This is a genomic window from Dyadobacter sp. 3J3, from assembly GCF_009801115.1.
Taxonomy (GTDB): Bacteria; Bacteroidota; Bacteroidia; order Cytophagales; family Spirosomataceae; genus Dyadobacter.
In genome coordinates, this window is sequence record NZ_VTOL01000011.1 from 115,344 (window position 1) to 173,014 (window position 57,671).

Annotated in this window: 55 protein-coding genes (1 of these 55 only partly in view); 43 read left to right on the forward strand and 12 right to left on the reverse strand. The window is 39.5% G+C overall.

The window, feature by feature from the left end; genetic code table 11:
* Positions 1 to 31: 31 nt before the first annotated feature.
* Positions 32 to 754 (reverse strand): hypothetical protein, encoded by a 723-nt coding sequence (locus FZF08_RS22600; protein ID WP_159473753.1) that lies wholly within the window; start codon positions 752 to 754, stop codon positions 32 to 34.
* A gap of 20 nt (positions 755 to 774) precedes the next feature.
* Complete coding sequence (locus FZF08_RS22605) at positions 775 to 1,476, reverse strand: hypothetical protein (RefSeq protein WP_159473756.1); 702 nt, start codon at positions 1,474 to 1,476, stop codon at positions 775 to 777.
* A 428-nt stretch (positions 1,477 to 1,904) separates the two neighbouring features.
* Between FZF08_RS22605 and FZF08_RS22610 the strand changes: the two genes are divergently transcribed.
* Positions 1,905 to 2,222: a hypothetical protein gene (locus tag FZF08_RS22610; RefSeq protein WP_159473759.1), complete on the forward strand. Its 318-nt coding sequence runs from the start codon at positions 1,905 to 1,907 to the stop codon at positions 2,220 to 2,222.
* A gap of 65 nt (positions 2,223 to 2,287) precedes the next feature.
* On the opposite strand, the gene FZF08_RS22615 is transcribed toward FZF08_RS22610, so the two are convergent.
* Positions 2,288 to 3,259: a phytanoyl-CoA dioxygenase family protein gene (locus tag FZF08_RS22615; RefSeq protein WP_159473762.1), complete on the reverse strand. Its 972-nt coding sequence runs from the start codon at positions 3,257 to 3,259 to the stop codon at positions 2,288 to 2,290.
* A 492-nt stretch (positions 3,260 to 3,751) separates the two neighbouring features.
* Here FZF08_RS22615 and FZF08_RS22620 point away from each other — a divergent pair, with 492 nt between their 5' ends.
* Positions 3,752 to 4,729, forward strand: a complete 978-nt coding sequence (locus FZF08_RS22620) for a sugar phosphate isomerase/epimerase (protein ID WP_229216651.1) — start codon at positions 3,752 to 3,754, stop codon at positions 4,727 to 4,729.
* On the opposite strand, the gene FZF08_RS22625 is transcribed toward FZF08_RS22620, so the two are convergent.
* Positions 4,726 to 5,220, reverse strand: a complete 495-nt coding sequence (locus FZF08_RS22625) for a YdcF family protein (protein WP_159473765.1) — start codon at positions 5,218 to 5,220, stop codon at positions 4,726 to 4,728. The genes FZF08_RS22620 and FZF08_RS22625 overlap by 4 nt on opposite strands.
* Before the next feature lie 65 nt (positions 5,221 to 5,285).
* Positions 5,286 to 5,783 (reverse strand): GyrI-like domain-containing protein, encoded by a 498-nt coding sequence (locus tag FZF08_RS22630; protein ID WP_159473769.1) that lies wholly within the window; start codon positions 5,781 to 5,783, stop codon positions 5,286 to 5,288.
* Between the two features lie 273 nt (positions 5,784 to 6,056).
* On the opposite strand from FZF08_RS22630, the gene FZF08_RS22635 reads away from it, so the two are divergent.
* The 7 genes from FZF08_RS22635 (at position 6,057) to FZF08_RS22665 (ending at position 13,879) form a co-directional block, all read left to right on the forward strand.
* The gene (locus FZF08_RS22635) at positions 6,057 to 6,635 is read left to right on the forward strand and encodes a Crp/Fnr family transcriptional regulator (protein WP_159473773.1); all 579 of its coding nucleotides are present in this window, start codon (positions 6,057 to 6,059) and stop codon (positions 6,633 to 6,635) included.
* A 77-nt stretch (positions 6,636 to 6,712) separates the two neighbouring features.
* Complete coding sequence (locus tag FZF08_RS22640; protein ID WP_159473776.1) at positions 6,713 to 7,153, forward strand: carboxymuconolactone decarboxylase family protein; 441 nt, start codon at positions 6,713 to 6,715, stop codon at positions 7,151 to 7,153.
* Positions 7,154 to 7,577: 424 nt separating this feature from the next.
* Positions 7,578 to 8,108, forward strand: coding sequence for a (2Fe-2S)-binding protein (locus tag FZF08_RS22645; RefSeq protein ID WP_409012670.1), 531 nt, complete (start codon positions 7,578 to 7,580; stop codon positions 8,106 to 8,108).
* Positions 8,101 to 9,120, forward strand: a complete 1,020-nt coding sequence (locus FZF08_RS22650; protein WP_159473779.1) for a xanthine dehydrogenase family protein subunit M — start codon at positions 8,101 to 8,103, stop codon at positions 9,118 to 9,120. The genes FZF08_RS22645 and FZF08_RS22650 overlap by 8 nt, the downstream gene beginning before the upstream one ends.
* 16 nt (positions 9,121 to 9,136) lie before the next feature.
* The gene (locus tag FZF08_RS22655; RefSeq protein WP_159473782.1) at positions 9,137 to 11,374 is read left to right on the forward strand and encodes a xanthine dehydrogenase family protein molybdopterin-binding subunit; all 2,238 of its coding nucleotides are present in this window, start codon (positions 9,137 to 9,139) and stop codon (positions 11,372 to 11,374) included.
* Between the two features lie 392 nt (positions 11,375 to 11,766).
* Positions 11,767 to 13,380, forward strand: coding sequence for an aminotransferase class V-fold PLP-dependent enzyme (locus FZF08_RS22660; protein WP_159473785.1), 1,614 nt, complete (start codon positions 11,767 to 11,769; stop codon positions 13,378 to 13,380).
* Between the two features lie 229 nt (positions 13,381 to 13,609).
* Positions 13,610 to 13,879 (forward strand): hypothetical protein, encoded by a 270-nt coding sequence (locus FZF08_RS22665; RefSeq protein ID WP_159473788.1) that lies wholly within the window; start codon positions 13,610 to 13,612, stop codon positions 13,877 to 13,879.
* Between the two features lie 65 nt (positions 13,880 to 13,944).
* Here FZF08_RS22665 and FZF08_RS22670 read toward each other — a convergent pair whose 3' ends face one another.
* Together FZF08_RS22670 and FZF08_RS22675 are read right to left on the reverse strand one after the other, a co-directional pair.
* Positions 13,945 to 14,577 carry a hypothetical protein gene (locus FZF08_RS22670; RefSeq protein WP_159473791.1) on the reverse strand — a complete coding sequence of 211 codons (633 nt, stop codon included), beginning with the start codon at positions 14,575 to 14,577 and terminating at the stop codon, positions 13,945 to 13,947.
* Between the two features lie 34 nt (positions 14,578 to 14,611).
* Positions 14,612 to 15,661, reverse strand: coding sequence for an AI-2E family transporter (locus FZF08_RS22675; RefSeq protein ID WP_159473794.1), 1,050 nt, complete (start codon positions 15,659 to 15,661; stop codon positions 14,612 to 14,614).
* A 229-nt stretch (positions 15,662 to 15,890) separates the two neighbouring features.
* On the opposite strand from FZF08_RS22675, the gene FZF08_RS22680 reads away from it, so the two are divergent.
* The 9 genes from FZF08_RS22680 (at position 15,891) to FZF08_RS22720 (ending at position 26,105) form a co-directional block, all read left to right on the forward strand.
* Complete coding sequence (locus tag FZF08_RS22680; RefSeq protein ID WP_159473797.1) at positions 15,891 to 16,058, forward strand: hypothetical protein; 168 nt, start codon at positions 15,891 to 15,893, stop codon at positions 16,056 to 16,058.
* A 74-nt stretch (positions 16,059 to 16,132) separates the two neighbouring features.
* The gene (locus FZF08_RS22685) at positions 16,133 to 16,321 is read left to right on the forward strand and encodes a hypothetical protein (RefSeq protein WP_159473800.1); all 189 of its coding nucleotides are present in this window, start codon (positions 16,133 to 16,135) and stop codon (positions 16,319 to 16,321) included.
* A gap of 23 nt (positions 16,322 to 16,344) precedes the next feature.
* A complete protein-coding gene (locus FZF08_RS22690) occupies positions 16,345 to 17,061 on the forward strand; it encodes a metallophosphoesterase family protein (protein ID WP_159473803.1) in 717 nt (238 codons plus the stop codon).
* 108 nt (positions 17,062 to 17,169) lie between these two features.
* The gene (gene treZ / locus FZF08_RS22695) at positions 17,170 to 19,017 is read left to right on the forward strand and encodes a malto-oligosyltrehalose trehalohydrolase (RefSeq protein WP_159473806.1); all 1,848 of its coding nucleotides are present in this window, start codon (positions 17,170 to 17,172) and stop codon (positions 19,015 to 19,017) included.
* Positions 19,010 to 23,236: a malto-oligosyltrehalose synthase gene (treY, locus tag FZF08_RS22700; RefSeq protein WP_159473808.1), complete on the forward strand. Its 4,227-nt coding sequence runs from the start codon at positions 19,010 to 19,012 to the stop codon at positions 23,234 to 23,236. Before treZ ends, treY begins: the two co-directional genes overlap by 8 nt.
* A 320-nt stretch (positions 23,237 to 23,556) precedes the next feature.
* A complete protein-coding gene (locus FZF08_RS22705) occupies positions 23,557 to 24,795 on the forward strand; it encodes a DUF748 domain-containing protein (RefSeq protein WP_159473811.1) in 1,239 nt (412 codons plus the stop codon).
* A gap of 12 nt (positions 24,796 to 24,807) precedes the next feature.
* Positions 24,808 to 24,993 carry a hypothetical protein gene (locus tag FZF08_RS22710; RefSeq protein ID WP_159473814.1) on the forward strand — a complete coding sequence of 62 codons (186 nt, stop codon included), beginning with the start codon at positions 24,808 to 24,810 and terminating at the stop codon, positions 24,991 to 24,993.
* A 272-nt stretch (positions 24,994 to 25,265) separates the two neighbouring features.
* The gene (locus tag FZF08_RS22715) at positions 25,266 to 25,466 is read left to right on the forward strand and encodes a hypothetical protein (protein WP_159473817.1); all 201 of its coding nucleotides are present in this window, start codon (positions 25,266 to 25,268) and stop codon (positions 25,464 to 25,466) included.
* A 78-nt stretch (positions 25,467 to 25,544) separates the two neighbouring features.
* The gene (locus FZF08_RS22720) at positions 25,545 to 26,105 is read left to right on the forward strand and encodes a hypothetical protein (RefSeq protein ID WP_159473820.1); all 561 of its coding nucleotides are present in this window, start codon (positions 25,545 to 25,547) and stop codon (positions 26,103 to 26,105) included.
* Positions 26,106 to 26,153: 48 nt separating this feature from the next.
* Here the strand turns inward: FZF08_RS22720 and FZF08_RS22725 are convergent, their stop codons facing one another.
* Positions 26,154 to 26,708 carry a hypothetical protein gene (locus tag FZF08_RS22725; RefSeq protein ID WP_159473823.1) on the reverse strand — a complete coding sequence of 185 codons (555 nt, stop codon included), beginning with the start codon at positions 26,706 to 26,708 and terminating at the stop codon, positions 26,154 to 26,156.
* A 268-nt stretch (positions 26,709 to 26,976) separates the two neighbouring features.
* Here FZF08_RS22725 and FZF08_RS22730 point away from each other — a divergent pair, with 268 nt between their 5' ends.
* From FZF08_RS22730 to FZF08_RS22775, 10 genes are all read left to right on the forward strand, one after another.
* Positions 26,977 to 27,381: a hypothetical protein gene (locus FZF08_RS22730; protein ID WP_229216652.1), complete on the forward strand. Its 405-nt coding sequence runs from the start codon at positions 26,977 to 26,979 to the stop codon at positions 27,379 to 27,381.
* 98 nt (positions 27,382 to 27,479) lie between these two features.
* On the forward strand, positions 27,480 to 28,304 hold the full coding sequence (locus tag FZF08_RS22735) for an ankyrin repeat domain-containing protein (protein ID WP_159473829.1): 825 nt from the start codon (positions 27,480 to 27,482) through the stop codon (positions 28,302 to 28,304).
* 105 nt (positions 28,305 to 28,409) lie between these two features.
* Entirely contained in the window at positions 28,410 to 29,270 is an 861-nt protein-coding gene (locus tag FZF08_RS22740; RefSeq protein WP_159473832.1) for an esterase family protein, read from the forward strand.
* Between the two features lie 29 nt (positions 29,271 to 29,299).
* Complete coding sequence (locus tag FZF08_RS22745) at positions 29,300 to 30,085, forward strand: SDR family NAD(P)-dependent oxidoreductase (protein WP_159473835.1); 786 nt, start codon at positions 29,300 to 29,302, stop codon at positions 30,083 to 30,085.
* 456 nt (positions 30,086 to 30,541) lie between these two features.
* A complete protein-coding gene (gene cmoA / locus FZF08_RS22750) occupies positions 30,542 to 31,279 on the forward strand; it encodes a carboxy-S-adenosyl-L-methionine synthase CmoA (protein ID WP_159473838.1) in 738 nt (245 codons plus the stop codon).
* Entirely contained in the window at positions 31,276 to 32,004 is a 729-nt protein-coding gene (locus FZF08_RS22755) for an isoprenylcysteine carboxylmethyltransferase family protein (protein WP_159473842.1), read from the forward strand. The genes cmoA and FZF08_RS22755 overlap by 4 nt, the downstream gene beginning before the upstream one ends.
* A gap of 356 nt (positions 32,005 to 32,360) precedes the next feature.
* A complete protein-coding gene (locus FZF08_RS22760; RefSeq protein ID WP_159473846.1) occupies positions 32,361 to 33,059 on the forward strand; it encodes a response regulator transcription factor in 699 nt (232 codons plus the stop codon).
* Positions 33,043 to 34,410 carry a HAMP domain-containing sensor histidine kinase gene (locus FZF08_RS22765; RefSeq protein WP_159473849.1) on the forward strand — a complete coding sequence of 456 codons (1,368 nt, stop codon included), beginning with the start codon at positions 33,043 to 33,045 and terminating at the stop codon, positions 34,408 to 34,410. Before FZF08_RS22760 ends, FZF08_RS22765 begins: the two co-directional genes overlap by 17 nt.
* Before the next feature lie 151 nt (positions 34,411 to 34,561).
* On the forward strand, positions 34,562 to 35,023 hold the full coding sequence (locus FZF08_RS22770) for a hypothetical protein (RefSeq protein WP_159473852.1): 462 nt from the start codon (positions 34,562 to 34,564) through the stop codon (positions 35,021 to 35,023).
* A gap of 40 nt (positions 35,024 to 35,063) precedes the next feature.
* Entirely contained in the window at positions 35,064 to 35,972 is a 909-nt protein-coding gene (locus FZF08_RS22775) for a bestrophin family protein (RefSeq protein ID WP_159473855.1), read from the forward strand.
* A gap of 57 nt (positions 35,973 to 36,029) precedes the next feature.
* On the opposite strand, the gene FZF08_RS22780 is transcribed toward FZF08_RS22775, so the two are convergent.
* Positions 36,030 to 38,129 (reverse strand): metallophosphoesterase, encoded by a 2,100-nt coding sequence (locus tag FZF08_RS22780; RefSeq protein ID WP_159473858.1) that lies wholly within the window; start codon positions 38,127 to 38,129, stop codon positions 36,030 to 36,032.
* 45 nt (positions 38,130 to 38,174) lie between these two features.
* Entirely contained in the window at positions 38,175 to 39,950 is a 1,776-nt protein-coding gene (locus FZF08_RS22785; RefSeq protein WP_229216653.1) for a cytochrome-c peroxidase, read from the reverse strand.
* A 419-nt stretch (positions 39,951 to 40,369) separates the two neighbouring features.
* On the opposite strand from FZF08_RS22785, the gene FZF08_RS22790 reads away from it, so the two are divergent.
* Positions 40,370 to 40,756, forward strand: a complete 387-nt coding sequence (locus FZF08_RS22790; protein ID WP_159473861.1) for a VOC family protein — start codon at positions 40,370 to 40,372, stop codon at positions 40,754 to 40,756.
* Positions 40,757 to 40,868: 112 nt separating this feature from the next.
* Entirely contained in the window at positions 40,869 to 41,738 is an 870-nt protein-coding gene (locus FZF08_RS22795; protein WP_159473864.1) for a PHB depolymerase family esterase, read from the forward strand.
* Between the two features lie 62 nt (positions 41,739 to 41,800).
* Here the strand turns inward: FZF08_RS22795 and FZF08_RS22800 are convergent, their stop codons facing one another.
* Both FZF08_RS22800 and FZF08_RS22805 read right to left on the reverse strand, forming a co-directional pair.
* Complete coding sequence (locus tag FZF08_RS22800; RefSeq protein WP_159473867.1) at positions 41,801 to 43,771, reverse strand: sialate O-acetylesterase; 1,971 nt, start codon at positions 43,769 to 43,771, stop codon at positions 41,801 to 41,803.
* 101 nt (positions 43,772 to 43,872) lie between these two features.
* The gene (locus tag FZF08_RS22805; protein WP_159473870.1) at positions 43,873 to 44,157 is read right to left on the reverse strand and encodes a 2TM domain-containing protein; all 285 of its coding nucleotides are present in this window, start codon (positions 44,155 to 44,157) and stop codon (positions 43,873 to 43,875) included.
* Between the two features lie 249 nt (positions 44,158 to 44,406).
* Between FZF08_RS22805 and FZF08_RS22810 the strand changes: the two genes are divergently transcribed.
* The 13 genes from FZF08_RS22810 to FZF08_RS22870 form a co-directional block, all read left to right on the forward strand.
* Complete coding sequence (locus FZF08_RS22810) at positions 44,407 to 44,961, forward strand: TetR/AcrR family transcriptional regulator (RefSeq protein WP_159473873.1); 555 nt, start codon at positions 44,407 to 44,409, stop codon at positions 44,959 to 44,961.
* A gap of 72 nt (positions 44,962 to 45,033) precedes the next feature.
* The gene (locus FZF08_RS22815; RefSeq protein ID WP_159473876.1) at positions 45,034 to 45,933 is read left to right on the forward strand and encodes an NAD(P)/FAD-dependent oxidoreductase; all 900 of its coding nucleotides are present in this window, start codon (positions 45,034 to 45,036) and stop codon (positions 45,931 to 45,933) included.
* 457 nt (positions 45,934 to 46,390) lie between these two features.
* Complete coding sequence (locus tag FZF08_RS22820) at positions 46,391 to 47,158, forward strand: DUF1080 domain-containing protein (RefSeq protein ID WP_200837154.1); 768 nt, start codon at positions 46,391 to 46,393, stop codon at positions 47,156 to 47,158.
* Between the two features lie 65 nt (positions 47,159 to 47,223).
* Entirely contained in the window at positions 47,224 to 48,075 is an 852-nt protein-coding gene (locus FZF08_RS22825; protein WP_159473882.1) for a sugar phosphate isomerase/epimerase, read from the forward strand.
* Between the two features lie 135 nt (positions 48,076 to 48,210).
* Positions 48,211 to 49,038 carry a sugar phosphate isomerase/epimerase gene (locus FZF08_RS22830; protein WP_159473885.1) on the forward strand — a complete coding sequence of 276 codons (828 nt, stop codon included), beginning with the start codon at positions 48,211 to 48,213 and terminating at the stop codon, positions 49,036 to 49,038.
* Positions 49,039 to 49,148: 110 nt separating this feature from the next.
* The gene (locus FZF08_RS22835; protein WP_159473888.1) at positions 49,149 to 49,967 is read left to right on the forward strand and encodes an alpha/beta fold hydrolase; all 819 of its coding nucleotides are present in this window, start codon (positions 49,149 to 49,151) and stop codon (positions 49,965 to 49,967) included.
* Positions 49,968 to 50,054: 87 nt separating this feature from the next.
* Positions 50,055 to 51,104 carry an aldose 1-epimerase family protein gene (locus tag FZF08_RS22840; protein ID WP_159473890.1) on the forward strand — a complete coding sequence of 350 codons (1,050 nt, stop codon included), beginning with the start codon at positions 50,055 to 50,057 and terminating at the stop codon, positions 51,102 to 51,104.
* 46 nt (positions 51,105 to 51,150) lie between these two features.
* Entirely contained in the window at positions 51,151 to 52,368 is a 1,218-nt protein-coding gene (locus FZF08_RS22845) for a hypothetical protein (RefSeq protein ID WP_159473892.1), read from the forward strand.
* Between the two features lie 142 nt (positions 52,369 to 52,510).
* Positions 52,511 to 53,545: a sugar phosphate isomerase/epimerase gene (locus tag FZF08_RS22850; protein WP_159473894.1), complete on the forward strand. Its 1,035-nt coding sequence runs from the start codon at positions 52,511 to 52,513 to the stop codon at positions 53,543 to 53,545.
* 36 nt (positions 53,546 to 53,581) lie between these two features.
* A complete protein-coding gene (locus tag FZF08_RS22855) occupies positions 53,582 to 54,742 on the forward strand; it encodes a Gfo/Idh/MocA family protein (protein ID WP_159473896.1) in 1,161 nt (386 codons plus the stop codon).
* A 547-nt stretch (positions 54,743 to 55,289) separates the two neighbouring features.
* The gene (gene tnpA, locus FZF08_RS22860) at positions 55,290 to 55,742 is read left to right on the forward strand and encodes an IS200/IS605 family transposase (RefSeq protein WP_159473898.1); all 453 of its coding nucleotides are present in this window, start codon (positions 55,290 to 55,292) and stop codon (positions 55,740 to 55,742) included.
* A 142-nt stretch (positions 55,743 to 55,884) separates the two neighbouring features.
* Positions 55,885 to 57,378, forward strand: a complete 1,494-nt coding sequence (locus FZF08_RS22865; protein WP_159473901.1) for a sugar ABC transporter ATP-binding protein — start codon at positions 55,885 to 55,887, stop codon at positions 57,376 to 57,378.
* A 71-nt stretch (positions 57,379 to 57,449) separates the two neighbouring features.
* Positions 57,450 to 57,671 carry the start of an ABC transporter permease gene (locus tag FZF08_RS22870; RefSeq protein WP_159473902.1) on the forward strand. 729 nt of this gene lie beyond the right edge of the window, so only the first 222 of its 951 coding nucleotides appear in the window; the start codon lies at positions 57,450 to 57,452; its stop codon lies beyond the right edge, outside the window.

The window sequence follows — 57,671 nt, forward strand, 5'->3', positions numbered from 1 at the left end:
AATGTATTTTTGTTGATATAAGACTTTGAAATTATAATTCACTGCAATACCGAACCGCTTTTTTTAAATCTTCCTCGTTGTTAAAGTCAATTTTTTGCCCGTCAAGATATTCTTCAATACCATTTTTATTCTTCGAAAATATTTTCAAAAGGCTGGTTTTACTTGCCTTGCTAAAACGACGATTGATATCCATAAAAAGATAAGTTGTCATAGTTTTAAGTAATACCGTATTACTTGCCGGAAGCATTGTTGTTCTGCCTGTGATATCCGTAAAAGTCGACGCATTATAAATAGAGCCTATTTCATTGCTGTTTTGATAAGCACCTTTTTTTTCAATTCCATGCTTTTGGTATTGCGTTTTTTTTGTCAGCAACACTGTACCAAAGTCTTCAATGACTTCTACAAAACCGTTTTCCGGAACAGGATAAAATCGGGCATTCCCAATGTCGGCAAACTTAATCTTGTTGTTGTCGGCAATGGCCAGCGTGTCTCCCTGTGCATTTATAAACATAATTTCTCCCAAAAGGTAACAATAATTGAGCTTGCTCACCGCATATTTTCCGTTGATGTAACTAAGGCGTCCAAACTCAAAATCAGGATACTGGTATCTGTCTTTTGCTGAAATATATTTAGTAGCATCCTGTCCGTTTTTTACCCGTAGTACTTTGGATGGTTGACCGTAAATTAGCGAAATGGGGATAAAAATGAAAGCTGCAAGCCAGCATGCTTTAATCCGTTTCTTTGTCAGGTTCATATTTTTTTTGTTAGGCAAGGTTAAAGAGAACTGCAAAAATCAAGGAGTTCAATCAGGTCTGATTGCTTCGAAAAATCAATGTTTTTTATTTTAATATAACCGATAATTTCTTTGTTATTATCTCGAAATAATTTTAAAAGACTGGCCTTTGATGGAATGTAAAACCGATTATTCTTGTCGATAAAGAAATTATCGGTTTTTCTTTTAAAAAGGATTTTATCAGTAGGCTTCATCCATTGGTATCCGTTTTGATTACTGAAATTTTTGTAATTGGATATCGCCGAAGTGGCAGAATAGTGATTAAAGGCGGATTCTCGTTCATTGTCCAGCACAGCAAGGACCTGTTTTTCACCAAGTTTCACTTTGCCATAATTTTTGATCTCCCGCACATGTCCCTGCTTTGGCATATAATAAAAAATTTCTAAGCCAATGGCTATGCTATCCATGAATTCTTTGTCATTGAGTAAAAGCGTATCTTTTTTAGGATCAATGAACTCGATCTCACCATAAAACAGGTTGTAGTTAAGAAGCGCGTTAACAATGCGCCCGTTTCGGAAGAAAACTTTTCCAGGTCTGAATTCTGCAAACCGATATTGTTCCTGATAGGGGATGCTTTTCGAAATATTGGAACTGTTTTTCGTCCGGTACACGCTAGGCGTACTTTGTGCAAAAATAGTTGCATAAGTAAGCAGGAATAATACGGCTAGTAACCAGCTTTTCATTGCAATTTCTTTGGGTATACTTTTTCATATAATTAACGAAAAATTGGTGATAATTGCAATTATTTAAGATGTTAATAATATTTGTTTGTATTAAACCAAGTGTAAATTTCTGCGAATCTTTTTACAAACATCTGATTTTAATTGGATTTATGTCATTATTTTCTTGTAGATTTTTCGGGAAATTTGAGGTAATTTATTGTATTTCAGTACTTAATTTTTTTTAAAAAAGCTTTTTCATTTCAATGTTCGATAAAACAGCCGGGTGGGAATTTTGTAAAACCTTGCCTGCGTAATCCAGATACCGCTTCCTGGATTATTTATTTATTATTTTGGAAATTTCAGGCATTTTATCCTCCTAAATGGAATGAATGGAATGTCTTTTGTACAATGATTTTACAATGATTTATACAAACTAAAAGCCGACAAATATGAAAATGATAAAACTGGCATTTGCAGGTATGCTTACACTGGCTACCGCCGTAAGTTATGCGCAAAATCCATCGCGGCAAGCGATTCCTTTGCAGGATTCATCAAGAATGGATCAGGGCAAAAAGTTGAATTCAGCGCCTATTCCCCAAACCGGCAGTCCGTCAGATGATTCACTGATCCGGGACCAGAGAACTTCAAATATGAAAATGGACTCCACTAAAATGAAGACTAAAAAAATGGATGGAATGAAAAAAGGCAGAAGAAAAGGCGGGTCGGGAGAACTGGATACTACCGGAACAAAGAGAAGAAACAATTAGAGTTTTTCACATTATATTTATAAAAATAACCTCCGGTACAATTGCGCCGAAGGTTATTTTTTAAACTAATTTCTTTCACCAAGATATGCCTTATTTTTCAAAATCCGCATGGCCAGTGAGCCTAATTTGATCTTTTGAGTTAGCAATGAAAATAGATTTTCCCCAACTTTTAGGGCGTTGATATTTTCACCGTTATAGTTTTGCTGTACTTTTTCACCCGTCCTCATATTCACCAGTTCATCTCTCAGATATAGCTGTTTTGTTACCATATTGGAAAGCATCGGTGTGTAGTAATAACAATCTTTAAAAAAGTAATGTGTCACTTGTGACCACCGGGTTGAACCTTCTTTGGTAACTGGTGATCCTCCATGTATAATATTTGACGACCATATCAATAAATCTCCTTTTTTTGCCAGGAATTTTTTCTTTTCAAACTGTTGCGTCTCAACAATTTTTTCTATGAAATCTTCATACTGAATATAGTCTTTATAAGATGGCGTTTGTGCATCGGTACGGATGTATGAAAAGTCATATTCCAAAAGTTTTTGAGATCCCGGATAGTAAAATACAGGCCCGTTTTCTTCGGTGATATCTTCCAGCGCCACCCAAACGCCGCACATAAATTTGGAAGGCAAAGAACTGAAGTGTATTGTATCGGAATGTGCTCTTTGCTGTGAACCGAATTTGAAATTCAGCGTTTGAAAGGGAATTGGCTCACGTCCATAAAATATTTCAAGAATTTCCAGTAAAGCAGGATAACAGGCCAGTTCTTTTGACGCTTCCGAGACCTGCCACAAATCCTGTATTCTTCGGCTGTCACGCTGGGTTTTAATCGGAAAATCGAGATTGAAACCTTTATTCTCTGCATCATCCTTCGTTTTGTCGATCAAGTCATGAGGCAATAGTCCGGGAATCACTACAAAACCGTTTTTCTGATAATCCAGAACATATTTTAACTGTTGTTCACTTAGTTTTTTAGTTTTTAAAATCTCTTCAAAAAAGGGTGATTCTATCCAGGGTAAATTTGCGTTAAGCATATATGTTTTTTTACTAAATGATCAGATTTTGACTACTTATTGAGGTATTAGTTTTACTAAATTGATGACTCCTGCTTTACCTCAATAGTTGGAATGCATCACTGCAAAAAGCAAAAGCATGGATACATAATCCGCAAACTGCTTGAATAAGTTATGAAAAATAAATGTAACCATAATAATATAAAGTCGCATGGCTCATTTTATTGCTTTACACATTAAAGTTTTAAGACCTTTAAAAATCAATTGTTTAAAACCGGCTATTGATTCAGACGATGCCCGGTATTAGGGTGTTTGATAACAACTTAAAATTTTCAACGGGTAGAATGTATTGCATATTTCATATACAGGCCAACGGGAGAACTATTATCGGAAATTATACGGTTTTTTCGGTTTAAATTTCTTTGGAGTAATTATGTAGTTTATCCAACTTTTGTAGTGGTTAGAGAGATAAGCCTGTCAAGTTGTTATTTGAGCAAATAAGAAAACTGCGATATGGAAAATATTTATACGGGTTTATTACAAAAAAGGAATGGGATACCTGAAGATTATAAAAGAAATATTTTGTCACGGTCACTTTTGCTGGTATTGATATCTATGAGCGTTTTCACGATGCTCACGATCGAAACAAAAGCACAAAAATCGAAGAATACTGCCAATATTTTCGCACTCGATAATCTTACAGCCTGGTGTATCGTACCTTTTGATTCGAAAAACCGTGGACCCGTGGAGCGTGCGAAAATGCTTAATACATTGGGTATTAATAAACTGGCTTATGATTGGCGGGCAAAACATATTCCCACTTTCGATAGTGAAATTGAGGCCTTGAAAACACATCACGTTACTTTACAGGCTTTTTGGCTCCACTCCGGGCCCGATCCGGAAAATGACAAAGATCTGGAGACGATTTTGGAAGTATTGAAAAGAAATAAGGTGAAAACCCAACTTTGGCTGATGGTTACCGGAATCAATGATCTTGATGGTATGACGCAGGAAGAAAAAGTAAAAGCGCATGCGAAACCTATCGCTTACATTGCAGAAAGAGCGGCTGAAATTGGCTGTACGGTTGGGCTTTACAACCATGGAGGCTGGTATGGGGAACCAGAAAACCAGCTGGAAATTATTAATTATTTAAAGAAGCCAAACATTGGAATCGTTTACAATTTTCATCACGCGGAAGAACAATTTGATCGTTTTCCGAAATTTTTCCCGGAAATGCTTCCTTATTTGCTGTCGATAAATTTGTCAGGGTTAAGAAAAGGTAATCCCGTAAAAGTGGTTCCAATAGGGCAGGGGGATGTTAAAACAGAAATGATACGGGTTGTAAAAAATAGCACATACAACGGCCCCATTGGTATTATTAATGAAGAAACTGCGCCGGATGCGGAAGTAGGATTAAAAATGAATATGGATGGTTTAAAAAAGATATTGAAACAACTTGGGGATTCGGCTGCGCTTAAAACCTATCATTAAAAACGTACGCCGTGATCCAGCAAATCCTGAACAGCGATTTTTTCATGTTGGATTAAAGGATTTAAAATTTGTGGATCAACAGTTCCGGAAGATGCGAGTACAAACGAGAAATCAGAAAAAGGTGCGTAAACAGCATCAAATATTATTTTAGCCCTTTCAAAATGATACTCAGAGGTGACAATAATAATTTCCTCCGGCTCGTATTTTGCTATAATCCATTTGGAAAGTGTGGCGTCTTCCACGGAATGACTTGATGTAATTAACGCAATAATATCGTCATATCTGATCGTATTTAATAGTAAGTTTTGCATTAGATAATACGCATGCGGCTTATCAGTTGTATTGAAATGTGGGCCAAATCCGCCGGTTAATACAATTTTATAATTTCCTGTCTCATACAGTTTTTGGCAAACGGCCAGCCTGGTTTTTGCCATTTCACTAAGTGTTCCGTCAGGTTCGTTGGGCGATCCTAAAACAAGGATGATTTTCATTTAAATTGATGAAAGCAGTGTTGCGTTTCTTATGTGATGATATATTGAGAAAAATTAAAAAAGGCTTAGGCTTTTTCGACTAAAATACAAACCTGAGTGACCCATTTCTCAGGATCAGCTTCTGCTATCGGATCAGAAAAGTAAAACTCAACCCTGCATCCAACAAGTTGGCCGTCCTCCAAAACGCTGCATTCTCTATAGCCGTTTTGTATGATCCAGTCATCGAGCGAAATATGTACCTGAGGCAGATTTTTATAATCTCCTGTGAAAGTTAGAGCAGCATAATCTCCTTTGGGGAATGCTTTGGAAATGATTCTGCCGTCGCCGGTCACTTTTGTCTTTATGGCAACGCCTACATCTACAATCAAGATTTTGTGCTCATCCATTGACAGATACCGGAAAAATGGTGCCCCATTTGCTTCGATATTTTCCTTTTTTAGCCAATTAAATACCTCAGAAATCAATGGTGGCAGCAGGGTCGGGATTTCAGCCATACTCACTTTTTGCCTGATCGCAACATAAGGCTCATTTTCCAGGAATTCTATTTTTGGCTCCGTTGTCATAGTCGTAAAGTTTTGGTGAGACTTATTAAGGACTTTCTCAAAAGCTAAATTACCTGGTTCTTTCAATCTATACACAGGTGCAATATGACAATTTCAGGGGGTATCTGCGACAGATTTTCCTGAATTCGGATATTTATTTTTGCAGAATTTCTCTGCTTATCTATTTAAAATAATCTTCCTGATTTCTAAATATCCCATGGTAACAGATAATCTCCGGGATTTTTCGTTTAAAAGAACGAATTTGTATCATTGTAAAGTAAATCAGTAGGAAGTATGTTCGAAAACCTGGTCCGGCATATACAAAAATTTGTTGCTTTAAATGAAGAGGAACAAATTATTCTGAGATCTTATGTCAAATTTGAAAAGATAAAAAAGAAACAATATCTGTTGCAGGAAGGACAGTTTTGTCATGCCAACTGGTTTATTGTCAAAGGCTGCCTCAGAAGTTATACGCTTAAAGAAAACGGCAATAAACAGATGGTCCAGTTTGCCATTGAAAATTGGTGGCTTACTGATTATTTTAGTTTTGAGCAGAAAAAACCGTCAAAACTTTTTATACAGACTGTTGAAGATTGTGAGCTGATCAGTATTGACGACCGCACATCGGAAGACTTGTTTGCCAAAATTCCACAGTTGGAACGTTACTTTCGGCTTATCCTTCAAAAATCCTATGCCGCTTCCCTGATGCGTTTGCAGTATATGTTCAATCTTTCTCCGGAGGAGCGTTTTCATCACTTCAATGAAAATTTCCCCTCTTTTATACAGCGGGTGCCGCAATATATGCTGGCTTCTTATCTTGGTTTTACACCTGAATTTTTAAGTAAAATCAGAGCGAAAATGGCAGATTCCTGATTTTCTTAATCATGATTAAGTTTTTTTAGAAGCGGAAGCCGGAAATTTGTGACATCATAAATCTAAAGAAAGTAATCATGGAAAAGAGAATCAACATCCCAAACGCAGATCCGGCAGCTTATAAAGCCATGTTGGGTCTTGAAAAATACATTGAAAACACCAGCCTGACTCCCATTCATAAAAATCTCATCAAAATCCGTGCTTCACAGATCAACGGATGTGCTTATTGTATTGACATGCATACCAAAGAAGCCCGCGCGATTGGGGAAACCGAACAGCGTATATATGCATTAAACGCATGGCGTGAAACTCCATTTTTTACGGAAGAAGAACGGGTGGTGCTGGCAATTTCAGAGGAAGTTACCTTGATTCAAAATCACGTTTCGGATAAGACATATAACAATGCGATTTCTCTTTTGGGCGACCAATACGTGGCTCAGGTGATCATGGCTGCTATAACCATCAACGCCTGGAACAGAATAGGCATTGCGACAAACCTGATGCCTGCTTTGAATTAGAAAAGAAGAGTTTCTTTTATCGTCAAAGGGTTTCTGCGGAATGACATTTTTCTTATCTGTCCGATTTGCGGGGGTAGGAGGGTTATCACGATCCGTTCGACGGGAGAAATCGCCGTCGGAAGGATCGGTCCGCAGGATCCAGGTCGGTTAAAGTTTGTTGAAAGATTTACATATTTGTGTTTTAACCAATCATCGAAGTCAGAGGCGCTGCCTTTGATATACTGATTCTTCCATTAAACAATCACAGTTCGCCAGAAAATAATTGGGATTTTTATTTAAAAAATTCCCATAAATCATTAGCAGTCCTTTCCAGGAAAACAGAAAAAAGATACGGGAATAGTTTTTTATGAATGAGCGTAAATTGTATTTACACTTCATTATAAATTTTACAACATAAGAAATCCAATCCGATATTATTCTGCCTATGAGAAATAAAATCATTGAACGAGAGCAAGTGCAGGAAACAATGCCGTGGATGCCTGGTTCAACGGATGTAAATCTGCGTATAAATGGCAATGCGCATGCATTGAAATTACAGCCGTGGGTAAGTCTTTTGGATGCTTTGCGGGAATATGCGGATTTGACCGGAACCAAAAAAGGCTGTGACCATGGACAATGTGGCGCATGTACCGTATTGTGTGATGGCGACCGGATTTTGAGTTGTCTGACACTTGCGGTAATGAAAGAGGGTGCTGATATTACGACAATTGAAGGTATTGCGAAGGAGGGAGAATTGCATCCGCTACAAAAAGCGTTTATCGAGCACGATGCATTTCAGTGTGGCTATTGTACCCCGGGACAAATTTGCAGCGCTATCGGTATGCTAAATGAAAATAAAGCCAGTTCAAGAGCCGAGGTGAAAGAACTGATGAGCGGAAATCTTTGCAGATGCGGTGCGAATACCAATATTATTGACGCGATCATGGAAGTTAAGGAAGGAGGGAATTATGAATAATTTCAGCTACGCCCGGGCAAAAAGTATTCAGGAAGCCATTCAAAAAGTGAGTGCAGATAAGGATACAAAATTTGTCGCGGGCGGTACGAACCTTATCGATTTGTGGAAATACGACCTCACGACTTTCAATGCGCTGATTGATATAAATTCCATTGAAGAATGTCACGCGATTGAAGAAAAAAGCGACGGCGGAGTTCGGTTGGGTGCTTTTGTCAAAAATGCACAAACGGCTTACCATCCCCTTATAGAGGCAAGATATCCATTGTTGTCGAAGGCAATTCTTGCCGGGGCCTCCGGGCAAATCAGGAATATGGCGACAAACGGTGGTAACCTTTTACAGAGAACACGGTGTTATTATTTTTACGATCCGGCAGTTCCCTGCAATAAGCGTGAACCAGGCAGCGGCTGCTCTGCCATTCAAGGTTATAACCGTATTATGGCCATTTTTGGAACCAGTGAAAATTGTATTGCCGTTTTTCCGTCCGATATGTGTATCGCTTTGGCGGCGTTGGATGCGGTTGTAAATGTAAGCGGCCCGGGAGGCGAGCGTAGTTTACCTTTTGCCGATTTTCATCGTTTGCCAGGTGATACACCACATTTGGATAACAATCTGGCTTTTGATGAAATAATCACCAGTATTGATCTTCCACAGAACGGCTTTGCCAAAAACTATTCTTACTTAAAACTACGGGACCGGAATTCCTATGCTTTTGCGCTGGTTTCTGTGGCAACTGGCTTTGAACTTGATGGCGATATCATTAAGGAGGCCCGTATTGCACTGGGTGGTGTGGCGCATAAACCTTGGCGCGTGCGACAGGCCGAAGAATTTTTACGAGACAATACTGCCTCCAGGGAAAATTTTGAAACTGCTGCGGAAATTATAATAAAGGATGCGGTCACCTATGAGTTCAATAGCTTTAAAGTAGAGTTGACAAAAAGAGCAATTATTCGGAATTGTATCATGGCACTTCACCCTGAAACACAACTGCCGGGAGCTCAGCCATCAGCCTAATTAACCAGGAAATTTTATGTCAAAAATACCATTGATAGGACAACCCGTCAGCAGGTTGGAAGGCCAGATGAAAGTAACCGGTTCGGCCAAATATTCAGGTGAATATAATATGCCCGGTTTGTTATACGGCTACGTTGTAAACAGCACAATTGTAAGGGGTGAAATCATTAGTATCAACACAGCAGATGTCAAAAAAATATCAGGGGTAGTTGAAATATTCACGCATGAAAACCGTCCTTCTCTGGCCTGGTTTAATATGCAGTATGCCGATATGGATGCCCCGGCGGGATCTCCGTTTCGTCCGCTGCACGACAATGAAATAAAATATTATGGCCAACCAATTGTGCTGGTGGTGGCCGAGACTTTTGAACTTGCCCGTTATGCTGCCTCACTCATTGAGGTCAGGTATAAAGAGGAGAAATTTTCAACCGATATTCAGGCCAGTCTAGCCAAGGCGCGCGCCCCAAAAGTTGGGATGGCTGCAGCTTTAAAACCTTTACCACCAAAGCCGAAAGGTGATTTTGAAAAAGCTTATGCCAGTTCTGCGGCTCAGGCTTCGGGAGAATTTTTTCATGGTACTGAGCATCACAATCCGTTGGAATTATTTACGACGACAACGATTTATGAAGGAGAAGGAAAGCTGACGATATACGACAAAACACAGGGAACTGTTAATTGCCAACTATATGTAGGAAATGTTTTTGGACTTCATTTTAAAGATATAAGGGTAATTTCGCCTTATGTTGGAGGTGCTTTTGGTGCAGGTTTACGGCCTCAATACCAATTGTTTATGTCAGTTATGGCATCTTTGGAGTTGAAAAAAAATGTGCGGGTAACGCTTGACCGAGACCAGATGTTTACTTTCGGATATCGCCCGCCAACAATACAAACAACACGTTTTGGTGCAAATGCTGACGGAACTGTTACTGCACTAAATCACGAAGCAATTGGCCAGACTTCTCAGTTCGAAGATTATACAGAAGTTGTGGTTAACTGGGCGAATATGCTGTATCCCGCTCAGAATACACTTTTCAAATATAAAATGGTTCCATTGGATGTTTTTAGTCCTTTGGATATGCGCGCCCCGGGCGGAAGTACAGGAATTCACGCCATTGAAAGTACGATGGACGAACTGGCTTACAAGCTCAATATAGATCCTTTGGAGCTTCGTCTTATCAATTATACGTTGCATGATGAAAGTACGGATCGTCCGTTTTCCAGTAAGGAATTACGCGAATGTTATTTGCAGGGAGCCGAGAAATTTGGCTGGAAAAATCGAAATCCTGAACCACGCAGTATGCGCCATGGCAATAAACTTGTCGGCTACGGTATGGCTACGGGAATCTGGGAAGCTATGACTGTTCCGGCTCGGGCGGAAGCAATTATTACAGAAGATGGTAAACTATTGGTTAACAGTGCTGTGACCGATATTGGTACCGGAACATTGACTGTTATGACGCAAATTGCTGCCGATGAATTAGGTTTGCCAATGGAAGACGTAACCTTTTCCTATGGCGACAGCAAAATGCCTTTTGCACCCATTCAGGGTGGATCTTTTACGGTTTCAACAGTGGGGTCAGCAATAAAAGCGGCTGGAAAAGCATTGAAGAAAAAGTTGTTAAAAAAGGCAGCTGGAATTGATAAATCACCTTTCAAAAATGTTCCTATTGAAGAGGTGATATTTGAAAACGGAAAAATCGTTTTGACAGAGAACCCAACCCTTTTTATGTCCTTTCAGGATATTATAACAGCCAATAAAGGAAAGGAAATCAGGACAATTAACTTCTCGGTTCCTAATGTTCTCAAACTTAAAAAATATTCCCGGGCTGCCCATAGTGCTGCTTTTGTTGAGGTAGAGGTGGATGAAGAATTGGGCATTATTAATGTAACAAGAGCCATCACCGCAGTAGCTGCCGGAAATATAATTAATCCCAAAACAGCCAGAAGTCAGATTTTAGGTGGAATGGTATGGGGAATTAGCAAGGCATTGCGGGAGGAAACCATCAGCGATCATCATTTAGGCAAATATATGAATACGAATCTGGGAGAATACCACATTCCTGTGCACGCTGATATCCATGAACTGGACGTGATTTTTGTGGCTGAAAAAGATGAAATTGTCAATGAGCTTGGTAGTAAAGGTATTGGAGAAATTGGTCTGGCAGCCATGCCGCCAGCCATTGCCAACGCTGTTTTTCATGCAACAGGAAAGAGAATCAACCGGTTTCCAATTCATTTTGATTCTTTGCTTTAATTGATTGGAATTCAGAACTATATAATTACTTTTTTAATCCTGACAGTCGGCATATTTGCCGGCTGTTTTTTGTTTTAATAAATATCGTTTTTCCGATGAAAATTGAGATTTGGCAAATTTATTATAAATACAAGAAACAATATAAAGCCAGGCGGGAACGTAACCGGAATTTGAAACTTCATTTGGTTAAGAAAGCATTAAGTGTTAAACTCGTCCCGTCATTTGTACTAAATGCAAAATAATGACCTGTATAAAATTTATATACAAAATATTATACTTTATTTTTGTTGTAAATTTCCGGTTTAATTTTACTGCCCGAATTTTTAAGCTCAAAACACCTATAAATTAATTTAGTAATTCGCCAAAATTCCTAAAACTCTTATTTATTTCAAATGAATCGCAGAGACGCAATTAAAGATCTATCCATGATTCCGCTGGCCGGAAGTATCATGCTCCCCAAAACTTCTGCTCCTGAAAAAGCAGTAAGCCCGGCTCAGGTTGCAGCCAGCAAAGAAATCTATCAGGCAATTGGTGTGGAACCGATTATCAATTGCCGCGGGACGTTCACCATTATTGGAGGTTCCATAGAAAGGCCCGAAGTAAGAACTGCAATGGATGCCGCAGCTCAGGTTTTTGTACAATATGATGAACTTGCCTTCGGGGCAGGAAAACGTTTGGCTGAGTTGACAGGCGCAGAATGGGGAATGGTATCCGCTGGTTGTGCAGCGGGTATGAAACATGTTACAGTGGCCTGTGTTACAGGAGGTAATCCCGAAAAACTGATTCGGGTTCCAAATCTTGCCGGATTTGATAAAACGGAAGTAATTATTCCAAGATATTCGCGTAACGTCTATGACCACGCGTTGAGAAATGTAGGGGTGACTCTGATCACAGTGGATTCTATTGAAGAATTAACAAATGCAATGAGCTCTCGTACTGCACTGATTTATCTGATGGCTGGCGATGAATCCATGAAAGGGCCTTTGTCTTTGGAAGCCATTTCAAAAATTGCGAAGCCGAAAAATATCCCGGTTATGGTGGATGCAGCAGCAGAGGACCTGACTATTCCTAACGTCCATTTGAAAATGGGTGCTTCCGTTGTGATTTACAGTGGCGGAAAAGCACTTTGCGGACCTCAGTGCGCAGGACTTGTTTTAGGGCAAAAAGATTTGCTGATGTCTGCATGGCAGGCAAGCGCGCCGCACCACGGTCCGGGGCGGGATAACAAGGTTGGGCGTGAAGAAACCATGGGCATGATTGCCGCCGTAGAAGCGTGGACAAAGCGTGATCATGCAGGAGAATGGAAAAGATGGCTTTCATGGCTTGATAATATTTCGAAAACGGTAACAGCAATTGACGGAGTTAAAACAACTGTTATTGAGCCAAAAGAGGAGCTCTCTAACCGAACGCCACAGTTAAGGATTTCATGGGATGCTGCTAAATTCAATATCACCGGTGAAGAAATTGCCGAACTTTTTGGCAGAACAAAACCACGTATTGCATTGGGTGGCGGAAGCAGAGACGGATCAACCTTTATTTCTATAACAACCGGACAAATGCAGCCGGGCGACGATAAGGTAGTAGCCGAACGTTTTGTTGCCGTTTTATCTGAAAAGCGTACGCCGCAAAAAACAGATATGAAACCTGCAACCGTTGCATTAAAAGGACATTGGGATCTGGACGTAAAGTTCTTTTCGTCGGTTAGCAAACAATCATTGATCATTGAACAAGACGGAAACTGGCTTGAAGGTTCCCATAAAGGTGAATTCTCGGTAAGGGAATTGCAGGGAACGGTTGAAGGAAATGAAGTAAAAATGAGGAGTTCGGATCGCCAGATTGCGGATAATATTACATTTTCATTTTCGGGTACAGCAAAGGACGATGCCATGAGCGGTTCCATATACATGGGCGAGTACATGACTGCTACTTTCACTGCCAAACGCCATAAGTTTAAAGCAAAACGTGAAAAGATTTTCATTCCTTCGGGGCCACCTTTGGCAACTTAGTATTTGAAAAACAAGCGGTAATGAAAAATGAGATACTTCGGGGTCTCATTTTTTTTGTGTCAAAAATTTAAATTTTAGAATTAAAAAATAAGTAATAACTGGTTGAATAACAGACTTTTTAATACCGGGTATGTGAATTGTGCTGTACCATGTTTTTGTGGTACGGAAATTTAGAAGCGTGATTTTTTAAGCAAACATAATCACTTAAAGGGCTAAATGAATTTACATCATGGAAGAGTTAAAAGTTGTCAATATTTTCAGGTTTAAGTCTAGCGAGGAAGGAAGTAATTCTGCTGTAAAAGCAAAAGATAATGAGATTAAAGAATCCATCATACAGATGGAAAAACTGGCTTCTACCTATAATTTTTACCAGAAACCGGTTGTTGTTCATTTCTTTGGAGATACAAAATCAGACCTTCGTTTCAGGGTTGAATGCAATGATTCCGATACTCGGATACGCATAGAGAACGCGCTGAAACTATATCAGAAAAATCAGTAGTTTTTTCTGCTCATATAGAATCAGTCTCCATTGTGTAAAAAAATCATCAAAATGTGTGATTAATTTTATACAATCATTTGTTCTTCCGTGTGTTTTAAAAGTGCTTCTGTCAGACTTTTCCATTGGATCCGCGAAAAGCTGATAATGCCGCTCATGCCTACGATCGTATTTCTTAGCTGATCCAGGAGTTGATCGCTGTCTTTATTGGTTTTGGTATTCCGGTCGTAAACGGCTGCTGTAACTTTTGTCATTTCTCGTGTCACGGTGAAAGTACTGGTCGCCTCGAAAGAATAAAAATGAGCAATGTCTTTGTTTGTCGATAATGGGTTTGGTGCAGGTCTCACTCTTATGCCTATACTTTGAAAATCCGGGGAATTGAAAACTTCGATTTTTTCCACTTTTACCCAGTCAAAACCATCGCCTGCTTTGGAGCCCGGGCCTGGAATATCTATTTTGAAATACATACCTTCCTGAACAGTTGAGTTTACTGGATTTCCTTTTTGGTCTGTTAAGTGAAAATTGGCCAGGAAATTTCCGGTTAGCTTTTGCCAGTTATTTACGTCTATCAAACGGTTTTTTGAAATTTCAAAGCGTGATTTAGCCAGTTCAGTATTTTTTGTGTCAATGCTGCTTTCAACATTGATTTTTTTTCCTTCTTCCTGAGAAGGAACGATTCCGGAATAGTCTTTTTCTTCCATTTGTCAAGATGATAAAAGAATGAAATTCAATGATTCATTTTTCATTTTCGAGCACTTTATTATAGTCAGCATCGAATGATTCCCGTCCAAACTCGCTTGCGTAAATTTTAATAAGCAGTAAAAAATAGCTGATTAATAAAGGTCCAAAGATGAATCCAAGAAAACCAAAAAGTTTCAGTCCGACGATTAATCCTAAAATAGTAATAACAGGATGAACGTTGCCAACTTTTTTCAGGAACGAAATACGCGCCAGATAGTCTATATTGCCGGTCACAATTGCGCTGTATATTAGCAGTCCAATTGCCTTGCCGTTTTCACCAGAAGAAAAAAGAAAAATAACCGCAGGTATCCATATTGCAGCTGTGCCAACAACCGGAAAAAAGGCAAAAATTCCTGTCAAAAATCCAAGCAATACAAAATCTTTTATGCCGAAAATCCAGTATCCAACCATAGCGACAAGTCCCTGAACGATCGAAATAATTGGAATACCTAACGCGTTTGCCCTTACCATCATTTTTGTTTCCTTGGTCAGGATATCAATGTTTTTGTTTCTCAAAGGAAGAAATTTTGAAACGGCCCTTTCCAGTTGAGGTCCATTGGTAAACATGAAAAAGGCAAGGAAAAGAATCATTAGCAGATTTCCGATGAGTGTAGCCGAACTGTTTAACAACATTGGGATAAATCCAACGACCCGCTTTGGAAGTTCTATTATAAAATCACTTTGAGAAATATCCTGTCCTGTCCAATCTTTTATTTGATTGGAGACCGCATGGAGTGCTGAATAAACCTGATCAGGATTTTTTAAAATTTGCTCTGTTTTTGAATATAACAATTGTACTGAAAAATATATGGGTACTACAATGCAAGCCATGAAGGCAAACATGAAAAGTAATGCGGTGGCACTTTTATTCCATTTTTTGCTAAATGTTAGTTTAAAATACCAATGACGGCTAAGAATGTAAAGCGTGAGCGCTCCCAAAAAACCTGGAAAAAAAGTATAGAGCTGTGAGAAAATCAGCGCTCCCAGTGCCAGAATGAGCAGGAAGAAAAATACCTGCCTTATTTTATTATTAAATCCGGACATAGCAGCGAAAATAAATTTAGTTTAGTTCTTATGCATTCCTTTACTTCTGAATGTGCCCGTTGTACTCCTTTTAGCTCTAAAACTTAAACGGCTAAAATCATGCCTGTGGGATCAACTGACGATTTAAATGACTAGAAAATAGAAGATCATATTTAATCGCAGAATTTTTGATCGCAAACCGGTGGTATAATTTTTATATATTATATGTTACAATCAATTTAAGAATATCATGAAACAATCGCAAAATTCCAATGGTATGCAGCAAAGCCAGAGCAAGACGCATGCGGAAAATAAAGATAACCTTGATAGCAGACATAAAGAAGAGGAAACCGTAAAGGGTAACAACCTTACGAATAACCAAAAACAACATGCCAGCCTGGGTAAGAAGAATGACTAATTATGTAAGAGATGCCTGGATTCCCGAAGGGAAATTCGGGCATTTTTTTATCCCCGAAAATAAAAATCAATAAAATGACTCAATCCGAAATACCTGAAAACGGAGCCTTGGTACGATTTCTCAGAACAGACGAAGAAGACTGGAGAGACGGTGAATTCGATGCTGAAAATCATTTGTTTATTGAAATATATGCATTGGAGCTTTCTACACATGCTATGGAAGATATCCAGGAATGGGAATATCTTCCCAAAGTAGGGTATTGAAAAATATAAATTTCAAAAATTTTATGGAAGTTAGGACACTGGTAGTAGGTGATATTCATGGAGGTTATAAGGCTTTGGTACAAGTTCTGGAGAAGGTAGAACTACGGGAAAACGACAGGCTAATTTTTCTTGGTGATTACGTAGATGGCTGGCCAGAATCTGCTTTGGTTATCGAGTATTTGATCTCGTTATCCAAGAAGTATTTCTGTATTTTTATTAAAGGGAATCATGACGTCTGGTGCGGAGCATGGCTTTCCGGGAGCGATCCAGACATAGGCTGGCTTGAAAACAGAGGTTTAACAACGATTTTAAGTTATCAGGATTTTGATCAAAAGACAAAACTGATCCACCGGGATTTCTTTACCAGTCTTACCGATTATTATATCGACGAAAATAATCGTCTTTTTGTTCACGCTGGTTTTACTTCCCAAAAAGGTGTGCTTGAAGAAAAATTTTCATACAATTTTAATAACGACCGTACACTTCTGGAGACGGCACTGGCCATGGATAAAAATTTAACTACCGATTCTGTTTTCTATCCCAAAAGACTGGCGCTCTTTACCGAGATTTTTATTGGGCACACACCTACGACAAAATATAATGTAGATGTTCCCCTGCAAGGTGGCAACCTTTGGGATATTGACACAGGAGCTGCAACAGAAGGTAAAATATCTGTGATGGATATTGGCACAAAAGAATTCTGGCAAAGTGATATTGTGAAAGATTTTTATCCCATTTGATAAAATGAATAATGGTATATGAAAGATAACATAGCATGTAAGCCAACTGGCATAGTATTTATTGTCATGGCTACTGGCTGGTAAACACTCAAATTCCGGTTTGTAGATATGAATGAAGTAAATACAAGAAAAAGAACGCTTGGTGTAAATTTTAATATCAATGGGTTGGCAAATGCGGTGCTCTGGGCTCCTGATGCAGAGCACGTGGAAATTCTTCTCATTTTCCAAAATATAAAAATACCGCTGGTTCGTGAAGAATATGGCTATTGGATACTGGAAACGGATTTATTGTCACCGGAAGATCAGTATTGGTTTGTACTGAACGGAGTAAAATCGCTTGCGGATCCGGCGTCTTTATCCCAGCCGGAAGGGGTGCATGGCCCTTCAAAAGCCATTGATCTCAATGCTTATAAATGGACAGATACGAACTGGAAAAATATTCCTTTAAAAGAATTTATTACCTACGAGCTTCATACAGGAACATTCACACCAAACGGAACATTCGCTTCTATGGAAGCAAAACTGGATTATCTGGTCGATCTGGGCATTACGGCTGTGGAGCTCATGCCTGTTTCACAATTTTCCGGTGAAAGAAACTGGGGCTATGATGGCGTTTTTCCATTTTGTGTGCAGCATTCTTATGGTGGAGCGCAGGCTTTGCAGCATTTGGTGAATGTTTGTCACCAGAAAGGGTTGGCTGTGATTTTGGATGTGGTTTATAACCATATCGGTCCGGAAGGGAATTGTCTCGGAGAATTTGCTCCCTATTTTACAGATAAATACAGTACACCCTGGGGCAAAGCGATTAATTTCGACGATGCCTGGTGCGACGGTGTGCGACTTTTTTTTATTGAAAATGCATTAATGTGGTTCCGCGATTTTCATATTGACGCACTTAGAATGGATGCCGTTCATGCCATAAAAGATTTCAGTCCGGTCCATATTTTACAGGAAATCAAACAACAGGTAGATTTCTTGGAGCAAGAAAGCGGCCGTTGTCATTACCTTATTGTTGAGCTGGATTTGAACGATACTCGTTTTATAAATACTGTTGATAAGGGAGGATATGGGATGAATGCCCAGTGGGTTGATGAGTTTCACCACGCCCTGCGCGTAAGTTCCGGACAAGAAAAATCCGGTTATTATTCAGATTTTAATGGTATCCAATCCCTTGCAAAAGCGTATAGGGATGCTTACGTATATGATGGAGCGTATTCAGATCACCGGAAGAAAAAATTCGGAATAAAAGCCAAGGAAAATACAGGAGAGCAATTTGTTGTTTTTTCTCAAAATCACGACCATGTCGGAAATCGTATGTTGGGTGAACGGACGAGTGAGCTTGTAAGTTTTGACATGCAAAAGCTCATGGCAGGAGCTGTCTTGGCTAGTCCTTATCTTCCAATGCTGTTTATGGGAGAAGAATACAGCGAGACCGGAAGGTTTCAATATTTCGTAAGTCACACAGATACGGAACTGGCGGAAGCCGTCAGGAAAGGCAGGAAAAAAGAATTTCAGGCTTTTCATATGGCCGGAGAGGCGCCTGACCCCATGGGCGTGGAAGCATTTGAAAAATCTAAGCTTCATTGGGATCTTATCGAAAAACCTCCGCATAATACCATGCTGGCTTATTATAAAAAGCTGATCGAAATCCGTAAAAATCAATCTGCATTAAGTGTTTTAAACCGAAAAGATTTAGATGTAGAATGTTTTGAAAATAAGGAAGTTATCATACTGCGACGTCAGCATAGGATCCAGGAGGTGATTGGTCTGATGAATTTTTCAAATAAGCCGCAGGATGTTCATGTAGCCGTGTATTCGCCTGTCTGGCACAAATTAATTGCCTCTTCGGATGTATTATGGAATGGATCAGAAGATTTGCCAGAAACACTTTCAGGAGAAATAACGCTGGTTTTACCAGCACAATCCTTCACCCTTTACACCAATCAGTATGAATAATCCGATCGCTACCTATCGATTTCAATTCCAGAAAGAATTCAATTTAGAAGATTTTGAAGAGATCATTCCTTACCTTCAAAAACTTGGTGTGAGTACCATTTACGCCTCACCGATATTCAAATCAACGTCTGGAAGTACACACGGATATGATGGGGTCAATCCCAATGAAATTGACCCTGAAATAGGCAGTGAAGAGCATTTGAAACGTATCAGTACAAGATTAAAGGAAACTGAAATATCCTGGCTGCAAGACATTGTTCCGAATCACATGGCTTTTCATCCGGAAAATCCCTGGCTGATGGATGTGCTTGAAAAGGGAAAGCAATCAGTTTATGCAACTTTTTTTGATATCGCCTGGAACAGCCGGCTTTTTCAGGGAAAACTGATGGTCCCTTTTCTTGAATCAGATCTTAATGAAGTTTTGGAAGATGGAAAGGTCACAATCGAATTTGTTTCCGGCCGTTTTGTATTACAATATTCAGACAATATTTATCCGCTGAATCCGGCGTCGTATTTAACGATTCTGATAAGTGAAGAAAATGCACAGAATCAATCTTTACAACAGCTTTTGTCCCAAATTAAGGAAATAACGGATGTTGAAGAGCCCAGGGTTTTTTCTGAAAGATGGAATGAACTGGTCTTGCAGCTTACTTCTTTGTCGGAAAATGAACTGGTGAAAAATGTTATTGAGAAATCGTTGAAAGCGGTTAATAAGGATAAGGAAAGGCTTAAAAGTATTGTAGGTAGCCAGACTTACGCGTTATGTAATTGGCAAAAAACGGATGAACAAATCAATTTCAGACGGTTTTTTACTGTCAACGGGTTGATTTGCCTGAACATCCAGGACGAAAATGTCTTTAATGAATACCACAAACTGATAAAAACGCTTATTGCTGATGGCGTTTTTCAGGGTATCAGAATCGATCATATTGACGGACTTTACAACCCGGCCGGATATCTTGACCAGCTTCGTGAACTGGCAGGTGAGGATACCTATGTGGTTGTGGAAAAAATTCTTGAAAGTGGCGAAAATATGCCGAAATCCTGGCCGGTTGAAGGAACAACAGGGTATGAGTTTTTGTCATTTGTCAATAATCTGCTGACGAATAAATCAGGGGAAAAGGCTTTTACAGATTTCTATCGGGAAATGACAAAAAGTAATGTGAATCCATTGGATCAGCTTCGACAAAAAAAATCAAATATTCTTTACGATTCCATGGCTGGGGAACTTGAAAACCTTTTCCAGCTATTTGTCGAACTGAACCTTGCCGATCCTGAAAAAGTAGATGAAATTGGTAAAGACAAACTAAAAAATACAATTGGCGAATTTCTGATTCACTGTCCGGTCTATCGTTATTATGGTAACACTTTACCGCTTGATGAAAAGGAATCGGGGGCTGTGAAAAACATTTTGGAGGAGGTGAAATCAATTCATCCGCAGTTTGAAGATGCTGTTTCTTTATTGGAAGAAATTCTTTTGGAGAAACCTGCAAAAGCGGACGAAGATTACAAAATCCGGATACTGGAATTTTACCAGCGTTGTATGCAATTCACGGGTCCATTGATGGCAAAAGGCGGGGAAGATACTTTAATGTATACTTACAATCGTTTTATTGGCCATAATGACGTTGGTGATTCCCCGGAGAATTTCGGATTGTCGGTAGATGATTTTCATCAAAAAATGAAACAACGTAAAAATGAATGGCCGCTTTCTTTAAATACAACATCAACACATGATACAAAAAGGGGAGAAGATGTTCGTGCGCGTCTGAATGTTTTGACAGATCTTCCCCAGCCCTGGTTTGAACATGTCCGGGAATGGCAGAAATTAAATGCGCCTTTGCGTGAAAAATTTTCTGCGCCTGATCTTAACGACGAATATTTAATTTACCAAACCTTGCTTGGCGCGTTTCCTATGCCTGGCGAAGATGAGGACGATTTTCCTGAGCGCCTTGGAGAATATCTGCAAAAAGCATTGCGGGAGGCAAAAACGCATACAACGTATGCAGAGCCTAATGAAGCGTATGAAGAAGGTACCAAAAAATTCGCTTTGGAATTATTAAAAAAGGAAAGTACTTTTTGGGAGCAATTTACTTTGTTTCATCATAAAACCGCCAACGCGGGTATCGTAAATTCCCTTGCTCAGGTATTGTTAAAATTTACTTGTCCGGGTATTCCTGATGTGTATCAGGGATGTGAATTGTGGGATTTCAGTCTGGTTGATCCTGATAACAGAAGGCCGGTCGATTTCAATAAAAGGCAGCAATTCTTGGCTGACTTTGAAAATTACGAAGATCAGCCGCGACTTTTGGAAAAGTTATGGGAAAACCGTCATAATGCCCAGATAAAACTTTGGCTTACAAATCAGTTATATCAAATAAGAAAAGAAAATCCGGCGCTTTTTTCGGAAGGAAATTATGTAAGTCTGGATGTGGAAGGCGCTTACAAAAATCATGTTCTGGCCTTTGCACGGATTTATAAACAAACGGTTTTGATCACAATTGTGCCCTTGCATACCGCGATTATCTGTGAGGAGCAAAAGCAGGAATTGTTGGACATTGACTGGAAGGATACCATCGTCACACTTCCGGCGGATGTGAATTCCGGATTTTGTAATTTGTTTACCAAGATAAAAACAGAATATCAGGATCAGATACCGGTTTCGGAATTGTTCAAAAGTTTTCCAGTAGCCATTTTAAAAGGGGCGAAAATACAAAATGAAAGAAGCGCTGGTGTTTTGATGCATGTCACCTCCCTGGCTTCGCCATTTGGAATTGGGGATCTGGGCAAGGAAGCTTTTGCTTTCGCTGATTTTTTAAACCGCAGCAATCAGCGGTTCTGGCAATTTCTGCCCTTAAATCCTACCGAAGCTGCCCAGGGAAATTCGCCTTATAGTGCGCTTTCAAGCCGTGCAGGAAATCCTACCCTGATCAGTCCGGAACTTTTAAAGGCAGAAGGTCTTTTGGAAGATGTTGACCTTTCAGAATATGAGCTTCCACAGGAAGGGAAAACGGATTATGAGAAGTCAGAAAAGCTCAAACTCGAAATTCTGGAAAAAGCATACGCCGGTTTTGATATCAGGAAAGGAGTATTTCCAACGGAGGCATTTGATGCGTTTTGTGAAGAAAACAGCGAATGGCTAAACGATTTCGCCTTGTATATGGTATTAAGGAAGCAGCACGGGGGGCAGCCATGGATTGCATGGGAGGAATCATACAAACTACGTGATCCTGAAAAACTGCAAAATTTACAAGAATCGGAAGCGGACCAGATCCAGTTTGTTAAATGGGTACAATATGTTTTTGATAAACAATGGAAAGCACTTCGATTGTATTGCAATGAGCGCGACATAAGTTTAATGGGCGATTTGCCATTTTATGTAAGCTACAATTCTGCGGACGTATGGGCACACCGTGACCTTTTTCTTTTGAATAGTGAGGGGGAAATTACCGGGATCGCGGGCGTTCCTCCTGATTCTTTTTCAAATGACGGTCAACTTTGGGGGATGCCGGTATTCAATTGGGAAGCTTTAAAAGAACAGAAATATCAATGGTGGGTCGACCGTTTGAGGAAAAATACTGAGCTTTATGATATCGTCCGACTCGATCATTTCCGCGCTTTTGCAGATTATTGGGAGGTGCTGGGAGGTGAAAAAACTGCTGTGAATGGAACCTGGAAACTCGGACCGGATGCTGAATTTTTCAAAACAATCAAGACTGCACTGGGTAGTCTGCCTTTTGTGGCAGAAGATCTGGGGAAAAGTAGTCCCGCCGTTTTTCGATTGAGAGATCAGTTTGAACTTCCGGGAATGAAAGTGTTACAATTTGCATTTGAAGAAAACATGCCGGGATCAGACTTTATTCCTCATAATTATTCCAAAAACTTCATTGTGTACACGGGTACCCACGATAATAACACAACGCTTGGCTGGTTCAGAAAAGATACCGACGAAGGAACACGTTCCCGACTGGAAGAATATCTGGGATATCCAATAACAGAAAATAATATCAACGAAGCGATGGCCAGACTTGCCTTTGGATCCGTAGCTAAAACAGCCATTCTCCCGGTTCAGGATGTTTTAAATCTGAATGAAAATTCTAAAATGAATAGTCCCGGATCCAGTGAGAATAACTGGGCATGGCGACTCTTACCCGGACAATTGACAAGACAGGCGGAAAGAAAATTAAAACACTGGACAGCTTTGTATAACCGCAGTTAACAAATTTAAAATAACACCTGAGGAAAATAATATCAGGGAACAGTTTTTTTGTGTTAGCCGGAGTTGAAAGATGATTCAGCATCGGCAATTTTCTAAGAAACTTTACTAAATATTTCTCACAATTTTTTATTTTAAACGTATATATCAGCATATTGAAATATGCCTGATATATACGGTATCTGGTGTTTAATCTTGAAAAAATTAAAGGATTACGGCCCAAAGGGCATTTTATTTACTGTCCGGTGTAATGGTACGGTTTTTGGAGATGGCTTTCAATGTTAAAGTTTTAACCTTTTGTTTAACCTTTCTGTCATCAAAAAATGGAAGTTAAAAGTTCGCACCGAAGAAAGAAAAAAGCAGCATGGATTTTTGGAGGTTTTATTATGCTGATTATTATCATAAGACTGATTCTTCCTTATGTCGTTCTTCATTTGGTCAATAAAAACCTTGCTACGATGAAGGGGTATTATGGACATGTTCAGGATATTGATCTTTCGATTATCCGTGGTGCCTACAAGATTGACAGTATTTACCTTGACAAAAAGGATACCATTACTTTAAAACAAACTCCGTTTTTTGGTGCTTCCGTTATAAATCTTTCCGTTGAATGGAAATCTCTTTTTCACGGCTCTATTGTTGGTGAAGTGGTTCTAAATAAACCGATGGTGCGTTTTACGAAGGATAAAGTTGAGCCGAAAGATGTAGCTCGCGACTCCTCCGCTTTAAAGAAATTACTTGATTCCTTCATGCCTTTGCAGATCAACCGGTGTGAAGTAAATCAGGGCAGGATTGTTTACATCGATCCGGGTTCAAAACCCGCTGTTGATCTTCAGATGACGAATGTGCACATACTGGCTGAAAATTTGCGAAACAGTTACGATTCGACGGTTGTATTACCCGCATCGGTTGTTGCAGACGCCACGATTTATGATGGAAAACTAACGTTTAACGCCAAGGCAAACCCACTGGCGGACGATCCGACTTTTGACATGAGCGCAGAATTGAAAAATACAAATCTTGTAAAATTAAATGATTTTTTTCAGGCCTATGCTAAGATTGACGTGAACAAAGGCTCCTTCGGGTTATATACTGAAGTGGCGGCAAAGGATAAAAAATTTGCAGGTTACGTAAAGCCTTTTTTGAAAGATCTTGATGTTTTGGGAAAGGAGGACCGTAAGGATAATCTGTTGCAAAAAATGTGGGAAGGTCTTGTTGGAACAGTGGGAGTGATTTTGAAAAACCAGCGTAAAGATCAGATTGCCACAAAGATACCTTTTCAGGGTGATCTGGATAGTCCGAGAACCAATGTGTGGTATGCACTAGCCAATATTTTACAAAATGCTTTTATTCATGCCTTACAACCCTCGATTGATAATGATATCAGTATAGGTTCAGTCCAATCAAAGTCGGATGATAAGAAGACTTTTTTGCAGAAAATTTTCTCAAAAGACGATAAGGATAAAGAAGAAAAAAATAAAGATAAAGAGAAGAAAAAAGAGGCTAAGAAAATAGAAAAGAATAAAAAAGACAAAGAGAAAAAAGAAGATAAAAAGAAATAAAATCTAGAAATTATGAGCAAGCAAAAATTTAATGAGGGTGCGTGGGTAAAGGAGCAAACCGGTACCAAAGGTATGACTGTCGTTCGCTATGTTTCAGAGCAGGATTCTGAATCAGCAACTGTGGTTTGTAGATATGCTGATGAAGACGGTCACGATGTGGAAGGAGAATTTTTGGAAGCTGATCTGGTTTCCCTTTAAATTTATTTTGGCAAACAAGTTATTTGGGAAGATTTTTAAATGTAATTTTAATTTCTTTGTGTCAGATAATTTTCTGGCATCCATTCAGAAATATGGGTCGTTATATGATTCATTTTGAAAAATTAGAATAACCGATAATATTGGCAGGAATGCCTTACTATCTTTATTGATTGGTACGTAAGTCATTGAAAATTTGTTAGTTGCTCTTTTGTTAGGTATGATTTTTTGATGTATGTTTTTGCAAATAATTCGCATAACTTAAATCACATAAAATGAAAACGATCCTTAAAACAATTTCAATGGCTGGCTTATGTCTGCTGTTGAGCGTGACTGCTTGTAACAGTAAGAAAAATGAAACAACCAGCAGCGACACTGCAACCATGGGAACATCGGCGGATGGCAATATGGGAGGTGTTCCGTCAGATTCTACAATGATGATGGATTCTACAAAAATGGATTCTACTAAAATGTAATTTGATAAACCGGAAACTGTACAATGACTGAATTCCAAAAGGAAAATCAGAATTTTCGATAAACTTATAATTATTTCAATGATTAATTCTGGTATCTCTTACAATTTGCCGGGTACAGTTTCCGGTGTTTTTTTTTCAAAAAAGGATGCGGATATGGCTTATCATTCGCTTCTGAAACTTGGTCATACGCATGATGATATTTCGGTGTTGATGTCGGACGAAACTTTAAATAAGTACGAAAGGCCGCATCCCGAAAACGAAGAAGAATTTGTAACTTCCGAAGAAGTAATAGAGAATGAACTTCCTGAGCAAAAAACCAGGGGCGTTATTGTAAGTGCCATCATTTCAATAACATCCATGATATCCATTCCCGGTTTGGGTATTGCAATTTCTAATACATTTTTAAAGAAAATTTATAACCTGACTACGGAAGACTCTTCCGAAAAAACAGTTGAAGGAATTTTGAGTTCCAGCGTTCCCGAAGAACATACCGGTTCATATGGTGATAGCATGAAAGAGGGCGGAATTATAATAAGCGTTGATCCGAAAAATTCTCAGGAGAAAAAAGCCATTGTCAAAAATTTCAGGGAGAACAACGGACAGGATATTTTAGGAGATGACGGTTATACTGAATTTTAATATGAACCAGAGGTTGCGAAACCTCCGGTTATGACCCCAGGTCGGGAACTATAAAACTGTATTATGGTCATTGGAAAAAATTCTCTGACCATTATTTTTTTCAAAGGCTTCCATAATTTCTACTTTATCCAGGGCATTTTTTGGGCTTACGCTTATCATAACGCCACCCTCCTGAATAGAATTTTCGTAATATTCTTTGTGCTCATCGGGATAGCCTGTTGTCCCGATAATTGCTCCGATTGTACCTCCTGCAATACTGCCTGCCGCTGCTCCGGTCAATCCTGCCAATAATGGGCCCATTAATACAAGACCAAAACCAGGTAGTGCCAAATTGGAGCCGATGGCGGCAATGGCACTTACAATAGCTCCGGCCGTGCCACCCAGCAAAGCACCGCGGCCAGCATCTTCCAGGGTATGCGATGTTTCTACACTTTCATCTTCTATCTTAAGAAAATGTCCCTTATGGGTAACCTCGGACATAACAACGGAAATATTTTCGCGGGTGTAACCTTTATCCAGCAAAGCCTCATAGGCTCCATCGGCGTCGGCGATAGTAAGAAAAATGCCGGTTACTCTGCTATTTATTATTGTATTCGAGTCCATAATTTCAGTTTTATATCAAATAATATAATGAATAACACAACTACCATGCCATCAGTATTTGCCGGGAATGGTAATTTAATTGCCGGGCACTTGCAATAGGTACCTAGCTAAGGAATAGCATTCATAAAATCCTGAAATTAGCTAGATAAGCATTCAGGATTTTACATTGAAATGGCTGGCATGATAATTGCAAATGCATCAATTGTAATTCTCTTTAATAAAAAATAAGAATATGAAAATGCAATGGATTGTTAACACGCTGGGTATAATGCTAATATCCCTAACGTTGTCCGCACAGGTGGTTTCAAAGGATTCCTTAAATACTTTAAAACAGGAAAAGGAATCGCTTGAAATAAGCAAAAAGCTGAACGAAAGAAAGATTGAGTTGGCAAAACTTGAAAATCAGTTGGCTGAAAAAACAGCAGAGGTTTCTAAAACGGCTGAACAAGCTCAGAAATCTGCTGATGAAAATGGTAAACAAGCTGCAAATCTTGCTAATGATGCGCAGGACAGAAAACTTGCAAAGAGAGCACGTCAAAGTGCAAACTCGGCAGAAAAGGATGCCAAACGCGCGCGTAGAGCATCCGATGATCTTGAAAGCCTGAAAAAGGATATTGAATCATTGAGAAGCAAAATTTCTGATGATGAATCCAAATTGGCACCGAAGAATTAGTAAAATCAGAAGTAAATAATCAACGATTTGAAATATTGAAATGGTCCGGAGAAATCCGGACTTTTTTGTAAATTTTGGTTTGAAAAACGACTACGGATATGAAGCCTTATCATGAACGAATAACGGACAGTAAATTTCGTGTGGCTGTTGATTTGATTGATGAGGGAGAGATCGAAAATCTTGAAAAGTATCTTGTACAAAATCCGGAAGTTGTTCATCAGCGTGTGCTGTTTGACGAGAAGGGATATTTTAGCAATCCCGGACTTTTAGAATTTATAGCAGAAAATCCTGTTCGTCATGGAAAACTACCTCAGAATATTGTTGAAATTGCACGTGTAATTCTTGAAGCCGGGGCGAAAAAAAATCAGCAGCAAATTGATTATACGCTTGGCCTGGTAAGTTCAGGAAAGGTAGTGAGAGAATGTAACCTACAAATTCCGCTCATTAATCTGCTTTGCAACTATGGAGCAGACCCTGATCAGGCAACATTGCCAGCCCTGGCGCATGGCGAGTTTGAGGCAACAGAAGCTTTGGTTAAGAACGGCGCAAAAATTAATCTGCCACTCGCAGCAGCAACGGGAAGGTTAGCTGATTTTGAAAATCTGTTTATTTTGTCCAACCCAACAGAACGTCATCTTGCAGTTGCATTTGCAGCGCAACATGGAAGAGCAGAAATTTTAAAAATTCTGCTTCAAAACGGCCTAAGGTCAGACAGGTATAATCCAAAGGGTGCGCATGACCATTCGACACCTTTACATCAGGCCGTTATTAGTGGAAATCTTGAAATTGTGAAACTACTTGTAGCCTCGGGAATGCGACTTGATTTGAAAGATAAAATCTACCACGGAACTGCGCTTGACTGGGCGGTTTATGGGAAGTTTACAGAAATTGAAAATTATCTGCGTACAGTTGAAAATATTTGATGTGCCTATCCGGGTATAAACTTAACAGGGGGATCTTACCATAATAGAAACCGAAAATTCCCGGTTTTACGAAAATATATCCAAATAAACCATCAGCCTAAAAATATGAAAATCGTAAATTTTACATTTCTGTTTTTGTTACTCTGTACCCTGACTTTCGCACAATCAGGAAAAGTTTTTGATAATTTATCGCTGCCGAGCAAGCTTTTAAAGTCGGAAAGAAAATATGCCATTTATCTTCCTCCGGATTATGCCACTTCCGAACGAAGTTATCCGGTTCTGTATTTGCTTCATGGCGCTGGTGATAATCATACGGGTTGGGTACAATTTGGCGAGGTTTTGAATATTACCGACAAGGCAATCCGTGATGGTTTGGCAACGCCGATGATCATCGTCATGCCGGATGCAGATACCGGTAGGAGGGGATATTTCAATGATGTAAAAGGAGATTGGGCCTATGAAGATTTTTTCTTTCAGGAGCTGATGCCTGCGGTTGAAAAGAAATACAGAATTAAAACCGAAAAACGTTTCCGTGCTGTGGCCGGTTTGTCCATGGGAGGCGGTGGGAGTTTTATGTATGCCTTGCATCATCCCGAGCTTTTTTCATCAGCTTGCCCATTGAGTGCTTACACGGGTCCGATCACGCTGGAAGATGCGCGCAAAAATATGTTAAAAGCGAACCCGGAAATCCAGGATTCTACGATACAAAATTATTTCAACCGTCATAATGCGCTGGCTCTGATTGATAAAATGCCGGACGCACAAAAGAAAGCCGTTCGCTGGTATATCGATTGCGGCGACGATGATTTTTTGTTTGAAGGAAATAGTCTTGCACATATTGCTATGAGAAAAAAAGAAATTCCTCACGAATTCCGCATACGTGACGGCGCACATAACTGGACATACTGGCGTGACGCCCTTCCGACTGTGCTGCAATTTGTTTCGCAGGGTTTTCACCAATACTAAACAGACAACCGTTCTGAAATAAATATTCCATGAGTCATGAAATTCTGCCTGGGATCAAACAATTTGATCTGACTGGTAAAAGTGCAATTATTACCGGAGGTTCGCGTGGATTGGGTTACGCCATGGCAGCAGGACTTGCTTCCGCCGGGGCTGATCTAATGCTTGTAAACAGAAATGGCGATGAAGGGAAAATTGCAGCTCAGCGGCTGGAATCGGACTATGGAACCAAAGTAATTTCGTACATAGCGGACATTACAATCGAGTCCGAAGCAGAAGCAATGGCGGAAGCTGCATTTAAAACTTTTGGGAAAATTGATATTCTAATCAATAGCGCCGGGATCAATATCCGCGGCGCTATTGATGAATTGTCCTATGAAGATTTTACCAAAGTAATGAATGTAAATGTCAATGGAACCTGGCTCAGTTCCCGTGCTGTGACACCTTTCATGAAAAAAAATGGAAGCGGCCGGATCATAAATCTGGCCAGTACTTTGGGCCTTATCGGTCTGGCAAACCGTACGCCTTATACTGCCAGCAAGGGAGCCGTTGTCAATATGACAAGAGCGCTGGCAATTGAGCTTGCACCTTTTAATATTATGGTCAACGCTATTTGTCCAGGCCCATTTTTGACAGCCATGAACATTCCGATTAAAGACAGCGAAGATGCGCGGAAAATTGTTTTGGGTGCCACGGCATTAGGCCGTTGGGCCGAATTGCGGGAAATCCAGGGTGCTGCTATTTTCCTGGCCAGTGAAGCTGCAAGTTATATGGTAGGTTCAATTTTAACGGTTGATGGCGGTTGGACTGCAAAATGATTCGAAGCCAGAACAAAAATATTATAAACTCCTTTCTACCTCAAACGGTATTTTTTTATTTGTTAAAACTTACCTGTTCCACAAATGGGTAATTTCAAATCATTTTATTTAGATTTTTTCCTTCTCCATGCCACAACTATTTCAAATGTGGCGTATTCTTTTTTGTAAAGCGCTCAACACGATTATTTGATTTTTTCTTAATCAGGCATAATTATTTTATTCTATCAAATTCTAACAAGGGATCATAATGAATATTTTATGGATATGGTATTCGTTTTATTCTTATTTTATTTGGCACAAGGTTGATTTTGCCAAATTTTGAGGTTTTCATTTGTCAGTGAAGGTTTAAAAGATTTGTGTGAATAGTATAGTAAATTGACATGCTTGCTTAAGAGTTTATTGTGCTTTTTATTAATAAATAGTACCCCATTTGTTGTTGCATATTTAATAATCGTTATGGAAAATTTGGAAAGAGACAATGTCTTTCGGGAAGAGATTTCCGAAGCTTCCGACTTTAAGTTTGGGAGTAAAGTGGTGAAAGTTTTTGATGATATGGTGAACCGATCGGTGCCACATTATGGAGAAATTCAAAGAATGGTCGCCGAATTGGCTGCGGATCATGCGCAAAAAGGAAGTTTAGTTTATGATCTGGGCTGTTCTACCGGTACCACCATGATTGGATTGAATGCGCTGGTTCCTGAGGATATTTCTTTCGTAGGTATTGATGAGTCTGATGAAATGCTGGTAAAATGTGATGCCAAATTGCGCGAATCAGAATTTTCCCGTTCGTACGAATTACGTGCTGCTGATCTTCACGGCGATCTTAACATTGATAATGCTTCCGTAGTTATACTTTGTCTCACGTTACAATTCCTCCGTCCGATACATCGGAAAAAATGTCTGGAAAATATTTATAACGGTTTAAATCCCGGCGGAACTTTAATTCTGGTAGAAAAAATTTTAGCAGAGGACAGTCTATTTAATCGTGATTTTATCAAGTACTATTATGATTATAAACGGCGCAACAGTTACAGCGACCTTGAAATTTCACAAAAAAGAGAAGCGCTGGAAAATGTTTTAATTCCCTATAAACTTTCAGAAAATACGTTTTTGCTTGAAGAAGTGGGGTTTGCGCACTGCGAAACTTTTTTTAAATGGTACAATTTTGCCGGAATCATAGCTCATAAAAAATGATCACAATAGGAAATTTCTTTTTCAGGTTTAGAAACGTTTTGTTTATTTTCCTTTATCTGCTGCTGTTTTTACCTTCGCCGGATATTTTTACCAAAGCGCGGTTTGGAGAGAATTATCATATCTGGCCAATAGCGATTGGTTTACTGGTAACAATTTTGGGAGAAGCAATCCGTGGTGCAACTATCGGGTTGGCCTACATTATTCGTGGAGGCAAGGATAAAAAAGTACATGCTGAGAATTTGGTTACTGAGGGGATTTTCAAACATTGCCGGAATCCGCTTTATGTCGGAAATATCCTGATGTTGCTTGGCGTAGGCATTCTTTCCAATTCATGGATTTATCTGGGTATCGTATTTCCTATTTTCCTTTTTATTTATCAATCTATTGTCATGGCGGAGGAAAATTTTCTCCAAAATAAATTTGGCTTTGAATTTGTAAATTATTGCCGTCGTGTAAACCGTTGGGTTATTAATCTCGATGGCATTGAATCCACATTTTCTGAAATGAAATTCAATTACAAAAGATGGATTTTAAAGGAATATAATACCTTATTCATCTGGCTTGCAGGTATTGCGGCTATCATATTGTTTGAATATGAACATCTGGTTCCTGATCCGGATATTCGAATAGGTATTTTTCTGTCGATTTTTGTTGCGCTTGGGATTGTCTATTGTTATGTACGATATTTGAAAAAATCCGGCAAAATGACGGATAGAATTGGTTAGAAAACGGAAGTCGTTAAAAAGATATTCCGGTAGGACTTAAAAGTCTCGTAGCCAAATCCAACGGCAGAGCCGTTTCCTGTTTATAGAAAGATCGCTTTTGGGTATAAATCCCAGCTCCATCGGAGCTTCCTGAAATTATCCAGGAAGCTCCGATGGAGCTGGGAGAATTGCATTTCAGATTGTTTTGCTGTAAACAGGAAGCTCCGATGGAGCTTTGGAAATCATCAATTTTTATTTAAATAGACTTTAAGAGGCAATTCTCAGGTCATTTTTAGCTACTCAATTCATCAAATAAATCATTTATTCCAAAAACGGGTTATTTTTGCCATAATCACCTAACAAAAAGCAAAACACATATGAAGCTTTTGCTCATAGAAGATGAACCCAGCGTAATATCACTCATTCAAAGAAGTTTATCTGCGGCAGGTCATGAAATTACGGTTGCAATGGATGGGAAGTCGGGGTTGGAAATGGCTCATAAACACCAGTTCGATCTGATAATTCTGGATTTGATGTTGCCTGTAATGAATGGGATGGAAGTTTGCAGAAATATCAGAAATTCAAATTCTTCAACGCCCGTCCTGATGTTGACAGCACTGGGCACTACGGAGAATATAGTTTCAGGACTGGACGCCGGTGCAGACGATTACATGACAAAACCCTTCAAACTGGCAGAACTTGAAGCACGGATCCGTACCTTAACCAGACGCACAAAAGAGCCTGAAAAGGAATCGAGCACCGATTTGCTGAGAATGGGCGATTTGATTTTGGATAAAATTACCAAAACAGTAACCCGCAATAATCAACCCATTACAGTGACGGCAACAGAATTCCGTTTGCTGGAATTTCTTCTTTCCAATCCAAACAAGGTTCTCAACCGTATGGAAATTCTGGAAAATGTGTGGGACATTAATTTTAACCTCGGTACAAATGTTGTAGATGTTTACATCAACTATCTGCGCAAAAAGATAGATAAAAATAGTTCCGTTAAATTGATTCATACTGTTTTCGGAATGGGATATGTGATGCGACAGACTTATGAAGATCCAAAATAAAATTGTACTTATTTTTACAATACTGACGGCCGGAATCATTTTTTCGCTCAGTATTTTCCTGTACATTTTTACGTCGGACAGTATAGCGGCAAGTTTCTATCACCGGCTTGAAGTGCGGGCAAAACTCGTAGGACATGCAGCGCTTCAAAAAGATAAATCGCAGACATCCATTTATTACGATATCAAAGAAAAACACCTTGGCGATCTCCCTTATGAACAACATCACATTATTTGGAAAAATGATTTAAAAAAGGCAGATAGTTTAAAGAAGAAACTACCCATGCCGCAGACGTTTTATGATGAAATAATAAGGAAACAACCTGCGCGATTTTTTGAAAATGATACTTCCTACGTTGGGATGAATATTACGCAGTCGGGAGAAAATATCATAGTCCTTTCTTCTGCTGTTGATCTTTATGGCTTGGAGGAAATGGAAAACCTTAAAAATCTTCTCACCACAGGTTTTCTGATTTCACTTTTATTTGTCTTCACGTTTGGGAAATTATTTTCCGTTCAGATTTTTAGTCCAATCCGGCGAATCATTCGGAATGTCAAGGGGATAAGTGCACATAATCTTAACCAGCGTTTGGCAGTGGATTCCAATAAAGACGAGATTTCAGATCTTGCTGCCACATTCAATGACATGCTGGACAGACTGGAAATTACTTTTGATATCCAGAATAATTTTGTGAGCAATGCCTCTCATGAATTTAGAACGCCACTAACAATTATCAGCGGCGAATCCCAACTTAATCTTTCTGATTCAGCTATTTCTGAAACTGTTAAAGAATCGTTTCGAACAATTTTTCGTGAATCCGAAAAGATGGAACATCTGACAAACAGTATGTTAAGTTTGGCTCAGACAGGTTTTGATGGTAAAAAGGAAAAATGGGAAGCGATCCGTATTGACGAACTAATGTTTTCTGTAAAAGAAACTTCGGACAAAATTATGCCGGGGAACAGTGTGGAAATTAATTTCGACGAGCTTCCTGAAAATGAACAAAAGCTCATTATTAATGGTAACGAAACGTTACTAAAAGCTGCGTTTTCTAATATTGTACTAAACAGCTGCAAATATTCAGACAACAAACCAGTACTGATCAAGATCAGAGCGGATGAAAAATACGTCATTGTTGAAATAACAGATCAGGGAATTGGGATACCTGACAGAGAAATGAGCCAGATTTTTGTTCCCTTTTTCCGCGCCTCTAATACTGGAAAATACAAGGGTTACGGCATAGGGCTGCCTTTGGCAAATAATATTATCAAACTGCATCAGGGTAACATTGTAGTAGAAAGTGAGGTGGGTGTTGGTACACGTTTTAGTATTTATCTGCCCACCGAAGTTTAGATCTTCTTATCCCATTTTAATATTCTTATAAGATTTTAATAATTCCCTCATCGGATTATAATCTCGTTTTTAACTGGTGCTAATCCGCCGGCTGTAACATTGTAACATCAAATTATTGATCAAATACATTGTGTTACAAAACGATAGGATTATGAAAACGATAATAATAGTGAGTGATTTCAGTGTGGAATCTTTTCAGGTTGCAGAAAAAATTGTAAGCAATTCCGCAGAACCCATAAGAATTCTTTTTACCCACTTGTTTCATGTTGCCGACGATATTCAGGATCTGCTTTTTTCAAATTATCGTAAAAAAGAGCATGAATTTGTTTCTCAGTCTTTTCAGCAGGATTGCGAAACGCTGAAATGTAATTTTCCGGATATTCTTAAAAGTATTAGGGTAGAATTTTTTTACGGCAGCAGGCTGGCCCTTTTTAAGAATTTCCTTGATTACAACCAGGCGGATTTTATCGCATTCTCTGAAAGTTATGGCATTCCAAAATTAGGAAAAAGCAGTATCGACGCTATGCCAGTAATTCGTAAATCCGGTATTCCACTTATCAATACGGACGAAATTAATATACAGATTTTTTCTGACATTGAAAATGCCCGATAATCAATTGGTTAGCACATTGTAAAATATTAATTCCAAAAATATGCTGCTTAAAAGAAACATTCCGATTCACTACATATTCGGGAAAATAAAATATGAAATCCTGTTTGTGACTCTTTATGGTCTTACCATTGAAGTCATTTATCAAAATTTCCATATTACGAACATTAGTATTCCCATGACAGTGCCGTCGGTTTTGGGTACAATTATTTCGCTCTTGCTGGCCTTTCGTTCCAATCAGGCTTATGATAGATGGTGGGAGGCCCGTATAATCTGGGGGGCCATAGTGAACGACTCCCGGACACTTGCACGCCAGGTACTTTCCCTGATCAACGATCCCTATCAGCCAGAAAATATTGATGCTTTCAAACATCGTTTTATTGAAAGACAAATAGCTTGGTGTTATGCGCTTGGAAACGGATTACGTAAAGATGATCCAATGCCTATTGTCCGGGAATTTGTTTCAATGGAAGAGGCAGAATATCTGGATGGATATGACAACAAACACGTAGGATTGATGCAATTACATGCCCGGGATCTGAATAATGCGTTGAATCAGGGATGGGTGAATCCATATCAGCAAATTCAGATTGACAGCACAATTACACGATTGTGTGATGCGATGGGTAAATGTGAACGTATTAAAAACACCGTTTTTCCGGCTACATATAGTTTGTACATACACATTGCATTGCATTTTTTCATTATCCTGCTCCCTTTCGGAATGGTTGATTTATTCGGATTTTTGATGGTACCAGTATTGATCGTTGTAACTGCTTGTTTCTTTTTGATTGAAAAAATGGCGATTCATTTACAGGATCCTTTTGAAAATAAACCAACGGATACGCCAATGCTGACAATTTCAAGAAATATTGAGCGAGACCTGAAACAAATGATGCACGACAAGCACGTTCCACTTGCTTATGCACCTGAAAAATTTTATATTTTGTAGTGATGTAAAGTGGTTTTGTAATTAAAAAGTGAGCTTTTAGCTCACTTTTTTTATGTTTTACAGAATCATGAATTTTTTGGTAACCGTCCTGTTTCCTATGACGGCTTTAAGAAAATAAACACCTTTGGAAATACCTTTTGACAGAAAATGGCTGAGATCTTTTGTTAGGACAACTGTTTTGCTCAGCATAATTTGGCCCGAAATGTCAATGACTGAAATGAGCGCAGAAGCTTTTTCCTGTCCGGTCAATCGGATCTGGATATCTTCCTGAACTGATGGATTGGGAACGATTTCAATATCAAACGGCACATTTGGTTCTGTTCCCAAAATGATCTCATTCAGTTTAATTCCAATAATTCTGGAATATTCAAATTTGGCTGAAAGGTCTACCATTTTGAGTCGGTAATAGATGGAATCTGCTGAAAAATTATTTTTCCCCGTAGGATCCGAAAATGAATAAGATTGGGTTTTGGTAGAATTTGCATTTCCCTTCACATGTCCTATATCCAGATAATCCTTCGCATTTACCGATCTTTCCACTTGAAAGTAGTCAAACTGATTTTCGAATTCGGTGGACCATTTCAACAAAACGATATTGGTTGCATCTGTGGTAGCCGCAAAGGATATCAATTTGACAGGCAGTGGATTAGCAACCTTTATTTTGAAAATATCGTTAACGCAATTTTCGGCGTCTTTTACACTATACTCTGTATCGACAGTTGGCGAAACGGTAATGGACCGGGAAGTTTGACCATTATTCCAGACGTATTTTCCAATAAAGGAAGCATCAAGTGTTACACTTTTTCCAGCATCCAGATTGATCGTTTTTACCAGATTTACATCTTTTTCCATCGTAAACTGATCACGTATAACTCCGTCAATTCCGATCCATTTTGCGTCCAGCCTGTTTCCTTCCACTTCCAGAATCATTGATCCGCCGTGATCTGCGTTGGAATAATACATGGCTTTGTGCGGGAAACCGGCAGCGGGCGATCCAAGTTGCCCTGCCGAGCCGGAAACCACATAAACTGTTCCTTTATTTTCAGACGATTTTTTGATATAAGGACATGAATTATCAGAAAGATCGTACTTTCCTGACGACTGACTTACATTGTGAACCGCGTTGTCAAACTTCCCTGAATAATCGTAAAACCCATTAATTAATCTTGTTCTTTCATACACATGGCTATGGCCGCAAAGTATGAGATCAACACCGTTTCTTTCCAGTATCCGGATAAAATTTTCACGGATTTTAATCATATCAAGTTCTGTTTCAGAATTTCTGGAACCCTGCGAATATGGCGGATGATGCCAGTATGCCACTACCCAGCCCTTATTTTTATTGGCAGCCAAATCCGCTTTTATCCATTGAACTTGCTTTCCCAATGTATCGTATAACCGGGTTTCCTGGTCTTCGCGCCCATAAGAATCCAGGGAAAGAAAATGAACATTTCCGTAATCGTAAGAATAATATGCTTTTGTACCAGAAGGAAACCCACCCGCTTCTCCGTTCGTAGGAGGGGAGAAAATATCGTAATAAGGCACTTTGTGGTCTTTTTGTCTGTCGGGATTATCGTTGTTGTAATCATGATTTCCAGGCGTGGGGAAAACAGGAAATTTTTTCAGAAATGTATCTTTGTAATGATTGAAAAAGTTGGATTGATATTCGGGCTCTGTTCCCAGGGAATACGCGTTATCGCCTAGCAGGATCAACGCGTTCATATAATTATTTCCCAGATAGGAGGAAAGCTGCGCCTGCACATTGTCCTGAAAGGCAGAATTGGTACCGCAGTCGCCTAACACACCAAAACGATATTTGCTGATTGTTCCCGGTACCGATGCAGTTTGAAAGAACGTACTTTCATCACCGAGATAGACCGTGGACATGGACCCGATAGAGTAAAAATATTTACTGGCAGGGTTCAAACCCATGATTTTAATTTCATGATCGCTGACCAATTTTTCGTCTTCAACTTTTTGGCTTAATGTGGAAGATGAACCACCAAACTGAACACGCGAAGTAGTCGCGACATCCGTTCTCCAACGAATTACCACGCTTGTAGAAGCCATTGCTTGCAGATAAGGGCCACGGATTACCTGAGAATAAGCGGGGGAAATCAGGAATAAAAGAAGTATAAAAAGTATATTTTTTTTCATAAATTATTTAATGTCAGGGGAATGTGATTTTTTTTTCACTAAAATTTAAATATCATTTAAATCGTCAGTCAGCGCGTTTAAAAAAGCAATAATATCGTTTTTCTCCTTTTCGTTCAGGTTCAATTTTGCCGATGAGAGCGTTTGTGAAGGAACCGATAATCCCATGCCTGCTCCTCCGCCCTGGTTATAAAATTCCATTAGAGTTTCCAGTGACTGAAAAGCGCCATTGTGCATATAAGGAGCCGTTTTTGCTGAATTTCGTACTGTTGGAGTTTTGAAAGCGCCTTTGTAAAATTTGATAGGACGAAACTGAAAACGGCCATCATCCGGATCATTTTCAGGTTTTTCAAGATCATCAGTTTTCGTTGTTCCCAGGACTTCAAATTCTGTAAGCTTGTAAAGCGGAGGAATAAGTCCGTTAAAAAGAGGAGCAAAATGGCAGGTCGCACATTGTGCTTTACCCATAAAAAGATTAAATCCTGAAATCTGGTTTTCCGTTAATGAATTCCTGTTTCCCCGCATATATTGGTCAAAAGGAGAATTGAAAGGATTTAGCGTTTCGACATACGAAGCTATGGCGCGATAAATTTCTTTGTCAGTAATTTTTTCATTCTGTTTTTTTGAAAATACTTTTTGAAAAGATTTTTGATACCGTTTTTGAATGTTCAGTTTTGATAAAATTTCTTTGATATCTCCCCTCATTTCCAAAGAATCCTGAACCACATTTTCAATCTGATTTTCCAGGCTTTTCGCTCGTCCATCCCAAAATTGACTATGCTGATATTTTGAATAAAGCAGGGAAGGAGCATTTCTTTTCACAAACTTTTTTTGATCAAATCCGATACTTCTGGGCAAACCGTCCATGAAATAATTGTCCGGGTTATGACAGGAAGCACAGCTTTTCTCCCCATTCCCGGAAAGTAATGTTTCAGAAAAAAGTTTTTCCCCAAGTGCGATTTCAGCCTGGGAAGCATTTTGTTTTTGGTTCGAAAATGCCTTAGCGTTCAATGCATTTTTACTGAAAATATTGTTGGCATCGTAATTTAAAACGCCTTTTTTGTCAGGTTTTAGTTCGGCTGATTGAATCCATTTTTCAAAATGATTTTGCAATGGAAACATGCAGGTTGTTAGAAATTCGAGCCGGTCAAATGTGTCAAAATCTGGATTTTGTTTAAGATATAATATAGATTGATCTAAATAAAAAACCAGATTCGCTGCGTCCGATTTATTTTTTTTAAGATATGGTTTTAAAACTTCCTGTGAAGCTTCCAGAGCTATTAAAGATTCTTCTATTCCGGATTTCAGTAATGGCGCATCAAAACCGGTAATTCCCAGCGCAATGATTCGTACAAATTCTATCCTGACAGCTTCCAGAATATGTTTATCAGTCCCTCCAAATTTATATAACAAAGCGTTCAGATCATTGGCTGATAAACTAAGCAGCTTGGTTTGTTCCTGAAAGACAGCATGATGTGTTTCAGGAATGCTGTCAAAAAGCATTGTTTCAATATATTGAAGTCCCGCCAGTTCCTGATATTCCAGATAAGGCTCCTCAATCTCATTTTTTGGTGCCCCGTTATAAATCCGGGAGGAAGTGTAGAAAAAATATTCTAGAAAATATTCTATTCGTTTGTAAGCAAGGCGGCTGCTGATAAGAACCTTTTTTGCGTTCGTAATTGTTTGAGGTTTTGCAGAATTTATTTGTTGTAAAGCGGAATCCAAAGTTGAAATACTGGCGGCAAATGCTTTTGAATCGGTACGAAATTGCTTTAAAATTTGTGGAATACAGGTATCATTTTTCTCACGAAAAGAAGCAGTCATGCAGATACAGGCCAGGGAGGCAAAGACTAAAAATATTTTAAATACCTTGCCATACATCAGCCTTCCAAAAAAAATGGGGTTATCAACTACAAAGTAAACAGGAAAATCAGAAGAACCGGCAATTAATTAGCGATTGGTAATGAAATCATTACAATTTTAAAAAAGGCTTGCTGGTCAATAATTAGAAGTCTCCTATTTTATCTTTAATATTAAGAAAGACAGGAAATTTGGATGATTTTTTTCGAAACAGGAACTGTCGCAATTACCCCCGTAGAATGTCTTCTATCACCTCTTTTGCAGATTAATAAATAATTAACTTTGAATAAATAATCTGTATAGGTCTGGTTATTGCGTTTGATAAATCAGGTTTTTCATAATGGACTGAAAGCAATAGTATTCATTAACAAAATATAAATTTCATGTTCAAAGACACAAAAGCATTTGGTGGATTTTCGGTGGATAATCTGGAAAAAGCGAAAGAATTTTATAGCGATATTTTGAAATTGGAAATAACGGAAATGAGTGAGATGCGGATTTTACATCTGCATATTTCTGGCGGAAATGATATCGTAGTTTATGAAAAGGAGAATCATGAGCCGGCTACCTTTACGATTCTTAACTTTCCGGTGCAAAACGTTACCAAAACTGTGGAAGAATTGAAAGCATTGGGAATTACGTTTGAAAGTTATGATATGCCAGATTTTAAAACGGATCCGGATAATGTTTTCCGTAGCGGAGGTCCTGAAATTGCATGGTTTAAAGATCCGGCCGGGAATATTTTATCTGTAATCGCTGAAAATGGGTAAAATATCTTTTAGCAGGCTTTAAAAAAGTTGAGGCAAAGTTACATGTCTAAGTAGTTTTTTACAGAAGAATCGCTTTTCACAATAAAAAACCACTTAAAAAAGTAGCTTCACAATGCTCAGAAATCTTTTTATCGCTGTCATTTTATTACAATGCTCGCTTGTCAGAGCTCAGCTTATTTCTGATTCTCTGTTGATTGACAATCATTACCGCGTTTTTTATTACAACAAACCGCAATCTTCACAAACAGGTTCGAGCCTTATTTTTGCTATGCACGGTTCTGGCGGAAAGCCGCAGGATATCGTGGAAAAGGCGTTGAAACTGGAAACAAAAGCGATCACTGACAATTTTATTGTAGCTTATCCAGCTGGTTACAAACATTACTGGAATGAATGCCGGAAAGCATCTACGGCTGATGCAAACGTTCAAAACATTAATGAAGTTGCTTTCTTTTCCGGCATGATCCAGTACTTCGAGGAGAAATTTAAAATCAATGAAAAACATGTTTTCGCGACTGGCTTTTCTGGCGGAGGTCATATGTCCTACGCTTTGGGAATTTCAATGCCCGGGAAAATAAAGGCGATTTCAGCAATTGTGGCCAATCTGCCAACGGCAGAAAATATGGATTGTGTAGAGTCAAAAAAGCCGCTTGCAGTCATGATCACAAATGGAACTGCGGATCAGACTAATCCTTATAATGGTGGAGAGGTAAAAATTCCGGGAGTTTCTTTGGGGATGGTAAGAGCATCAGAAGAATCTTTTCAGTACTGGGCGAAACTGGATGGGTACAAAGGGAATCCAGTAAAATCCATTGTTCCGGATGCAGATACGAGCAATGATATTACGATTGAAAAATACACTTACAAAAAGAAAGGGCAGCCAGAAGTTACTTTGCTGAAAGTGATCAACGGAAAACACCAATGGCTTACCGATATTGACGTTTTGGAAGAGTCATGGGGATTTTTCAAAAGACAGATTGAGTAAATTATAAAGCCCGGCACCAAAGAAATGCGGCCGGGCTTTATTATTCTTATCCTAAAAAAATTCTATTCAAATTTCTTCCCTTCGGTAATTCCAGGCCAAGTGTCGGTGCGGAACGGATTCGCCGGAAAACCTTCCGAATTGTACAAATTAGCCTCCACCGGTGCATCAGACCAGGCATAACGAACGGAAACCGGTTTCACTCCTTTTGGATGATAAACGATAACCGTATTTCCCAATATTTCGGCCTTCGCGTAATAGAAAACTTTGTCTTCGCCTGCAATTTCAAATCCTTTCAGATAACCATATTTATCTTTCAGCATCAGTCCGCTGCCAACAAATTTAAAACTTACCGTAGCCTTTCCCTCACTAAAAGTGACGATATCAAACATCGGCGAACTGTATTCTATATTTTGTCCATAATCCAGCTTTAAAGCGTTGGTTGCCAGCCGGTGTGCCACGTCCTGCTTATTGGTCGGGTGAATATCCTTTGCATTTCCGACGTCGATCGTTACAGCCATTGCTGTTTTGGGCAACTTCAAGGTCATCGTTTGTGCTTCACGAAGTTCGGCCCAATTGCTTCCCTTATTGCTGCTTTGGTCACTTCCAAAGCTGGAAAGTTGAACAAAATAAAATGACTCGTTGCCTGGTTTACCATTAATAGACCATTTTTTACGCCAGTCATTAATCAACAAAGGGAAACTTTCGCGATATTGATAAGCTCTGCCCGCATTCGATTCTCCCTGATACCACAAGGTTCCGCGTGTTGCAAATGGGAGTAACGGAGCGATCATTCCGTTGTAAATGGTTGTGCCTACATTGTTACTGGAATGCATGTAGCTGTGTTTATCAGCGAAAGAAGCCATCAGAAACCAGTCTTTTGCTATACTGATTTTTTGCTTTTCGGTACCAACATAGAGGTCGTCCGCAGAACCTTGCAGGCCCAGTCCATACCACGGCGATGCAATCAGGTTTCCAAATTTGATCACCAGACTATTATCTCCTGCTTTCCAGGTATTTTCCGGAATTTCGATTTTTCTGACACCTTTTATAATGCCGCTGCTAACTTGTTTCCCGTTGATATAAATAGCATTCTGGCTATCATTTTCTGCCAGAGCAAGAATTGTTTTTTGTGAAATGATATCCGCAGGAATAGAAATAATTCGAGCCATAAAGCCATTTCCTCGAAATGCCCAGATCCCTTTCCAGTCCCATTGGCCGATTGGATTATCCGTTTTATGCCATTTTGAAAAGTCGTAACCAGCCTCTGTATATTTTGCCTCATCAGCAGCCGACGGATTAATCTGCGGATCTTTGAATAATTGCATTCTCAACTTCGCATCGATCTGTTTGTCCGCTTCTTCCCAGGTTGTCGGCATGTGTTGTGCATAATCTTTGAGCACTTCGCTATCCAGCATTCCTTCTTTGCTAATCCATCCTTCCACCTGCGAACCGCCCCATGAAGAATGTAAAAGGCCGATTGGAATGTTAAGTTTTTGATATAATTCCCGGGCAAAGAAAAAGCCGACTGCCGTGAAATTTCCCACGGTTTCAGAAGAAGCAATTTCCCAGGAACCGTTTTTCAAATCTTTTTGAGGAATCATAGTAACTTCCCGATCAACAGTGAAATGTCGGATTTTTGGAAAATCAGCGTTCTTTTTTTCTTCTGCGTAATTATCTGCCTGCTGGACTTTAAATTCCATATTGGACTGACCGGAGCACAACCATACTTCTCCAATCAGAATATCCTGCACTGTAACTTTTCCCGATTTTGCTGTTGCAGTCATTTGAAACGGACCGCCAGCTTCCAGCGGTGCAAAGCTGACCATCCATTTTCCGGAAGTATCTGCTTTGGCTTTCACCGTTTGTCCGGCCAGTGTGACCGTTACACTTTCCTTTGCTTTTGCCCAGCCCCAAACCGGAATCGGTTTTTGCCGTTGCAGTACCACGTGGTCCGAAAACAGACGAGCCATTTTTATTTGGGCAAAACTGCCCGTTCCTGATAGTAGAAAGAGGAATAAGAGTATTCTTTTCATTAATTTATAAAATCTGATTTTAATGTAAAGCAAAACCGGTGCGTAACTTACCTAAGTTTCAAATGCCTGAAATTAAAAATCAGATTAAATTTTGTTTAAACCTATCGTTGATCACGCATCAGTTTTTCATATTCGATCTCGGTTGATCGGCGTTCATCCGAATTTCCGTAAGCAGAAAAATAGTGGGATAACAAACCAATCCCCCAGCCAAACATCGGCCAAATTGGCCATGGATACAGTTGGTGATGACCCCAGGGCTGAATGAACATCATTGCATAGATTATCCAAAGTCCGGCATTTACGATCAAATAATTTTGAAGATGTCTTTTAAATCCCGCTCTTTTTTTAGCTTTTCTCCAAAGAAATTCGTTGCGTGCAGTTTCCATTTTTATGAGGTTTTGATGTTTTAAACTTATTAATCTGATCTCTTTTTCTTTGATTGATATAAATGTAAGTGTCAGTTTTAACTATGTTCTTACGATTCTGATGAAGTTGATAATTTTCATGATTAACTGTCAAAAAGTATGAATGAAGTGTTTCAAACCTTAGCGGAATATTATTTCCAATCAAAATTCAGATTAAAAAATGTCACATATTTGAGAAAAAAGTCATAATATTGTAAAAAAAATAGAGATATGAAAAACACGCGCCAGAAAATTACGGATGCCGCTATTGAGATTTTCAACGAAGATCTGTCGGCACCTCTGGAAATTGTTGCGGAGAAGGCAGAGGTTACCAGACGGACATTACACCGTTATTTCACCGACCGCCAGGATCTCGTTCTGGCCTGTCAATTTGCTATGCAGGAAAGCTGTAAAAAGGCGATTGACGCTGTTTATACAAGTTATACAGACCCCTTGGAGCGGTTTGAAAATATGCTTTATGCAGCAATAGATTGTGGTGTAAAATTCAGTTTTCTGCACAGAATGCACAACAACGATCGTCATCAACATACCGTGAAAGATGAAAATTGTAAAAAATATGATGTGACGTTCAATAAGTTTAAAAGCACTATCGAAGAGCTGCAAAGAAAAGATCTGATCACCAAAGAACTCTCGGCGGAATGGATTGAAATGCTTTCGACAGGAATTGTTACGGCCGCAATTAATTCTGAAAAATCGGGCAATGTGGCGAAGATTAATATCAAAAAATTCGCCTGGTATTCTTTAAGCAAAGGAATTTTGGTTTAAAAAAATTTGAATATTGATGTCTCAAAAAAGGGACAAAATGTGATATTTATTGACAAATAAAATAACTATAAAATGAAAGACAGAGACTTTGATGTGATCATTATTGGCGGAAGTTACGCGGGATTGTCGGCGGCAATGGCTTTGGGACGCGCTATCAGAAATGTGTTGATTATTGATGCAGGCCAGCCTTGCAACCGGCAAACGCCTCATTCTCATAATTTCCTGACGCAGGATGGTGCTACACCGGTTGCCATTTCTTCGCTTGCAAAAAGTCAGGTTCTTGCTTATCCGACGGTGCAGTTTGTAAACGATACCGTCTTCGATGTTTTGGGATTCGATAATAATTTTTTGATAAAAACAGCTGCGGGTAAAATTCATACAACCCGGAAAATCCTTTTCTCGACAGGTATTAAAGATATCATACCGGCAATTCCGGGTTTTGCAGAAAGCTGGGGGATTTCGGTAATTCATTGTCCATATTGTCACGGCTACGAATATAAAGGACAAAATACCGGGATTTTGGCAAATGATGATATGGCTATTGATTTTGTAAAACTGATTGGTAACTGGACTCAAAAACTCACATTATTTACAAACGGGAAAGCTGTTTTTGATAAAGGCAAATTTGACAAAATTTCAATTCCCGGGTTTGAAATTGTTGAAAAAGAGATAGCTGAATTGATCCATGAAAACGGTCATTTGAAAGAAATTGTATTTAAAGACGGATCTGTTCAGGAAATTGATGCTTTATATGCAAGGGTTCCTTTTGTACAACATACTGATATTCCTGCCAAACTTGGCTGTGAATTAAATCAAATGGGGCATATCAAGGTTGATGAATTTGGCAAAACCGCCATAGCAGGAATTTATGCGGCGGGCGATAATACCTCGCGGTTAAGATCTGTGTCGTCGGCCGTGGCGGCAGGCACGACAGCGGGTGCCTTTTTAAATCACGAGCTGATTGCCGAATGATACTGTTTTAAAAGCATTAATTTTCAATAAGTCATACGTTATTTCAACAAAAAATAAATGCTGAGATTCAGATTTAGGCTTTGAATTTGGCGATTTTACTATTAAATAAATTATGTAAGTGATTTTAAAAAAATAATTAGGCACTGCTATCAAACCTCTGACTATTAAACGTTTGAGATTCTATTATCAAGCCAGGCTTAACCCGGTTTTTAAATACTACAAGAAATAATCTATCTCAAACAAATAGTTTTCATATCAGTAGGGAAATAATTTGTTTGAAGTTCTAAATCCGTCTGAGCAGGTTAGTACAGGATAGTACGATCAAATATTTTAGGAATTTTTGGATATTAATTTCCTCTTTTTAAAGAGTATGATCCATAAAATATGTCTTGATAGAAAAGAGTTGTAAGGTATTTAATCATTCAAAAGTCTAAAAACGTACAAAATGCTGTCCAAAATGAGATCCAAATTTAAATTCGCCGCCGTAGGGGTAACCCTAGTGGTTACCCAATTCCTAACCATCCCAAACCAGGCAATGGCCCAAAAAAAGGAAAAAGGATTTGTACAGATTTTTGATGGCAAAAGTTTAAAAGGCTGGGAAGGGGATACGAAGTACTGGCGCGTTGAAAATGGAAATCTGGTTGGTGAAATTACACCGGAAACACTTTTGAAAACGAATTCCTTCATTATCTGGAAAAAAGGGGAACCGGGCGATTTTGAATTAAAAGGATCATTTAAAATTACTGAAAAAGGTAATTCCGGAATCAACTACCGCAGCGATATGGTTGCAGACGTACCTAACGCATTACGAGGATATCAGGCTGATATTGACGGAGCTAACCGTTATACAGGACAAAATTACGAAGAAAGAAAACGAACGACATTAGCTTACAGAGGAGAAATTGTTACGGTTACAGAACCAACTGATAAATCAGCGGAAGCTTTTAAAGCTAATCTGAAAAATAACGCATGGCTTGGAAGAACCGTAACAGGTTCACTGGGAACATCGGATGAATTGAAGACCAAAATTAAAGGTGAAGAATGGAATGAATTTCACCTGGTTGTGAAAGGAAACCGTTTACAGCATTACATCAATGGTGTATTAATGAGTGATGTTACGGATAATGACACAGTAAACGGGAAATCAAAAGGCCTTTTAGGTGTACAGGTTCATGTTGGACCGCCGATGAAAGTTGAATACAAAGATATCCGTATTAAACAATAACGGTTTTGATCTAAAACGGCGTAGCATAGCATTGCTAACCGCTAATTGCCAATAGCTATTTGATTATGAATAAAATAGGATTTAATGTGCTTGCCTGGACGGCGGCTGTGTCTGACGATTTATTTCCCATCATTGACAGGTTAAAAGATATCGGTTATGATGGTGTGGAGTTTTATCTGGGCTCGCAGGATACTGCTGCTTACAAAAGAATGGGCGATTACACCCTGGATCTTGGCCTGGAAACCACCGCGGTAATGACTATGGGCAAGGATGATAATCCTATCAGCGATTCGGTTGAAATTCGTCAAAAAGCTTTGGATAAAATTAAATGGGGCGTTGATCGTGCACATGACTTAAATGCGAAAATAATTTGTGGACCTTTTCATTCGGCCCATACTGTTTTTGTAAATCGTCCTGCACTTGATCAGGAGTATGCCCTGGCGGGAGAAGTATTGAATGCCGCAGCTGAATATGCTGCTCAGGCTAACATTGTTTTTGCTCTGGAAGCACTGAACCGTTTCGAATGTTACTTGTGTAATACCATGGAGCAGTTGTTGAAACTGGTAAAGGCAGCCGATCATCCCAATGTGAGAGCGATGTTTGATACGCATCACTCCAACATTGAAGAGAAAAGTTATGCTTCGGCACTGGACACGATCGCTCCGGTTCTGGCCCATGTCCACATCAGTGAAAATGATCGTGGAACGCCGGGTGAAGGGCAGGTTTTATGGGATAATGCATTTTCTTCATTAGCCAAAATAAAATATCAGGGCTGGCTTACCATTGAGGCTTTTTCAAGAAATGATCCTGATTTTGCTAATGCAATCGGGGTATGGAGAGAATTTTCTGACCCCTGGGATATCGCTGAAAAAGGATATAGTTTCATCAGAGAAATGAGTCTGAAATATAGTTTATAGTTTTTGAATTTGAAGTCTGAAAGACTTACATATCTTAACCCGGGGCATCGCCCCGGGATTTCGTGAATTATCCCGGGCCGGTTACCAATTGATGAAAATTAATCGCTAACGGCCAATAACTAACTACTAAAATAGATGTCGCAAAAACTTCCATTTCGTTTCGGTTCCGAAGTTTATACATGGTTTATGAGTAACAATGGCCAAACGCACCAGGGCCGTTTGGGACATATGATTGAGGTAATTTCAAAGGCAGGTTTTAGTGGGATTCAACCGATTTTTACCTGGATGGGGGATTTGATAGATCCCGCACTATTGGAAGCGAAATTGAAAGAACAGGGAATTGAATTAGCTGCTCTTGCGCTGGCTCTTGACTGGAACGAGGCCGAAGAAACGGAAAGAGAAAGGGAGGTTGCGGATCATGCGATCAGCGTTTTGCAAAAATTTCCGGGTGCCATTTTGAATACAGTGCAGATACCGACAGGCCGTCATAATCTGGCAGAGAGGCAAAAAAATCTGGTGAATATTGTAAACCGGGTTTCTGCGAGAGCTGCTGAAAAAGGTGTTCCGTGCAGCTATCACCCAAATTCTCCTCACTCGTCCATTATTCGTACGGAAGAAGATTATAAAATTGTTCTGGAATCGCTGGATTCAACGGTTACAGGTTGGACGCCGGATGTTGGGCATATCATCAACGGTGATATGGATCCACTGGCGAAAATGAAAGAATATCAGTCATTGATCAACCACGTCCATTACAAAGACTGGGACGGAAATCCTGAATTTGCATTAATGGGCAAAGGGAAAGTTGATCTTTTGAGTGTAACACAATGGCTTAAAGATATCAATTATAAAGGCTGGATTATCTGTGAAGACGAAGGTAAAGAAGCACTGGAAGATCCTGATTTCGTGACATTACATGACGGGAGATGGATTCAGGAAGATTTAATTCCGAAACTTATTTAGGCATTGGCATTTAGCAATAAGCATATAGCTATCGCCAGAAAATATATTTGAAAAAAACTCAAAAAAGTTCGAATTGAAAATGCTAATCGCCAAATGCTAAAAGCTAACGTATGCCTTTAATAAAAACCAACGGAATACAACTTTATTATGAAGAGCGTGGGTCGGGAGCTTCTCCGGATGACACGCCTTTGTTGCTTATCATGGGCATTACCGCTCCCGGATTGGTATGGAATGTTCATTTGGCTGATTGGCAATATCATTTCAGATGTATTATTGGGGATAACCGAGGTGTTGGTTTGTCGGATAAACCGTCGGGACCTTATTCTTCGGAGCAGATGGCGGATGATTATGCCGGTTTGCTTGATGCCATTCAGGTTGAAAAAGTCAGAGTTGTAGGTTGTTCGATGGGAAGTACAATCGCGCAGCAATTAGCCATTCGTCATCCGGATAAAGTACAATCATTGGTATTGATGTGTCCGTGGGCGCGTTGCGATAATTACGCAAAATCGCTGTTTCAGCATATCATGAATTCCAAGGCACGTTTCCGGCCGGAAGAATTTAGTTTGTATATCCAGTTGCTTATTTTTTCAAAATCCACATGGGATAATACTGAAAAACATGAAGAACTTGAAACAGGGCGCAAACAGGATGGTAACAATCCATTTCCTCAGCCACTCCACGGACTGGAAGGACAGGCCGCAGCTTGTATAAACCACAATGCCCTGGCTGATTTAGTCAAAATTGATATACCAACCCTGGTAATAGGCGGTCGTCAAGACATTTTTACGCCGGTATGGATGGCGGAGGAAGTTGCAAACGGGATTCCGGAAGCAGAACTTTTTCTATATGAAAACCTGGGTCACGCGTTTCATTTTGAGAATACTGCCGACTTCAACCCAAGAGTAAGAAATTGGTTACTGGATAATTAAGTTCATACAAATAGCAAAAGACCGGGTTAAATAAGGCATTATACGGTCTTTTTCGATTAGGATAATATTTTTAATTAATAAAAGTAAATGAAGGATACCGTTGAAGTAAACCAGGACTGGAAAGATAAGATATCCAATCATGCGCAGATAGGCGGGATTGAAACTTCAGTGTTGGATAATGGTGCGGGAAGAGGAACGAGAATCGCCTGGATTAATACCGGAACGGGTTTGCGTTTTAAAGTTGTGATAGATCGTGCGATGGATATTGCCGATGCTTTTTATAATGAACACAGTCTTGCCTGGTTAAGTCATGGAGGAATTACTTCTCCGCAACCGTTTTCTGATCAGGGTATTAATTGGCTGAAAACTTTTGGTGGCGGCCTTATGACAACTTGTGGTTTGACTCATTTCGGCGGCCCGGAAAGTGACGAATTTGGTGAAAGAGGTTTGCATGGTCAAATCAGTAATACACCAGCTGAAATCATTTCAATCATTCAGCCTGATCCAAGATCCGGAAATCTGGAAATGAGCATAACCGGAATAATCAGGGAAACAAAACCTTTTGGGCCGAGTCTGGAATTGAAAAGAACAATTTCTGCAACCCTGGGAAAAGCTGTAATACGGATTCATGATGAGGTAATTAATAAAGCAAATAAGCCTTCGCCGCATATGCTGCTTTATCATTTTAATTTCGGCTGGCCGCTTGCTGATGAAGGAACTGATATTTTATGGAAAGGGAAATGGTATGCGAACAGTGGAGAAAATGCTAAAATTTTCAAAGAAGGAAACGATTTTAGGAAATGCCCTGAACCGTTGGATGATCATTTGGGCGGCGGCGAAGAGGTAGTGACGGTAGATATCGAAGCCGATGAGCAGGGACAAAGTATTTGCGGATTATCTAATTCCAAACTTGGAATTGCTGCTTTATTGAAATTTAAAAAAGAACAATTACCCTGGTTTGCAAACTGGCAGCATTGGGGAAAAGGTGAATATGTTACGGGTTTGGAACCAGCTACGAATCAATTAATCGGGCAGGCAAAAGCAAGAGAAAACGGGTCACTTATTTTTATTAAACCAGGTGAAAGCAAGTACTATGACCTCGAACTGGAAGTATTAAATAGTGCAGTAACGATATAGAAATTTTTTACAGATTATAACTAAACCAAATTTTCAATTTCAAACAATGGGACTTTCAAGTATAGCTGAAAAGGCATTAGAACAGGGAAAAGGAATATTGCGTCTGGCTCCGACATGGGTGCCAAGATCTTTTTGTGTGCCTGGCAGAAGAATAAAATTACATCCGGACGATTATTATGTGCTTGGTGGTGAGCGTGGTGGTATTGACGAACGTTGGCTGTCGTCAACTACACCGGCGGAGAACGGTCCGCTTACCGGCGAAAACGAAGGTTTGAGCCAGATCGTTTTTGAAGATGAGTCAGGTGTTCAAAAAGTGACATTGAAGGATGCGGTAAATGAGATGAAAGGCGAAATTATAGGTGATCGTCTTTGGGATGAATACCAAAGCTGGCCAATGTATTCCAAGTTTTTTGATAACATGGGTCCATTGCCTCACCATATTCACCACAGAGATGAGCACGCTGCTATGGTAGGTCAGAACGGAAAGCCGGAAGCATATTATTTCCCTCCACAACTCAATAACCATGGCGGCGATTTTCCATACACATTCATTGGTATTGCTCCTGGAACCTCAAAAGAACAGATAAAGGAATGTCTTATGAACTTCACCAAAGGTGATAATAAGATTACCAACTACTCGCAGGCGTATCGTCTGGAGCCTGGAACAGGATGGGATGTTCCTCCCGGAATGTTGCATGCTCCCGGCAGTTTGTGTACATATGAACCACAAAAAGCATCTGATATTTTTGCTATGTACCAATCGCTTGTTAATGAAGCGATTATTCCGGAGGAATTGCTTTGGAAAGGGACTCCGAAAGACAGAATTGGTGATTATGACCTGTTAATGGAAGTGATCGACTGGGATTTGAATGTGAATCCCAATTTGATGGAAAAGCATTTCATGCGTCCAAAACCGGTAAAAGATGTCGCTGAGATGGCAGCAGAAGGATACAGTGAAAACTGGATTTGTTATAAAAACGAGGCTTATAGCGCCAAGGAACTTACCGTTTTTCCAGGACAGACAGTTACCATTACTGATGCCGCTGCTTACGGATTGATCGTCATGCAGGGACATGGTAAATTAGGTGTTTGGGATATTGAAACGCCTGCACTTATCCGTTACGGTCAACTTACGAATGATGAGTTTTTTGTGAGCGAAAAAGCTGCACAGCAAGGTGTTGTGATTAGCAATCCTTCGGCAACAGATCCGATTGTGATGTTGAAACACTTCGGTCCGTTAAATCCTGATCTGGTTATTGAGTAAGCTGTTGGCTATTTAGGAAATAGCTTTTAGTTTGATGTACCAGACCAAGTTGCTCATTGTCAGGCGTGAAGTCTGAAATATTTATTATGTGTTTTTTGAATAAACTGTGAGTTAATAGCTAATCGCTAAAATCTACTAAACCATGCCAGAAAATAATTATCCCAAGCTCCACAATGCCACATGGCCTGGTATTGTAGGAAAAGGTTCAGATTCAGAGCCTGTCATTTCTTTTGATACGATGCTTGAAAAAACTGCCGCAGCTGAGGTGAACGGTGTGAAATTCGATGGTATTGATATCGGTCTTTTTGATCCTCATATTGATCTGGATATGAGCGATGATGGTATTAAAAAACTGGTTGATAAAGTTGGAGGACTTAACCTTGAAATTGGTAGTCTGGTTGCTCCGATATGGAGTGGTTCTGCCATGGGTAGCAAAGAAGCCCGTGACGAATTTGTAACGCAGGTTAAAAAAGCTTCCATTTTTGGTCAAAAACTTAGAAAACTGGGAATTCGCCCGAATGGTATTGTTCGAATTGATTCGTCCAGCAAACCGGAAGACTGGGCTTTGGATCCTGTAAATAATACGAAATTAATCGCTGAAACTTTCAGGACTGCTTGTGATATAGCGGCTGAATATGGCGAAAAACTTGCTGCCGAAGGAGAAATATGCTGGGGCGGTATGCAAAGCTGGAAAACGATGATCGATACAATGGAACAAGTTGATCGTCCAAACATGGGTTTTCAGGCCGATATGTCACATACGTTTCTTTATCTTTTAGGGTACAATCGTCCGGAAGATCGTATTCTTCCTGTGGATTTTGAATGGAGCGACCGTGCCTCATTGGAAGAAGGTTTGAAAAAAATGACTGCCGCTTTGCGACCATGGACGCTTGATTTTCACGTTGCACAAAACGATGGAACTGCTCACGGTACTGGTTCTCATGATAAAACCGGACGTCACTGTTTGGCCACGGACCCGAATGGGAAATTAGATATTACGCACGATGCGGGATACTGGCTGCGTGATGAAAATGGTGAATTAACGAAGGCGTTCCGTCACATTTGCTGGGATGGATGTATGTTCCCGAATGAGGTAATGACCAATCAGAAAACCTGGAATGATATACTTGCAGCGATGATTATGGTTCGTCAGGCACATGGCTGGTATGAGGCTTAATGAGATAAGATTTCAGAATAATTCATTTTTTACATTATGTCAAAAAAGAAAGAACTCAGAATTGGATTGATCGGTACGGGCTTGATGGGCCGTACGCATTCCAATGGATATAACAGAATCGATAACTTTTTCCCTGAACTGGAATATACTCCTGTTTTAAAGGTGGCTTGTTCACGTAACGCGGAGAAAGCGAAAGCTTTTGCAGAACAGTGGGGTTACGAATCATTTGAAACCGACTGGAAAAAAGTAATCGCAAGAAAAGATATTGACGCGATAGATATTTGCACTGCAAACGACACGCATGCGGAAATTGCAATTGCGGCGGCGGCGGCTGGAAAAATGATTTTGTGCGAAAAGCCTCTGGCAAGAACTCTGGCAGAAGCGCAAACCATGGTTGACGCTATTGAAAAAGCGGGTGTTAAAAACACAGTTTGGTATAACTATCGCCGTGTACCTGCTGTGACTTTGGCAAAACAAATTGTTGATTCAGGCAAACTGGGACGGATTTTTCATTACCGTGCCAATTTTCTTCAGGACTGGACAATTAATCCGGACGTTCCCCAGGGCGGTACTGCAACCTGGCGCCTGGATGCTGAAGCAGCGGGTTCTGGTGTGACGGGTGACTTGCTGGCGCATTGTATTGATACGGCCATGTGGATTAATGGCGGAATTAAAGACGTTTCTGCGGTTACTGAGACTTTTATCAAGGAACGTGTGCATCAGGAAAGTGGCCAGGTTCAAAAAGTTAGTATTGATGATGCCTGTATTTTTCATTGTCATTTTGATAATGGATCACTAGGTCTTTTTGAATCAACACGTTATGCCCGTGGGCATAAAGCGCTATATACTTTTGAAATTAATGGTGAACATGCTTCTATACGCTGGGATCTGCATGATTTGAACCGTCTTGAATATTTTGATCATTCAGATGATTCTATCGTTCGCGGATGGAGATCTGTCCTGGTGACGGACAGCGATCAGCCGTATATGAAAAGATGGTGGATTCCGGGAACCAGCATTGGTTATGAACATTCATTTATCCATCAGGCAGCTGATTTCTTTGAAAGTTTACAAACTGGAAAAGAATGTGCTCCAACGTTCAAAGATGCTCTGGAAACCCAGAAGGTTTGTGAAGCAGTACTGGATTCCGCGGCTTCGAAGAGCTGGAAGGATACCGGGGTTGAATGGGAGGGGTGATTTTGACGAATACATTTGACGAAAACACATTAACGAATATATACGAATGCGTGGCCCATAGGGCGGTGCCCTATGCTAAAATAGTAACCCTTTCAGGGTTTTTGCAATTTGCGACGACCTGAAAGGGCATAATATCTTAGGATGGGGCAACTTATTTGTGTGCAAACATCAGGGTTTTCGCGATTTGCGACGCCCTGAAAGGGCATAATATCTTAGGATAGGGCACCGCCCTATTTGCGGGGATAATGTTATGAATTATCCGAATTGAAAAAAAATACAAGTATCAGGGTTTTCGCAATTTGCGACGCCCTGAAAGGGCATAATATCTTAGGATGGGGCAACGCCCTATTTGCCGGCGATAATGACAAGAGTTATCCGAATTGAAATGACAATTACAAGTATCAGGGTTTTCGCAATTTGCGACGCCCTGAAAGGGCATAATATCTTAGGATAGGGCAACGCCCTATTTGCGAGCGACGATGTCATAGATTATCCCAAATGAAAAAAATGCAATACACACACACAAGCCCAAAGGGCACACACACAAATGTCACAATCGTTAGCAAAAGTCTGCACACATATTGTGTTCAGCACCAAATACCGTCAGCCATTAATTGATGACAAAATTGAAAATGAGCTCCACAGATATCTGGGAGGGATTTGTAATAAGTTTGAATGTATACCAATCAAGGTTGGAGGTTATGTGGACCACATTCATATTTTATGTGTAATGTCAAGAAAAATCTCAATCATGAAACTTTTGGAAGAAATAAAAAAGAATTCTTCCAGATGGATCAAGACCAAAGGGAAGGAATATGAAGGTTTTTACTGGCAGGATGGCTATGGAATATTTTCTGTTAATCCTTCGGAATTAGACGTTGTTGTAAGATATATTTCTAATCAAAAATCACATCATGAAAATAAAAATTTCCAGGATGAGTACAGAGGTTTTTTGAGGAAGTATAATGTTGAATATGATGAAAGATATGTGTGGGAATAATAGGGCGGTGCCCCACCTTAACATATGACCCCCTTTCAGGGCTAAATAATTTTGTAGCCCTGAAAGGGCGCCATACCTCAGCCCGGGGCATCGCCCTGGGATTTGGAATTATCAGATTATTGAGATTATTATAGATTTACCCATGACCGAAACCATCCTCCAAATCAAAAACCTGACCAAATCCTTTTCCGGGATTAAGGCATTGGATGATGTGCAGTTGACAATAAAAAAGGGAGAAGTGCATGCGTTGATGGGAGAAAACGGCGCAGGTAAATCAACCTTTATGAAAATCCTGATCGGGTTGCTTAATCCTGATTCCGGCGAAATAATTTATGATGGAAATATTATAAAAGACAACTCAGTAAGCGAAATTTCGAAACGCGGAATTTCTATGATTCATCAGGAAATATTGATAATTCCTGAATTAACAGTCGCACAAAATATCTTTCTGGGCCGGGAAAGAGAAATTTCAGGAAATAAAAACGGATGGCTTAATGACAAAAATATTGCGGTAAAAGCTACGGAGTTTTTGAGAGAACTAGGAGTAGATATCGATGCAAATATAAAAATGAAATACCTGAGCGTCGCACAGATGCAAATGGTAGAAATCGCAAAAGCAGTTTCGAACAATGCGCGGGTTATTATCATGGATGAGCCGACATCGGCTATTTCAGACAAAGAAGTTTCAACACTTTTTAGGATAATAAAAGATTTGAAAAGCAAGGGCGTCGCCATTATTTACATCTCACACAAAATGGATGAGATATTTGAAATATCGGATACAATTACCGTGTTGCGGGATGGAAAATATATCGCAACAAAAAACGCTTCTGAACTTGACAAAAATAGTCTGATTGCAATGATGGTGGGAAGGGAAATTAACAACATGTTTCCTGAACCTGTTGCCGAAAAAGGGAAAATCATTCTTTCTGTTAAAAGCTTAAATAAAAAAGGAAAGTTTGCAGGCATCAGTTTTGAAGTTCATGCGGGAGAAATACTGGGAATATCGGGACTTATGGGTGCTGGCAGGACTGAAATTGCAGAGGCCATTTATGGATTGTCGCCAGCGGATGGTGGCGTAATATTTATAAATGGACAAGAAATTAAAATAAAATCTCCCCGGGACGCGGTGTCGTATGGGATTGGATATGTCAGTGAAGACCGGAAAAGATTAGGTTTTATTCCACAATTATCGGTCAGTAAAAACCTAACACTTGCCAGCTTATCAAAACATTGCCGGGGAATATTTATTGATAACCAAAAAGAGAATAAAGCAGTGGATCAAATGATTTCGGATCTGAAGATAAAAACTTCGGGGCGAAATCAGAAAGTTACACATCTCAGCGGTGGAAACCAGCAAAAAGTAGTAATAGGAAAAGTACTCGCCACCTTACCAAAAGTTTTGATTCTGGATGAACCTACTCGTGGTGTTGATGTTGGAGCAAAATTTGAAATATATAAACTTATAAATAATCTGGCGGTGCAGGGAATAGCCATCATTATGATTTCTTCCGAACTGCCGGAAATTTTGGGAATTAGTGATCGGATTCTGGTTTTATCAAAAGGAGTTCAGACAGCCATTTTGTCAAGATCAGAAGCGACGCAGGAATTGATCATGAAATACTCAATTCAATGAATTTATAACTTTCACCAGCATGATAGCTATCGTGAACCACAATCAGGAAAAGAAGATTTAAATAATATAACTTGGAGAATAAATTTACATCAAGATTCCGTGGTATTGGCCAATATGGCATTTTTCTGGCATTTGTAATTATTTGCCTTACGTTGGCTTTAAGTACACCAAAATTTTTCACAGTATCCAATTTAATGAATATCGGAACGCAGGTTTCGATCAATGCGTTGTTGGCTTTCGGGGTCACTTTTGTGATTATTACCGGCGGTATTGATCTTTCACTGGGATCCATG

Coding starts and splice junctions, on each gene's coding strand:
- FZF08_RS22600 (WP_159473753.1), bottom strand. CDS start 754: ATGAACCTGACAAAGAAACGGATTAAAGCATGCTGGCTTGCAGCTTTC.
- FZF08_RS22605 (WP_159473756.1), bottom strand. CDS start 1,476: ATGAAAAGCTGGTTACTAGCCGTATTATTCCTGCTTACTTATGCAACT.
- FZF08_RS22610 (WP_159473759.1), top strand. CDS start 1,905: ATGAAAATGATAAAACTGGCATTTGCAGGTATGCTTACACTGGCTACC.
- FZF08_RS22615 (WP_159473762.1), bottom strand. CDS start 3,259: ATGCTTAACGCAAATTTACCCTGGATAGAATCACCCTTTTTTGAAGAG.
- FZF08_RS22620 (WP_229216651.1), top strand. CDS start 3,752: ATGGAAAATATTTATACGGGTTTATTACAAAAAAGGAATGGGATACCT.
- FZF08_RS22625 (WP_159473765.1), bottom strand. CDS start 5,220: ATGAAAATCATCCTTGTTTTAGGATCGCCCAACGAACCTGACGGAACA.
- FZF08_RS22630 (WP_159473769.1), bottom strand. CDS start 5,783: ATGACAACGGAGCCAAAAATAGAATTCCTGGAAAATGAGCCTTATGTT.
- FZF08_RS22635 (WP_159473773.1), top strand. CDS start 6,057: ATGTTCGAAAACCTGGTCCGGCATATACAAAAATTTGTTGCTTTAAAT.
- FZF08_RS22640 (WP_159473776.1), top strand. CDS start 6,713: ATGGAAAAGAGAATCAACATCCCAAACGCAGATCCGGCAGCTTATAAA.
- FZF08_RS22645 (WP_409012670.1), top strand. CDS start 7,578: ATGAGAAATAAAATCATTGAACGAGAGCAAGTGCAGGAAACAATGCCG.
- FZF08_RS22650 (WP_159473779.1), top strand. CDS start 8,101: ATGAATAATTTCAGCTACGCCCGGGCAAAAAGTATTCAGGAAGCCATT.
- FZF08_RS22655 (WP_159473782.1), top strand. CDS start 9,137: ATGTCAAAAATACCATTGATAGGACAACCCGTCAGCAGGTTGGAAGGC.
- FZF08_RS22660 (WP_159473785.1), top strand. CDS start 11,767: ATGAATCGCAGAGACGCAATTAAAGATCTATCCATGATTCCGCTGGCC.
- FZF08_RS22665 (WP_159473788.1), top strand. CDS start 13,610: ATGGAAGAGTTAAAAGTTGTCAATATTTTCAGGTTTAAGTCTAGCGAG.
- FZF08_RS22670 (WP_159473791.1), bottom strand. CDS start 14,577: ATGGAAGAAAAAGACTATTCCGGAATCGTTCCTTCTCAGGAAGAAGGA.
- FZF08_RS22675 (WP_159473794.1), bottom strand. CDS start 15,661: ATGTCCGGATTTAATAATAAAATAAGGCAGGTATTTTTCTTCCTGCTC.
- FZF08_RS22680 (WP_159473797.1), top strand. CDS start 15,891: ATGAAACAATCGCAAAATTCCAATGGTATGCAGCAAAGCCAGAGCAAG.
- FZF08_RS22685 (WP_159473800.1), top strand. CDS start 16,133: ATGACTCAATCCGAAATACCTGAAAACGGAGCCTTGGTACGATTTCTC.
- FZF08_RS22690 (WP_159473803.1), top strand. CDS start 16,345: ATGGAAGTTAGGACACTGGTAGTAGGTGATATTCATGGAGGTTATAAG.
- treZ (WP_159473806.1), top strand. CDS start 17,170: ATGAATGAAGTAAATACAAGAAAAAGAACGCTTGGTGTAAATTTTAAT.
- treY (WP_159473808.1), top strand. CDS start 19,010: ATGAATAATCCGATCGCTACCTATCGATTTCAATTCCAGAAAGAATTC.
- FZF08_RS22705 (WP_159473811.1), top strand. CDS start 23,557: ATGGAAGTTAAAAGTTCGCACCGAAGAAAGAAAAAAGCAGCATGGATT.
- FZF08_RS22710 (WP_159473814.1), top strand. CDS start 24,808: ATGAGCAAGCAAAAATTTAATGAGGGTGCGTGGGTAAAGGAGCAAACC.
- FZF08_RS22715 (WP_159473817.1), top strand. CDS start 25,266: ATGAAAACGATCCTTAAAACAATTTCAATGGCTGGCTTATGTCTGCTG.
- FZF08_RS22720 (WP_159473820.1), top strand. CDS start 25,545: ATGATTAATTCTGGTATCTCTTACAATTTGCCGGGTACAGTTTCCGGT.
- FZF08_RS22725 (WP_159473823.1), bottom strand. CDS start 26,708: ATGGACTCGAATACAATAATAAATAGCAGAGTAACCGGCATTTTTCTT.
- FZF08_RS22730 (WP_229216652.1), top strand. CDS start 26,977: ATGCTAATATCCCTAACGTTGTCCGCACAGGTGGTTTCAAAGGATTCC.
- FZF08_RS22735 (WP_159473829.1), top strand. CDS start 27,480: ATGAAGCCTTATCATGAACGAATAACGGACAGTAAATTTCGTGTGGCT.
- FZF08_RS22740 (WP_159473832.1), top strand. CDS start 28,410: ATGAAAATCGTAAATTTTACATTTCTGTTTTTGTTACTCTGTACCCTG.
- FZF08_RS22745 (WP_159473835.1), top strand. CDS start 29,300: ATGAGTCATGAAATTCTGCCTGGGATCAAACAATTTGATCTGACTGGT.
- cmoA (WP_159473838.1), top strand. CDS start 30,542: ATGGAAAATTTGGAAAGAGACAATGTCTTTCGGGAAGAGATTTCCGAA.
- FZF08_RS22755 (WP_159473842.1), top strand. CDS start 31,276: ATGATCACAATAGGAAATTTCTTTTTCAGGTTTAGAAACGTTTTGTTT.
- FZF08_RS22760 (WP_159473846.1), top strand. CDS start 32,361: ATGAAGCTTTTGCTCATAGAAGATGAACCCAGCGTAATATCACTCATT.
- FZF08_RS22765 (WP_159473849.1), top strand. CDS start 33,043: ATGAAGATCCAAAATAAAATTGTACTTATTTTTACAATACTGACGGCC.
- FZF08_RS22770 (WP_159473852.1), top strand. CDS start 34,562: ATGAAAACGATAATAATAGTGAGTGATTTCAGTGTGGAATCTTTTCAG.
- FZF08_RS22775 (WP_159473855.1), top strand. CDS start 35,064: ATGCTGCTTAAAAGAAACATTCCGATTCACTACATATTCGGGAAAATA.
- FZF08_RS22780 (WP_159473858.1), bottom strand. CDS start 38,129: ATGAAAAAAAATATACTTTTTATACTTCTTTTATTCCTGATTTCCCCC.
- FZF08_RS22785 (WP_229216653.1), bottom strand. CDS start 39,950: ATGACTGCTTCTTTTCGTGAGAAAAATGATACCTGTATTCCACAAATT.
- FZF08_RS22790 (WP_159473861.1), top strand. CDS start 40,370: ATGTTCAAAGACACAAAAGCATTTGGTGGATTTTCGGTGGATAATCTG.
- FZF08_RS22795 (WP_159473864.1), top strand. CDS start 40,869: ATGCTCAGAAATCTTTTTATCGCTGTCATTTTATTACAATGCTCGCTT.
- FZF08_RS22800 (WP_159473867.1), bottom strand. CDS start 43,771: ATGAAAAGAATACTCTTATTCCTCTTTCTACTATCAGGAACGGGCAGT.
- FZF08_RS22805 (WP_159473870.1), bottom strand. CDS start 44,157: ATGGAAACTGCACGCAACGAATTTCTTTGGAGAAAAGCTAAAAAAAGA.
- FZF08_RS22810 (WP_159473873.1), top strand. CDS start 44,407: ATGAAAAACACGCGCCAGAAAATTACGGATGCCGCTATTGAGATTTTC.
- FZF08_RS22815 (WP_159473876.1), top strand. CDS start 45,034: ATGAAAGACAGAGACTTTGATGTGATCATTATTGGCGGAAGTTACGCG.
- FZF08_RS22820 (WP_200837154.1), top strand. CDS start 46,391: ATGAGATCCAAATTTAAATTCGCCGCCGTAGGGGTAACCCTAGTGGTT.
- FZF08_RS22825 (WP_159473882.1), top strand. CDS start 47,224: ATGAATAAAATAGGATTTAATGTGCTTGCCTGGACGGCGGCTGTGTCT.
- FZF08_RS22830 (WP_159473885.1), top strand. CDS start 48,211: ATGTCGCAAAAACTTCCATTTCGTTTCGGTTCCGAAGTTTATACATGG.
- FZF08_RS22835 (WP_159473888.1), top strand. CDS start 49,149: ATGCCTTTAATAAAAACCAACGGAATACAACTTTATTATGAAGAGCGT.
- FZF08_RS22840 (WP_159473890.1), top strand. CDS start 50,055: ATGAAGGATACCGTTGAAGTAAACCAGGACTGGAAAGATAAGATATCC.
- FZF08_RS22845 (WP_159473892.1), top strand. CDS start 51,151: ATGGGACTTTCAAGTATAGCTGAAAAGGCATTAGAACAGGGAAAAGGA.
- FZF08_RS22850 (WP_159473894.1), top strand. CDS start 52,511: ATGCCAGAAAATAATTATCCCAAGCTCCACAATGCCACATGGCCTGGT.
- FZF08_RS22855 (WP_159473896.1), top strand. CDS start 53,582: ATGTCAAAAAAGAAAGAACTCAGAATTGGATTGATCGGTACGGGCTTG.
- tnpA (WP_159473898.1), top strand. CDS start 55,290: ATGTCACAATCGTTAGCAAAAGTCTGCACACATATTGTGTTCAGCACC.
- FZF08_RS22865 (WP_159473901.1), top strand. CDS start 55,885: ATGACCGAAACCATCCTCCAAATCAAAAACCTGACCAAATCCTTTTCC.